Consider the following 57,671-nt stretch of genomic DNA (forward strand, 5'->3'; position numbering starts at 1 on the left):
AGAGTACAACCTTGCCAAGGTTGGGGTCGCGGGTTCGAACCCCGTCTGTCGCTCTGAAGCACTTAGATCTTTAAAGATTTAAGTGCTTTTTTCATATCTAAAACGTTCCCCTCTTGCCATTTTATTTTTTATCAACTATACTAAGTAACAGATTATGTTTTAGAAACCAGGAGGAATTATGAAATGAAATTTATATATCCAGCCGTATTCCGTAAGAAGGAAGATGGAGGCTATGACGCACATTTCCCGGATCTCGAATGCTGCGAGGCATCCGGTGAAACTTTGGACGACGCGATCGACAATGCAAATGAAGCTGCAAGAACATGGATCACTGTTGAATTAGAAGAAGAGGATCCAATCTTCCCACATGTATCTGATCTGGAAGATATTGAACTTGCTGAAGATGAGATTGTAAGAAATATTTCCGTAAATATCCGATTCTACGAAGGATGGGACGAATAAAAAGCTTTAAAAAAGGATTGGCAGTTGTCTAAGTGACAGCTATCAATCCTTTCTTTGTATTTTTGAGTATTTAATTTCCACACTCTATACTGATCTCATTGAACTTGCTCAAGATATCTTCTACCTGAAGTTCTTCTTTTTCTTTTCCTTTGAGATCCATCACAACTCCACCCTGATGCATCATCAGCAGGCGATTTCCGTATTCCACCGCGTAGCGAAGATTATGTGTAACCATGATCGTTGTAAGCTTTTTCTCTTCTACGATCTTTCCTGTCAATTTCATAATCAGCTCTGCTGTTTTCGGATCCAGAGCCGCTGTATGCTCATCAAGGATCAGGAAATCAATCGGCGTCATCGTAGACATCAGAAGGGCGATTGCCTGACGCTGTCCGCCGGAAAGAGATCCTACTTTCACATCCATTTTATTCTCAAGTCCAAGTCCAAGCTGGCTTAAAATCTCACGATAATATTCTTTACGCGCCTTATTGATTCCGGAACTGAGGCCAAAGAATTTTCCTTTATTGTCTGCAAGAGACATATTTTCAAGAATCGTCATTGTCGGGCATGTTCCCATTGCCGGATTCTGATAAACACGTCCAATCTTCTGATTTCTCTTGAATTCTTTCTTTGTTGTAATATCTTCTCCGTTCATCAGGATCTGTCCACCGTCTACCGGAATACTTCCACAGAGGATGTTCAGCATAGAAGTCTTACCCGAACCATTACTTCCGACTACAGAGACGAATTCTCCTTTGTCTACGGTCAGATTGAATTTGTCAAACAGGCACATCTCATTGATGGTCCCCGGATTGTAATATTTTTCAATATTTCTAAGCTCGAGCATTCTTCTTCACCTTCTTTCTGCGTTCTCCACCGATCACCAGGATCACAAGGAATAATACCGCTGTGATCAGTTTCATGTCCTGTGGTTCAAAGAACTTCAACGCTGCTGCGACACAGGCTTTATAGATCACAGATCCGATCAGCACTGCTGTTGTTGCTTTCATAAAGGATACATTTTTAAATAAGCTTGTTCCGATAATAACACTTGCCAAACCGATTACGATTGCACCGGTTCCACTTGAAATTTCAAATACGCGCTGCTCCTGACAGAAGATACTTCCCGAAAGAGCAACAAGTCCGTTTGCAATCGCAAGTCCTAAGATTTTCACATTGCCCTGATCTTTTGCAAGAGATGTGACCAATACGTCATTATCTCCTACTGCGCGGAGCAGAAAACCTGATTTTGTCTTCATATAAAGGTCTAATAATACTTTACTGATCACTGCGATCACAAGCACGATCACAAGTACTTTGTAATTTGAAAGGCCATCATGAAAGATTCCGTTTACGGATGCATTATCAAAGATACTGTCATCTCCAAAGATTGGGACATTTGCTGTTCCTGCCAGTCTTAAGTTGATCGTCCACAGTGCTGTCATCATGATAATTCCGGATAAGAGATCTCTTACCTTGAATTTTACATGAATCAGACCTGTGCAGACTCCGGCAAGCACACCGATCAGGAATGATGCCGGCAGTGTCAGGATTGGATGAACGCCTCTTGTGATCATCGTCGCTGTCAGTGCGGCTCCAAGTGGAAAGCTTCCATCTACTGTCAAATCCGGGAAATCCAGGATCTTATAAGTGATGTATACCCCAAGCGCCAGGATTCCGTAGATCAGTCCCTGTTCTAAAATCGTAATATAAATCCCCATAATGTGTTAACCTCTCTGTTTCAATACTATTTTGTAATCTCTGTAAAGCTCTCTACCGCTTCATCTGCAAGATCCTGCGGAACTGTAACTCCAAGGTTTTCAGCAACTTTTTCATTTACATAGAAACCTGGTTCCGTGATTGTTTCAAAGTTCATCTCAGATGCTTTCTTCTCACCTTTCAGAATCTCTGCTGCCATCTTACCTGTCTGTTTTCCAAGTGCTACATAATCAAGTCCTTCTGCTGCCAGACATCCGATTTTCACCTGCTCGATCTCACTTCCGAATACCGGAATGTTCTGCTTGTTTGCTTTATCAAGGATTGTTGCAAGGGATGCAACTACTGTGTTGTCTGTAAGATTTGTCAGGCAGTCAACCTCTGTCAGCAGTTCATCTGTTGCAAGAGAGATATCAGCTGTCTGTGCGATTCCTTTGTCAACGATCGTGAATCCATAGTCTCCGGCAAGCTCTTTATATTTTGCAAGAGCGGATACAGAGTTTGCTTCACTTGTTGTGTAAAGGATTCCGATATTCTTTGCATCCGGAAGCATCTCACGGATCATCTCGAGCTGTGCTTTGATTGGAAGTTCATCACTTGTTCCTGTTACATTTCCTGCAGATGTTCCATCCTCTTTCGCAAGCTTTGCTGCAACCGGGTCTGTAACTGCTGTGTATACAACCGGAATGTCGGAGTTCATTGCTGAATTATAAGCAGCCTGCGCACTCGGTGTTGCGATTGCACATACAAGATCCACTTTGTCTGAAACAAATCCATCACTGATCTGTTTTGCTGTTCCCTGATCTGCTGCTGCATTCTTCACTTCTACTGTCAGGTTCTTGCCTTCCTCGATTCCTTCTTCTTTCAGTCCTTCTAAAAATCCCTCACGGCAATTATCAAGAGAACCATGCTCTGCGAACTGGGAAATACCGATTGTGTAGCTCTTCTCGCTGTCGTTGGAAGATGTCTTTCCTGCATCGGATGATCCACATGCTGCAAGGCTCATTGTCATTACTGCTCCTAAAATAACTGCTAATACTCTCTTTTTCATAATTGTTGTCTCCTTTTTTCTTTTTAATATTTCTGCAAAAGCAAAGGAGCCGATTTGGGATTCTTGTCAATAAACTGTGGATTTCTTTTTATAAATCAACTTTCCTGATATACAAAAAAACCGCCTCAAGCTTATTGCTTGAGACGGTAATAAAATTCATTATTATCGCGGTACCACTCAAATTGACGTTCGTCCACTTTCTCACGTACTAACATACGCTCCTGATTGATAACGGGTTCGGTTCCCGGCGGTTCCTACTCTTTTCATTTCAGGCCGCCCTCGAAAGTCCATTCAGAATCAGAATCCATACAGCAATCCCACCACCTGCTGCTCTCTGTGATCTCTTCTAAAACCTACTTCTCTTTCTCATCGGTTTTTGCTTTTGATGTGTCTTATTGTAGTCGTTCACTTTCTATTTGTCAAGAGAAATTTTATTATATTTTAAATTTCTTTTGATATTGTCAGAAAAATCAAATCAAAACACACCTAAAAACAGCAGGAAAAGCTATGCTTATAGCTTTTCCTGCTGAAATATCACCATCTATTCTTCGGTTGTTTCTTCCTGTGCCTCCACAGCAAGGCTAAGCTCTTCCAGCTGCTTCTCGGAAGCCGGTGTCGGAGCCTCTGTCATCAGACATGATGCATCTTTGATCTTCGGGAATGCAATTACGTCACGGATGCTGTCCTGTTTTGCCATAAGCATAACAAGACGGTCAAGACCGTAAGCAAGTCCTGCGTGCGGCGGAACTCCGTATTTAAACGCATCCAGAAGGAATCCGAACTGGCCGTAAGCCTGCTCTTTTGTAAAGCCAAGTGCCTTGAACATCATTTCCTGGATATCATCCTGGAAGATTCTGACACTACCGCCACCAATCTCATTTCCGTTCAGAACGATATCGTATGCTTTCGCACGAACTCTTCCCGGATCAGACTCGATATACTGGATATCTTCTTCCATCGGCATTGTAAATGGGTGGTGCATCGCAACGAAACGATTCTGCTCCTCGCTCCACTCAAGCAGCGGGAATTCTGTGATCCATACAAAACGATACTCATTCTTATCAAGAAGCTCAAGCTGTTTTGCAAGCTCAACACGGAGTGCTCCAAGAGAATCCCATACCACTTTATTCTTGTCAGCTGCAAAGAGAAGCAGATCTCCCGGCTCTCCATCCATTGCCTTTACAAGTGCATCCATCTGCTCGTCTGTCATGAATTTTGCAAATGAAGACTTCACTGTTCCATCTTCCTGGAGTGCAACATAAGCCAGTCCCTTAGCGCCGTAATCTTTAACAAATGCTGTCAGCTTGTCGATCTTCTTTCTCGGCATGCTTCCCTGTCCTTTGGCATTGATACCACGAACGCTTCCGCCATTCTCAAGTGCGCCTGTAAATACTGCAAATCCGCAGTCTTTCACTACATCAGATACATCTTTCAGTTCCATTCCGAAACGAAGATCCGGTTTATCAGAGCCATAACGGTTCATTGCTTCCTGCCATGTCATTCTCTGGATTGGAAGCTGTACATCTACATCAAGAACCTCTTTGAAAAGTTTCTTAAGATACTTTTCATTTACTTCGATAACATCATCTACGTCAACGAAAGAAAGCTCCATATCGATCTGTGTGAATTCCGGCTGTCTGTCCGCACGAAGATCCTCATCACGGAAACATCTTGCAATCTGGATGTAACGGTCTACGCCTGAACACATCAGAAGCTGTTTATAAAGCTGCGGAGACTGTGGAAGTCCGTAGAAAGATCCCGGATGAATACGGCTTGGCACAAGATAATCTCTCGCGCCTTCCGGAGTTGTCTTTCCAAGCATTGGAGTCTCTACTTCAAGGAATCCTTCATCTGAGAAGAACTGACGTGTCAGTGTCATAACCTGACTCTTCATACGAAGATTTCTCTGCAGATCCGGTCTTCTAAGGTCAAGGTAACGATATTTCAGACGGATGTCTTCCTTTGTCTTTGAGTTTTCTTCAATTGGGAACGGAGGTGTCTGTGACTCAGAAAGTACACGAAGTTCACTAGGGATCACCTCGATCTCACCTGTTGCGATCTTATCATTCACTGCGCCGGAACGTCTCTCAACCTTTCCGACAACAGCAACTACATACTCTGCACGTAAAGATGCTGCTTTTTCAATGATTGCTGCATCTGTAGTGCCTTCTTCACATACAACCTGTATAATTCCAGAACGATCTCTTACGTCTGTAAATACAAGTCCTCCTTTATTTCTATTCTTCTGTACCCATCCCATGATAGTTACAGTTTCCCCAACATTGGCTACTGAAAGTTCACCACAACGGTGTGTTCTCTTAAGCCCCTGCATTGATTCAGCCATGGTTATTTACTTCCTTTCCTTTTTTCCTATATGTTATCAACAGAATCTCTGTAGCACTCTGTAATATCTGTGTATCCCTGTTCTGCAAGCTGCTCCTTCTGGAACTTCTTGTTCTTCTTCATGTTCATGATCATTACCTGACGGCCTGCTGCACGCTCCTTCTTCGCAAGATCAAGAACCTTGAGCATGCCTTCCTTCGGCATATTCTTCTCGATCAAGAATGCCTTTTTCTCTTTGCTTGTCGGAACTTTGTATCCACGCTCCATCAGAAGCATGACAATACGTTCAAATCCGATAGAGAATCCAACTGCCGGTGTATCCTGTCCTGTAAACTTACCGATCATCTTGTCATAACGTCCGCCACCACCGACAGAACCGCCGAACTCATCCATAGAAATCTCAAAAATAGTTCCTGTATAATAAGACATTCCACGTACCAGTGTCGGGTCAAACAGCATACGGAAATCAGCTTCCTTCGCACTTTCTACGCTTGTGATGATCATTTCAAGAGAGTCTGCCGCATCTTCCGGAAGGAATCCCTGAAGTTTCTCCTTACATGCGCGCACACCTTCTACATCTCCTGTAATCTCCTTGAAGAGCTGAAGATATTTCTCAACAGATTCCTCTGCATATCCATTTTCCTTCATCTCTGCTGCAACACCATCAAGACCGATCTTGTCCATCTTATCCAGTGTAATGAATACGCTGTCATAATCTTTCTCTTCAAATCCACTGTAAGCTGCCATTGCCTTCAGAAAACGGCGGTCATTGATACGGATTGTAAAGTTATTGAAATCCAGTTTTCCAAGCAGAGATGTTGTAGCAAGGATCAGCTCGATCTCAGCAAGGTTAGACGGCTCGCCAAGAATATCGATATCACACTGCATAAACTGACGGTAACGTCCTCTCTGCGGACGGTCGGCACGCCATACACTTCCCATCTGAAGTGCTTTAAACGGTGCCGGAAGTTCATTAGAATGATTTGCATAATATCTGGACAGCGGAAGTGTCAGGTCATAACGAAGTCCTCCGTCTACAAGATCAGCTTCTTCCTTCGCCTCTGCAAGTTTCAGCTTCTCTCCACGCTTTAAGATCTTGAAGATCAGCTTCTCATTATCTCCCCCCTGCTTACTGCACAGGTTCTCGATATGCTCTACACATGGAGTCTCAATGGATGAGAATCCAAAGCTTCTATATGTCTCTTTGATCAGACCGATCACATAATCTCTGATCTCCATCTCTGCAGGAAGAATATCTTTCATTCCTGTTACCGGTTTTTTCTTTAATGCCATAGCACTTCTCCTTTTCGTTCTATCTTTTCATTACTATAATCTCTTGATTTCGTAATGTTCTTCAACTAAAAATATACCTTAATCACGAGTCTTATATAATAAGTCAACTCCTTCTTTAAGGGTTTCCGTTATCGTCTGTTGATGCTTCTCAGAATAGTCCCTAAGTTTCTGATGTTCCTCCGCAGACATTCGGATTGTCACAATTTTATCTTTGATCACGTCTGACTTCGGACGTCCCATCTTAGCCATAGGCTTTCTCCTTTCTCTCACCTATTCTATTATACTTTCGTAATACGAAATGTCAACTATTTTTGATTCTGTTTATTTTTGTTCTAATTGAAACAATGCTTCTTCCTTGGATTGCCTTTTGGATTGCTATTTCCACAAATATAGGGTAGAATGGCAAGAGGCCGGTGCACAAAATAGTACGCAGACCTCTCTTTTCAGAAAATGAATACTAAACTTCTAAGCCATTCTCTCCCAACATCATTTGCTTTAACGCATTAAGATTATACGGTCCTGCTACCTGTAACCTTCACTTGATTTATCAATCAAAAATTCTTGTAATATCCTGATATCGGTTCACCACACGATAAATCTCTACATATTCGCTACCGACCTTGTAAATAAACACATAATCTTCCCATATCGCATATTTATAGTCTGTCCGAAAGCTGACCCGTTTAGAGAGATCCGCCCCCATTCCCGGAAACATCTGAAGATTTTCAAATTTACCATAAATCTCTTTTATCGTCTTTGCAGCATATTCTTCATTATCCTCAGCAATATAATCCCGAATATTCTTCAAATCCGTTGTTTTATACATTACTTTAACATTTGTACAATAATAAAAAATCATTTTCGTTGATTTATTTTCATTTCTCAAAGAAACTTTTAATTATTTACCGTCAAATATCTGGTCAATTTTCAGTCAATGATATCTAGAGAAAACAATTCAAAAACAGATAAATCTATCTAAATTTCAAAACTCCATACAATTTATTTACCGTCAAAATTATGGTCAACATTCTAACAGTCCTTGATTTATAAGGCTTTTTTCAAAAATTTCGTAGAGTTGTTTACTCTACGAAATATGGTCTAAAAAAACATCTGCTCTTCTTATCAATTCCAACTCACAACTTATTTCTTTATCAACATCTTTACATATATACTTATAATCTCTGTAAAAATCCCTATTAGTATTTTTCTCCTAACAAAAACAACTCTCTCCGTCAAACTATTCTTCCATCTTCTAGCACAATTATGTTACAATGGATATCTAATATTAACGTGGGTGACCTAATAATATGAAAGATCAAAATACTACAAAAACTGAATTTGAATTATCCGGACTGAATCCTACTGAATTAGAATTTATGGATCCTGAAGAACGAAAGAAGCTGCTTATAGCTTCCGGACTAGATCCTAAAAAATATGATTTCTGATAGGTGAAAATGGATACTTTTGATAAACTTAGATTAATTAAATTGACAAAAAACAACTGTCAAATACTTCTTGACTCGAATGATGGATTTATTATAAACACCACCTATAATAGTAACAAAGGTGGGGCTTACAAAAGAGAATATAAGATTTTCAATGGCAAATTACATATCCATGAAAGGAAGAACACTGATAGTTCCCATGATAATACTTGGATTGCTACAGATAAGGAAGTTCACCAGTTCTTGGAGAAATATTTATGGAAGTTATCTCTTGATAATATAACTGTCCGACACGCTGCTATACTACTTATTACATTTTCTGCTTTAATTATGCTATATATAATAAGTCTGCTAAAAAACATGTGTACAGCTGTTATTTTAGTATTGCACATTCCAAATTTTAAAGAAAATGAACACTTTATTGCATTTTCTTTAAAATCTTGCTTTGTAATTTGAAGTTAAGTATAGTAGAGTCATATCTATTCAATGTCTGTATGTACAATGATTACAAGAATCATCGTATAGATAAAAGGGGAACTTTATGACTAACTTAGAAATGATGAAAGGTGATCTTATTAATCAAATAAAAAAATGACTTCGAAACAATATCATAAATTTCTTACAACGATTTCAGAACACTATAATCCAAAAACAATATATGATATTATTGTAAAAAATAATGTAATGTTATAATATTTCCAAAGAGGCGAATATCTCTGGGTTGTTCCATTGATATCCGCCTCTTTTTGGGATTAAAAATTAAAAAATATTACTTTTTCAGCTTGTCTTCAAAAATCTCAATAATTGTTTTCTCTGTGCCAACCATTCCAGGTGAAGCAATCAGTCCCATATTTCGCATAGTCTCTTCCGGTGTATTTCCATTAATTCCATGCACTTCTGAAATATAAATACCATTCATTGCAAATTCAACTGATTTATACGCTGCATCTACCGCTGCAACTCCCTTCATTGTACATCCCTGGTTTCCGCCATCACAAATCATACCTGTAATACTACTTGCCATGTTATTCAATGTATGAGCCATCATTTCGACTGTTCCACCGCGTAAATAAACCAGTGCACATGCCATACCAGAACCTGCAGCGATAGCACAGCCACAGAATGCTGATAATCGTCCTGAATACTCTTTTATGTACATACATACAAGATAACTCAAGGCTGTTGCACGAAGCAACTGTTCTTCTGTGTATCCATTTACTTTATACGCTGCATATAATGGCATTGTAGCGATAATTCCATGTGCTCCAGAACCTGTAATACTCATAGCAGGTTTATCCAAACCAATAACTCGTGCCTCAATTGCTGCATTACACATCAAAGATGCTGTTTTCTGCTCATCGTCAGAAACTTCTTTTCCATTATTAATAGCTAACAACTGTCTTGCAAATGTTGTTCTTGGATTTTCCAAACCTTCATGGAACAATTCCAGGTTTACTTTGTATGCTTCGTTAATAAAACGAATTTCTTCAATATCTACTGTTGTTACATAATCGTATAATTGTTGTAAAGTATATTTATGAATAGAATGAGATTCTTCTTCACCGCCATCTTCTTCTGTCTTTTTCTCATCCTCTGTTTCCAGTTCGACTTTATCGTTCACTATAATTTTTGTGATATTAGTATGAGAGTCACGAATTGTTACGATTGCCTTATCTTCTTCTGTCTCCACTGTAGCTTCAATAAAAATACGACTTGTAATGCCACTCAGTTCAACTGTAATCTTGCCCTGATCAATCATTTCCTGCGCTTTTACATTATCTTCAGGTGTAACATCTGCAAGAGACTCCAATCCCTTGTCTGCATTTCCTGCTACTACACCTAATGCAGCTGCAAATACATTACCTACTTCATTACTGTTTGGGATTCCACAAGTAAATGCATTTTTGTACATTCCACTATTCATTGCAACATTAACTTTCTTAATATCACCCTTCGTGAAACTTCTTGCCTTTGCTACTGCAAATGCAATTGCGCCCGGTTCCGTTACGCCTAATGCTGGCTTCATATCGTCTTTAATCATCTGTGACAATTCATGCATAGTAAAAACCTCCTTATTTACTTGCTTCTTATTTAGTATGTCTATTACTTATTCTTTTTCATTTCTTTTGCAGGGATATATTCTCCATTCTCGCCTTCAAAAGCTCGTCCCCATCCTGTCAAACATGCAATAAGCATTACAATCCAAATTGCCCAACTATAAAATGTTGTAAACATCATATCAGCTCCACCTAATTTAGGAAGGAATGGGTATGTATCCATCATAGAAGAAATTCCACCTAACAATAACAGTACACATCCTCCGAATGGAAGGAAGAATGGGAAGGAACAAATTGTTGTTGCAAGAATATCTGTACGTCTATATGGATGAAGATTATTCTTCTTACCTACTGCATTAACAAATGGTGCCACACAAATATTTGCAATTGTGTTAATCGCTGCAATCAAAATACCAAAAATTGTTGCTAATACCCAAATAGCTACTTCTGCGCCTCTAGGAGTCTTGATTATCGTATTATTCATCCAATCAACGATTGCTTCCATACAGCCACTTTTAACAAGCATATTTCCCATAGCAACAACCAAAATCAATACGATACTTACTGTTGTCATTCCTGCAACACCTTCAGGAATTGCTCCTGAAATCACACCGTCTTTCATTGAGAATAACGCTGAAGCTGGGAATAATCCTGCTGCAAGACCAATTACGGATGCTGTAATGATTCCTGTTCCTAATGCTGCAAAAATATTAATGCCTTTGATTGCTAACGCAATAACCAAAATTGTCGGAATTAAAAGTAACAGTCCTTTCGGATTCTGATACTGAGCTAATAGCATTTCTGCCTGTTCTGCATCTGTTGCTTCACCTGCACCACCAAAAATAAAGAATAAAATAATGGAAATAACACCTGCGATAACAACAAATTTTGCTCTTGTTTTTACTGTACTTCCGATATCAGCAACTCCTTCTCTATTCTGATATTCCTGACTGGAAGAAGCGATAATTGCTGTATCTGAAACTGGAGCAATATTATCTCCAACTGCTGCTCCTGAAAGAATTGCACCTGCCAATACTGCCGGATTTGATCCTAACAAAATACCTGCTGGATAAAGAATAAAACTCATTGTAGAAATTGTTCCGAAACCAGAACCTGTTGCCATTGCAAATACTGCCGCAAAGATAAATGCTGCAACTGTAAATGCTGCTCCACTAACATGAATTTTTACACTTAACCAAACCAAACCTTCTACAATCTGTCCACGGTTCAAAATATTTCCATAAATTCCTACAACTAACCACAACATTACTGCTGTCATTGCAACTTTTGAACCTAAACCTTCCAATATAGTGTCCCAATAATCATTAAGATTCTTTGCGAAAAACATTCCGACTAACAAACCGATAACACCTGCGCCGATCATCATGTTTGTATCAGCCGCATTAAAGAATGATAATGCAATTGTAATAACAATAAAGATTGCAAATGGAACTAATGCCATAAAACTACTACCACGAAACTCTAATTTTTTGTTTTCATCCATAAGATGCACCTCTTCTCATCTTTCCTTTAGTTTACTCGTTTTCGTAAACACTCACATTGCAACTGCTTCAATCTCTACCTTTGCACCTTTCGGAAGCTTTGCAACTTGAAATGCTGCTCGAGCAGGATATGGGGCTGTAAAATATGTCTCATAAACCTGATTCATTGCCGAAAAATCGTTCATATCTTGAAGGTATACAGTTGTTTTTAAAATCCGATCCATATCGTATCCAACTTCGGCTAAAATTGACTTAATATTCTCGAGCGATTGACGTGTCTGATCTGATACGTCATCAGATACAAATTCACCAGTTTCACAATCGATTGGTAACTGTCCTGATACAAATACCAATCCACCGTTATTCACTGCCTGTGAATATGGTCCAATTGCTGCTGGAGCTTTCATTGATTCAATTTTTTCCTTCATATTAGGTTCACCTCCCTTATTTTTTTCTGTTAATCACATCTTACACCCCTACGTTTTTGTTTACAATAATTTCTTATCAAAAAAATAATTTTTTACTATTATTACAATTTTATTGACTTATTTTTGTATAACATGTATATTAAAATTATAAAAACAGTAAAGGAAGTATTCATAATGACTAACAAAGAGATTCTTTCCATTTTCGTCCCTATTGTCAATTTTTTTAGTGAAATATTAGGTGAAAACACCGAAATTGTGCTACATGATGTGTCTAATCCAGAACATTCTGTTATTGCAATTCAAAACGGATTCCACTCTGGACGAACCATTGGAAGTTCGCTTACAGACTTTGCATTCCAAGTCACAAACAATCAAGCGTATACGACACAAGACTATTTGGTAAATTACACTGCAAAAGCGAGAGGAAAGGATTTCATCGCTTCTACTTTTTATATAAAAAATAATGGTGAACTAATTGGCATGCTTTGTTTAAATACAGATACTACCATTATCACAAATTTCATGAAAGCGGCTCAGCAATTTGTCGGTTGTTTACCAATGGGAGTTTCCATGACAATGGGAGAAACTATTACTGGATCTACCACTATGGTAGAAGAAAATCTAGATGTTCCAATTGTTTCTTTTGCAGAATCTATTATTTCTAAAACGATTGCTGACTCTAATATTCCGCCTGAACGCATGACCAGACAGGAAAAAATGGAAATCGTTTGGGAACTTACAAACCAAGGAATCCCGCGTATGAAAGGTGCTATCTCAGAAATTGCCAAACAATTAGAACTTTCTGAATCCACTGTGTACCGTTACATTAGCTTAAAAGAAGATTAATAATAAAAGCGATTCACTAATAGATCTAAAGCGGAAAGAATTGACAAACTCCTTTCCGCTTTAGATTCTTTTATTCTTTCTCTAGCTGTTCTCTTCGATACTGCTTCATTTGATCTGCTGGCAACTTAAAATAAGACTTCACCTGCTCATCAGTCAGTCCTTCTTCCAACCCCAACAAGATTTCATTCATCTGATCTCCATCTAATTTTGATGCATACGGAAGATTCTTCCAATCCATGATAGGATACTTTGCTTTGATCGGTGGAGCTGGTGCCTTTATTTGCTTTTTCGGTATTGTTTTTCCGATTGCTTTTTCCATTCTCTGTTGGGCGGCCTGCGTTGCCATCTTTTCTTTCTACTTCTGCATATGATCTATAATATCTATCTGTTCCTTTATTCGGATAGATATCTGATAATTCTAATACCTCTATGTCAGAATCAATCTGCAAAAAATTTTGAAACCATCTAATATCACTTTTCGTTCCCATTAATCGTATCTTTAACATCTGCTGTTTCCTCCTAACGCTGTACATGTCATTTTTCCTCCTCCTTTCGCAAGTTTTAAACAATAACAGAAAAAAAGACGAACTCATTTAACATAATGAATTCGTCTTTCAAGGTAAGGTTATTAGGTTTTCTTGTACGTCATATAGTAAATTGGGTATTATTTAGCACTGATTTTCACAGATTTTTGAACTAATTTAATGTACAAATAATGTACCAGCCTTTTTAGGGAGATATTTTTCATTTTCAATCCTTCTCAAAAAGTGCTTTTTTTCGTTCAATCATCTCATCAATTCTAGCGATATATTGCTTGATATCCTTGACATTCTCGCATCTTTCGATATGATAACCATCCGGTAGATTCCATACACGTTTGGTGGATGCTCCGGCCCCACAAGCAAGGATGGCCTGTTTCTCTTCCATGATCAAAATGTTATACACCCCAGCCTTGTCCTGCTCTGCATATCCAACATTCTCGAAGTTTCCGGCAATGTTCTTCTGGCGATACAGGTAATATGGCACAAGTCCCATGCGTTCTGCTGACGCTGCTGCCGCCTCGACCATCTGTGTGATCTCAGTCCCCGGATCCATCGTTCTTCCTTCCTGACCGAACTTCGCAGCACGTTTGATCGCGAGTGCGTGTACTGTCAGGCTGTCCGGGTGAAGCTTCTCGATCTTCTCAAGTGTATCCTGCATATCTGCCGCATCTTCTCCTGGAAGTCCGGCGATCAGATCCATATTGATATTATCGAATCCAAGCTCACGTGCGAGGTTGAAGATTTGTTCTACATCTTCTACCGTATGTTTTCTTCCGACAAGATCCAGTGTCTTCTGCTGCATTGTCTGTGGGTTGACAGAGATGCGGGTTACAGGATATTTGCGAATCACTTCGAGCTTTTCTCGTGTGATACTGTCCGGTCTTCCGGCTTCAACTGTAAACTCAAGCACATGCTCCAGGTCAAAATTCTCCCGGATCGTTCCAAGCAAACGGTCAAGCTGGTCTGCCTCGAGTGTTGTCGGTGTTCCGCCGCCGATATATACGGTATCCAGCGTCTTTCCCTGCATCAGCTTTGCCGTAGCCTTCAATTCTTTGATCATTGCGTCAAGGTAACGATCGACCTGATCTTTCCACTCAGCGATTGGTGAAGAGCTGAATGAGCAGTAGGAGCAGATGCTTGGACAGAATGGAATTCCTGCATACAGGCTATAGCCATTCTTGCAGTCCAACTGATCAAGAAGTGCCTTTTCACGGCATGCAATCTCATACGCAATCTGTGCTTTTTTATCGCCAACACAATATTGTTCTTTTAGAAATCCAAAGATTTCTTCTTTTGTCATTCCCTGCTCGATTTTCTGCATTACAAGCTTTGTCGGACGGACTCCTGTCAGCATTCCCCAGGCAAGTTCCTGTCCTGTCTGCTTTGAGAGAAACTGATAGACTTTCTTCGTTACATCGCGTTTCTCTTCCTGCACATCTTCTGTCTGCACGCATTCTTCCGGTGCAAGGGAAAAGCAAGTCCCTTCCGGCAAATGTATCTTCACCAGTGGTTCTTGCTTCTCATCTACTGTCTGCACGATATCCTCTTTTGGATAAAATGCTTTTGTGACATGGTATACGTTATAAGTAAATTTGTTCTTCTTACTTTCTATCTTTATCATATGAATGGATTATGCTCCTTCTCAAACTGAACTGATGTCTCTTCCATATGTCCCGGATAGATCTTTGTATCATCCGGAAGTATCATGATCTTCTCCTGTACAGAGCGGACCAGCTGGCTGCTGCTTCCTGTCGGTAGGTCTGTTCTTCCGATGGAAGCACAGAACAGCGTATCTCCACTAAACAATCTATGTTCTTTTGGTAGGTAATAGCAGCATCCTCCTACGGTATGTCCCGGTGTATGAAGTACATCAACTTCAATTCCTGCGCATTCGATCACCTGACCGTCTCTTACAGGCTGTGCTCCGTGGAATGCGTATTTCGGTCCGTACATACAAGAAACATTCAGGCGGTCATCCTCGATCACCGGAAGTTCGTCTTCGCCTGCGTAAACAGGCACAGGAAAGGCTTTGAGGAAATCATCGATTCCCATGATGTGGTCGAAATGCCCGTGTGTCAGAAACAATGCTTTCATTTCTAGTCCATTGTTTTTGATATAATTGACATATTCCTGCGGACATTCTGCCATATCCACTGCAAAACATTCCTTCGTCTCTTCATTGGTTACAATATAGCAATTCGTTCCAATAGACCCAAGTACAATACTTTCAACCTTCATTCGTTTTCCTCCATCAGCCTGTTGTTCTCTCAATATCAATTACATTTTCAATCTGTCTGAGCTTTCCGATCACACGGTTCAATTCTTCTCTTCCGTGTACAACAAATCCCATCTCCATTGTCGCCGTACCCTTCTTGCTCGTCCGGGTATTCATGGACTTCACGTCAATCTTCTCTTCAGTAAATACCTTTGATACATCCAGCAGAAGTCCTCTTCTGTCGTCTGCAAATATCTTCAGTTCTGCAAGATACTGACCGCCTTCTTCGAGATCATTATCCTCCCATTCTGCTGTGATCAGACGGGATCTCTCCACATCAGAAAGATTGATGATATTGATACAATCTGTTCTGTGGATCGACATTCCGCGCCCTCTTGTTACAAAACCGACAATCTCATCTCCCGGCACCGGATTACAGCACTTTGAGAAGCGTACTGCCATATCATTGATTCCCTTAACTACGATTCCGCTCTTTGATTTGGCAATGTGTACTCTCTGTTTATTCGCTTCTGAGATCTTCTCCAAAATATTCTCATCCGTGATCTCTTTCTTATGCTCTTTCTCGTACTCTTCCAGCAGGCGGTTCACAACCTGACCTTCTTTCAGTCCACCGTGTCCGATTGCTGCAAGTACTGCATCCCAGTCACGGAATCCGTACTTTTTCTGAACGATCTGCTGATACTTCGGTTTGATGATATCCGGCAGATTGATGCCCTTGCTCTTACAGTAGGCACTGATCAGATCCTTTCCGCGGATAATATTATCTTCTTTGTATTCCTTCTTAAACCATGAATTAATCTTGCTCTTTGCCTGTGTGCTCTTGACGATATTCAGCCAGTCACGGCTCGGTCCCTTGGAATTCTGAGATGTAAGGATCTCGATTCGGTCTCCGTTCTGAATCTTATAATCAATGTTCACAAGCTTGCCATTCACTCTGGCGCCAACCATCTTATTGCCAACTGCACTGTGGATCGCATAGGCGAAGTCAACCGGTGTGGAGCCATTCGGAAGGTTCTTCACATCCCCGTTCGGTGTGAAGCAATATACATCTTCCTGGAACAGATCCAGGTCACCTTTCAGCAGGCTTAAGAACTCACGGTTATCAGACATGTCTCTCTGCCATTCCAGGATCTGACGCAGCCAGTTCAACTTCTCTTCCTGTGTGTTCAGTCCTTTCGTGTTGCTTCCGCCTGTCTCTTTATATTTCCAGTGTGCTGCGATACCATATTCCGCTGTCTTATGCATCTCTTCTGTACGAATCTGGATCTCGAACGGCTGTCCGGAAGGTCCGATCAGCGTTGTATGCAGAGACTGGTACATATTCGCCTTCGGCATAGCAATATAATCCTTGAAACGTCCCGGAATCGGCGTATACATCTCATGGATCACACCAAGTGCTGCGTAACAGTCTTTCACTGAATCTACGATAATGCGGACAGCGAACAGGTCATACACCTGATCAAGTGTCTTGTTCTGATTCACCATCTTCTTATAAATACTGAAGAAATGTTTTACACGTCCGTATACTTTCGCTTCAATATCAGCATTCTTCATATGCTTTGATACTTCAGCAACGATCTGTTGCACAAATTCTTCACGTTCCGTCTTACGTGCATTCAGATCATGAACCAGCTGATTATAAACTTCCGGCTGATAATATTTCAGAGAAAGGTCATCGAGTTCTGTCTTGATCTTTGAAATACCGAGACGCTGGGCGATTGGAGCGTAGATATCCATCGTTTCTCTTGATTTTTCTTTCTGCTTGGCCGGTGTCATAAACTCCATCGTACGCATGTTGTGCAGACGGTCTGCCAGTTTCACGATAATAACACGGATATCCTTCGCCATCGCAAGGAACATCTTTCTCAGGTTCTCTGCCTGGGCCTCCAGCTTGTCCTTGGAATAGTTCAACTGTCCCAGCTTGGTAACGCCGTCTACAAGAAGTGCCACCTCTTCACCAAACTCTGCTGAGATCTCATCGAGTGTCATTGTCGTATCTTCTACCACGTCATGAAGCATTCCAGCCACGATCGTTTCTTTGTCCATCTCGAGATCTGCAAGTATGATTGCCACCCAGAGTGGATGGATGATATAAGGTTCTCCGGATTTACGGAACTGATTCTTATGCGCTTCTTTGCCTATCTGATAGGCCTTCTCGATCATCGTAATATCTGCAGAAGGATGATACTTACGCACACGAGCTATTAAGGCCTGATATAACTCCTCCGGATCCTGATAATCCTCTGGTGCTTTTACTGCATGCCCGTCCACTATCTCCAGATTTTTATTCAGATCTTCATATTCCCGAGTGCCTGCCATATCATCTTCCCCCTTCATTCATCCTGTGTTCTGTTCAGATCCAACTTCCAAAATGCTTCGTATTTCGTCAGTATGGCATATCCGACAAATGCATTTTAGACACAAAACGCCTTAGTTCTGAACAATTAATATGATTTAGTATATCACTATTTTTTCCTTTTTCAAATAAGAACTTCCCATTCTTCTTCATTTTAAGCAATTTGTACGGTTTTTTCGATATTATCTACTGATAATTGACAATTGTAAGTTGAATTGTTCTTCGTCCCATGTACTCATTGATGGATGGATAGTATGTAAAAGACATAGTCTGCTTCTTTTCCATCTGCCGCAGACAGTCTTCCACTTCTCCGAAATAAACCGCTTCCATCTGATTTCCCTGCTGGTCCTCCAGTCTGCATTTCAGCACATTCCGGTTCTTTCCGAAGATTCTTGGCTGGATCACACGCAGTTTACTTTCTGCAAATAACGGTTTCCCATTGCCTTTTCCAAAAGGCTCCAATATCTTAAGCTCATGGATCAGCTCTTCATTAATATATGGAAATGGAAGCCGCATATCGATCGACACCTTCATCTGCAGATCCTCTTCTGTCAGATCCGCCAGTTCATTGATCCGTTTCCGGAAAACTTCGACCTTTTCCTCTTCCAGAGAAAGTCCTGCTGCCAGCTTATGCCCTCCAAACTTCGTAAATAATTCCCTGCAGCGACTCATTTCCGCAAACATATCATAGGCTTCGATCGACCGTCCGGAACCTTTCACTCCTGTCTCTCCCTTTGTCAGTACAAAGGTCGGACGATAATAACGTTCCTTGATCCTCCCCGCAATAATTCCGGCGATACTTTCGTGACACTCTGGAAGATACACGACCAGCACCTGGTCGTCCTTCCAGGAACTTGATTCAATCTGCCGGACAGCTTCTTCTACACCTTCTTCGGTCATTTCTTTCCGGCTGTCATTTAATTCTTTCAGATCTGCTGCCATTGTCACTGCCTCTCTCCGGTTCGATGCATTAAGGAGTTCCAGTGCACGCTTGGCTGTATCCAGTCTTCCGCCGGCATTGATGCACGGTCCGATCACAAATCCGATATGATAAGTATTCAGGTTCGCTGTATCTACCCCTGTACATTGCATCAATGCGTGAAGCCCTTCATTCTTCGTTGTCTTCAGAAGCTCAAGTCCCTTTTTCACAAAGACACGATTCTCTCCAACCAGATCCATCACATCACCAATCGTGGCAATCGCAACATTTTCCATCAGGCTTTCCTGCAGATGCTCTACCTCCTGCTCTGACTTTCCAGACACTCTGTACAAAACCTCAACTAGCTTATACGCCACAGCTGCGCCGCACAGCCCTTTAAATGGATATTCACAGTCTGCTCTGTGCGGATCGACCACTGCATCCGCCGGTGGCAGGAGATACTTTTTCTCCCCATTTTCTTCCAGATACGGAACTTCATGGTGATCTGTCACAACGATCGTCATCCCATTTTCTTTTCCGTAAGCGATCTCGTTCATTGCCGCAATTCCATTATCGCAGGTGATGATCGTGTCTACATCATCCTCCAGTGCACGGTCGATCAGCATCTGATTCAATCCATATCCGTCTTTGATCCTGTCTGGAATATCCGTATCGACATCTGCCCCAAGTCCTGCAAGCCCCTGTTGCAAAATATACGTTGCATTGACTCCATCAATATCATAATCACCGATCACACGGATTTTCTTTCCTTCTTCTATTTTCTCCTTAAGAATATCTACTGCACGATCCATATCTTTCATCAGTAAGCCGTCATACAGATCCTCCACTGTTCCATTCAGATAAAAATCAATTGCTTCATCTCCGATCACATCACGGTTTCTCATCAGTCGTGCAATGATCGGGGAGATCTGATATTTCTCTGCTATTCCATTAAAATCCGCCTTTTTCATTGCGACGAACCATTTCTCCATCCAAACACCCTCCCAGTCTGTCAGTATCATATTTTCTTATTATAGCAAAAATCTGCCGTATCGAAAATCATTTTTCATTTCCGATACGACAGATTTTATTTCTGCGTTTATTCATCCTGTTTCCAGGCTGCTATTTATTTCTTAGCGTTTTTTGCTCTTTTTGTTCTTGAAAGAAGTCTTCTTTCCTTTTTTCTTCCTGGAGCTGTCGTCTGCAGATGTATCTGCTGCGTTACTCTCTGTGGAAGTAGTGCCTTCTTTCTTGTCTGCTGCTTTTACAGAAACTGTCTTTGTGCCGGAAGCTGCTCTCGCAGCCTTCGCTTCCTCACCAAGTCTTGTCTTCATCACATACCACAGTGCACCTGTGATACATACGGATGTATATCCACCGCAGATGATACCTACCATCAGAGGTGCAGCGAATTCCTTAATGGAGCTTACACCAAGGATATACAGAGCAACGACCATGACAAATGTTGTAAAGTTTGTATAAATCGTTCTTGTCAGTGTCTGAGTAATACAGCGGTTTACAAGATCCTTCAGATCTTCTGTACGGCTCTTTGTTGCCAGCGCCTCACGGATACGGTCAAAGATAACGATCGTACCGTTGATAGAATATCCAACGATTGTCAGCATACATGCGATAAATGTATTTCCAACAGATACTCTTGCGATCACATAGAATCCAAGAACTACAAGTACGTCATGCATCAGTGCGATAACAGCACTTGTTGCGAAACGAATATCTTTGAAACGGAACCAGATGTAAAGCAGCATACAGATTGTAGCAATGATCACAGCTATAACAGCATCTCTTCTCATCTCGGAACTTACTGTTGAGCTGATATTCTCTGTAGCGATATCAGATACCTCTACCCCGTAGTTCTCATTCAGATAAGAAGCAAGTGCTTCACGTTTCTCAAGATCAAGTGTCTGTGTCTTGAAGACTACCTGATTGCTGTCTTTTACTGTCTGAACCTGAATATTCTTATCTCCTGTGATCTCTTCCAGGCTTGGGATCATCTGGCTGTCGATCTCTTCGAGAGTATATTCTTTATCAAATGTTACATTTGTTGAAGTACCACCTACGAAATCAAGGCTGTAGTTCATCGCACCGATTCCTCTTGCATGGTTCACGCCCATCATGACCGGTCCGGCCAGGCAAAGGATGATGGAAACAATGAAGAAGATTTTTTTCTTTCCAAGGAAATCAACCGGTTTACGTTCTTTCAGATGTCTTCCGTATACTTTCTCATTGCGGATGCCTGCTCCATAGAATGCAAAGATGATCAGTCTTGTGATCACGAGTGCTGTAAACATGGATACGACGATACCCAGTGCAAGTGTCTGGGCGAATCCCTTTACAGTACCACTTCCGCGAAGCCACAGCACACCGGCTGCGATCAGTGTTGTAATATTTCCGTCAACGATTGCAGACATCGCTTTTTGGAATCCCGATTTCAGAGAAGCGTGTACGCTCTTTCCTGCTGTCAGCTCTTCTTTCACACGGGCGAAGATGATAACGTTCGCATCTACCGCCATACCGATACCAAGGATGATACCTGCGATACCCGGAAGTGTCAGTGTGATGTCAAATGCATTCAAAAGGATTAAAATCAGTTCTGTGTAAAGGATCAGTGCAAGGCTGGATGCAAGTCCCGGAAGGAGGTATACCCAGCACATGAATACACATACGATTGCCAGACCGATGATACCTGCGATCAGACTTCCTTTCAGAGCGTCCTGTCCAAGCTGTGCTCCTACTACTTCTGAGCTAAGCTCTTCAAGTTCCAGATTCAGTCCACCGATACGGATTGTAGAAGCGATGTTATCAGCCTCTTCATAATCCATGTTTCCTGAAATCTGAGCTTTTCCATTCTCAATCACTGCATTTACGCTTGGCACGCTGATCAGAGAACCATCATAGTAAATAGCGATTGTGTCATGGTTATTGTTATAAGCTTCTTCTGTTGCTGTCTTGAACTTCTCTGCACCCTCATCTGTCAACTCAAGATCAACACCATACTTTTTATTTCCTGTTGTTGAGTCGTTGAGCACTCCGGCTGAAGCTGTCTTTACTTCTGTACCTGTCAGTACGATGGAGTCTGTATCTTTCAGTTCGTCGATTGACTTATTCAGTGTATATCCGGAAGCTGTCAGGGAATAGTTTTCATTTCCCTCACTGTCTTTATGCTTGATAAAGTACAGTGAACCCGGCTGTCCAAGTTCTTCCAGGATCTTGTTTGCGTCGCTCACACCCGGAATCTCGATACTGATACGGTTGTCTCCAACCTGATAAGCCTGTGCCTCTGTGCTGTACTGCTCCACACGTTTCTGAAGCTTGTACACGGTGTCATCCATGTCTGCCTGAGATGGCTTGTCACCTTTTACCTGATATGTAATGCTGACTCCGCCTTCCAGGTCAAGACCGAGATTGATGTTCTTCGCAGCTCCCATTCCCTTTAAATCAAGTCCAAGCACACAGGTCATACCGAAGAGTGCTGTAACTGCGATTACGAGAATGAGGCTGAGAATACTCTTACCTTTCTTCATCTCTTTCTTTCCTTTCTTGACTGCTGCTCTCTAACTTTATTGTTCTTCATCCGCCAGGGCAGCCTTTATCATGATCGCACATTCCACACGTTTTCTCTCCATCTCACAGCTCACTTCGTAAGTATCATGGATCGTATTGTGGAACTTGTAAGAATTCGCCATACAGCCACCACTGCAGTAGAATCTGGCAAAGCAGGTTCTGCAGCTTTCCTTGGAATATACGCTGCATCCACGGAATTCTTCCGCAATCTCCGGTTTTGTAATTCCCTCATCGACATTTCCCATGAGGAATTCTTCCTGTCCTACAAACTGATGACATGGGTAGAAATCTCCCCAAGGTGTCACTGCCAGATACTCTGTACCTGAACCACAGCCGGACAGACGCTTGGACACGCACGGTCCTCCTTCAAGATCGATCATGAAGTGGAAGAAATTGAATCCTCTTCCACTCTTCTCACGCTCGATCAGGAATTTTGCGAGTTTATCATATTCTTCAAAGATCTGTGGAAGATCTTCTTTCTGGATTGCATATGGTTCTGTGTCATCACCTACTACAGGCTCGATTGACATCTGCTTGAATCCAAGATCTGCGAAATGTTCTACATCCTTGGAAAAATCCAGGTTATTTCTTGTAAATGTACCTCTAATGTAGTACTTCTCCTGATTACGGCTCTCTGCCAGCTTCTGGAACTTCGGAACGATCAGATCATAGCTTCCTTTTCCGTTACGGAACGGGCGCATCTGGTCATTCACTTCTTTTCTTCCGTCAAGACTGATGACAACGTTGTCCATCTCTTTGTTCACGAACTCCTGAACTTCATCGTTCAAAAGAACTCCGTTTGTTGTAAGTGTGAAACGGAAATGCTTGTCATGAAGTTTCTCCTGCTCTCTTCCGTAAGCAACCAGGTCTTTGACAACCTGCCAGTTCATCAGCGGCTCACCACCGAAGAAGTCAACCTCAAGGTTTCTTCTTGTTCCTGAATTCGCGATCAAGAAATCAAGTGCTTTCTTACCAACCTCGTAAGACATCAAAGCCCTGCGGCCGTGGTATTCTCCCTCTTCCGCAAAGCAGTACTTACAGGCAAGGTTACAGTCATGTGCAATATGAAGACATAAAGCCTTAACAACTGTCTTACGCTGCTTTACAACGTCGATAAAGCTCTCATAAATGTCTTTTGTAAACAGACGTCCCTGTTCCGTCAGTTCTGTTACTGCCTCTAAAATATCCAGCAGATCTTTCTCGGAATATTTCTCTCCAAGCTCTTTTTTCAATGTTTCTGCTGTTTCCGGAGATTTCAATGTCTCCACTGTATGATCTTCATTCATGCGATTAAGCACTTCGATGACATCATACGCTTCCTGATCCACAACATGTACAGCTCCGCTGTTCACGTCGAGGACGATATTATATCCATTGTTCTGGTACTGATGTATCACGTGGATACCTCGCTTTCTATATGTATTTGTAAATCTATTTGTAACTGTTCAAAGCCCGGCATTTTCACAATGCAGCTCTAAGCAGATACGTCTAAAACATGCTTAAGGCAGCGATTTGCACCGCTGCCTCACCTGTAATCCTGTTGCTGTTTTTCGCATAATTGCAGGCAGTATCACCGCTCAAAGCAACTCTGCAGCAACATTATCTTCACTTTCAGGTTTTCTTATTTTGCGTTTTCGCAAGTCTGGTTTCCTACTGTACAGGATGTCTTACATGCAGACTGGCAAGATGTCTGGCACTCTCCGCATCCACCTTTTTTAACTGTGTTGTTCAGTGTCTGTGTATTCAGTGTTTTAATGTGTTTCATTTTTACTCCTCCTAACTTCGCACATATTGCTTTCGCTATTATAGCACACACAGCCAGGTTTTTAAAGTATTTTTTCACACATCTGTCTGGTTTTTCTTCATGCGACCATCCCACCAAGCATTCCACCTCCGGTACAAAGTACAAATGTCAGAAACAAATCGCCTGTCCCTGACGAAACCTCACGGTACATTCCAAATGAGATGAGCAGTAATAGAACAAAATAAACCACACCGGTTCCAAGCCCCCAGAGGAACTTCTTTTGGCCTTCCAGTTTTCCCATCACAAAACCACCGGAAAAAGTTCCTATTACATAAATGAGAATAATTCCCAGATTTACATTTTCTTCACTCAATCCTGCTTTATAAAGGAGAAGTGCAAGAATTAACAGAAACATTCCTGTGACCAGATAGGCGCAAAGTAATGCCTTCACTAAATTTTCTGCGTATATTATCCCTTTTTTTCCATGATTTTCTCTCATTTTCTTTTCCTTTCGATGCATGTCCGGTTTTCCACTGATACTATTCTATGCATCCTCCCGGAAAAATATGACACTTTTAGCTCAACTGCCTCCCAAGCAGATCTGCTGCGCCTGCCGCAAACTTCTTTTCCATTTCTCCAAAATGCTTTTTCTCATTTTTCTGCAGAAAGATTACTCCACCTGCAATATCACCTTCACTGAGAATCACACTGATTATTTCCTCGCTGTATTCACTCCTGCCTTTTGTAATTGCTACAAACTCAGCGTCACTGCTCTTTTTCAACACGGTCTTTCTTTCTTGAAACACTTCTGCCAGCTCTGCACTCAACAACATTTCCTGAAGTTCTTTCTTCCCGTTTCCTGCTGCCGCGATCACCTGATCCGTATCAGTAATACAGACTGTACAATCAAGTGTCTTCGAAAGACTATCTGCATAAATCCCTGCCAGTGTTCCTAATTCACCGATTGGAGAATATTTCTTTAAAATCACCTTTCCTTCTCTGTCTGTAAAAATTTCCAGTGGATCACCTTCACGGATCCGCAATGTCCTTCTTATTTCTTTCGGAATTACGATTCTTCCAAGATCATCTATCCTCCGGACTATCCCTGTGGCTTTCATGACACATTTCCGTTACTGAAAACTTATAAAAAGTTATAAACTTCCATGTTTCATTCCTACTTCAACGAGTATGCTTTTGATGATATAAATATCTATCTACTCACAAGTTCTTGTACTCTCCATAGGCGTAAATTCCGGACTAACGTATCCGTACATATTTGCATTAACGTTTCAGTGTTAGCTTGCAAATCGTTCTCCATAAGCCTTGAGATTTATAGATGCCTGGAAATCTCTGTCAATCATATTCCCACATTCACATCTATAAACCCTGTCAGATAACTTCAAATCTTTTTTGATGTTTCCACAGCAGCTGCAAAGCTTTGATGATGGATAAAACCGATCAGCCACAATAAGCTGGATCCCTTTATCATTGCATTTGTATTCAAGCTGTTGTCTAAACCTAAAAAATCTTTGTTCCTGTACTGCTTTGGATAAATGTCTATTTTTCATCATTCCGCTGACATTCAAATCTTCAATACAAATAAATCTTGGCTTTCGATTTACGATCTCAGATATGGTCTGATTCAAATAGTTTTTACGGATGTTTGTTAATCTGTGATTTCGTTTTAATAAAAGTTTTTCCTTTTTGATTACATTATTTGTTTTACAGTAACTTTCCCCTTTCTTATTTTTCTCGTAAGAACGAGAGATACTACGCTGTAATCTACGTTTCTGTTTTTCTAGTTTCTTTACTTTCTGACTCTTATTGATGTTCTTATACTTAACGGCATCAGAGCAGACAGCTAAGTCTTTAATTCCTAAGTCTATGCCAACTCCATCATCGTTAAGTGTTTCCTTGCAGTCAGGAAATTCTACACATACACTGATCCACCAGTTCAATCCATCAAAGGATATTCTCGGATTCATATATTTAACATCTGTTGGAATACGTCCATGTTCTGCAAGTCTTACCCAATTCTTTTTTTGCTTATTTGCTTTCCTGCTGGAAGAAAAACCTTCAAGCTTAACGTGGGTATTACTGAATTGTATCTTAACGTTGTCCTGATAGAACTTCGGCATTGATCTCTTTCTGGACTTGAATCTTGGGAATTTTTGCAAACCTTTGAAAAAGTTCTTATACGCAGTACAGGCATCTTTGATTGCCTGTTTGGTTACATTATTTGAAATATTTAATAACCATGCGTATTCATCAGAATGTCTAAGCTTTGTAAATTCTTTTCTGAGTTCTGAATCTGAAATGAACTTGCCACCCTTTTCGTAGTTTTCTTTTTCCCTGGCCAAAGCCCAGTTATAAGCAAATCTTGAAGCTCCTGCGTACTGAAACATCTTAGTTTTCTGTACGTTGTTTGGTATCAACATTACTTTTATGGCTCTTACCATCTGTTTCCTCCTGTATCAATTCCCGGATAAGTTTCTTAGCTTTGTTCGCTCGTTTTCCTTGTAATTTGCAACTGGATACTGTGATTATTTGAACCAGATCTTCAACAAGTTCCTGCTGTTCAGATTTTTCAGTATTATCAATAATCTCAATCTCACAATTATAAAGTGAAGCGATATATTCTATCAACTCAAAACCAAAGCTCAATAGCCTGTCTTTATATAAAACAACAACCTTTTCAACCTGATTTTGAGAGATTCGTCTGATCAATTCCTGAAGCCCTTTTTTCTTATAATCAATCCCAGAACCGATATCACTTATTATCTCAAACGGCTGCCCTTTTGCTAGAAGATATGTCTTGACATTATCAATCTGTCGTTCCAAATCATCTTTTTGTTTACGGCTGGAAACGCGACAATATCCAATTGTAATGCGATTTTTAGGCTTTACATTTATTACTTGGTTGAGTTGCTCATCGGAATAATATCTATAGCCACTTACTGTAGTATGATGCGGATGAAGTTTTCCATTGGCATCCCAATTTCGTAACGTCTGAGCAGATACGCCTATAATTTTTGAAAATTCATGTATAGAATAATATTTACTCAAAGTATCAACTCCTTTCAATAATATTCTACTCTAATATCTTATAAAGCTCAACACCAACTTATATGACTTTATAATTTATATTTAACTGTTAACAACCTCCATAATCAATTTTTGATTAGTATGTGGTAAAATATAAGAAATTATGTTCTTTTTGTGATAAAATGATGTAAGTGCGGAAATGCATAGCAATGGAGAAATCCGGTTACATCAGTGAGCGGCAAAATTTACTTTTGACACTCACATCATAAAATACTTAATACTGATTATGAAACAAGGAGATTTTAAATGAAAATTGTATTTTTAGATGTCAAAACAATTGGAGAAGATATTGATCTTTCTGCATATGATGAACTCGGTGAAGTTGTAAAGTACAGCTTTTCTTCATCTGAAGAAGTCCCGGCGCGTGTCACGGATGCCGATGTGATCATATTAAATAAAGTTCCGGTTAATGAGCAGACTATTGGAACTTCAAAGAATCTGAAGCTCGTCTGTGTCACAGCCACAGGCACGAACAACCTGGATAAGGAATATCTTGATTCAAAAGGAATTGCCTGGAGAAATGTTGCCGGTTATTCTACTGAGACTGTCGCACAGCACACATTTGCAATGCTTCTCTTTCTATTAGAAAAACTGCGCTATTATGATGATTATGTGAAAGAAGAGCGCTATGTAAATGATGTCTCTTTCACTCATTTTGCAGAACATTTCACAGAAATCCATGGAAAAACCTGGGGGATCATCGGTCTTGGAGCAATCGGCAGACGTGTTGCTGAGATTGCACGTGAATTTGGAGCGAAAGTCATTTACTACTCCGCCTCCGGTGCTCCGGCGCAGGAAGGTTATGAACAGGTTGACTTTGAGACATTGCTTACGCAGTCTGATATTATTTCCGTCCACGCTCCACTCAACGAGCATACAGAAGGACTGATCAACAGCAAAGCGTTTGAAAAAATGAAATCTTCCTGTATTTTCCTGAATCTCGGAAGAGGACCGATCGTCGATGAGCAGGCATTATATAATGCACTGGTCAGAAATCAGATTGCCGCAGCAGGATTAGACGTCCTTTGTGAGGAACCAATGTCCGCAGATAATCCATTGCTCAAGATCAAAGACAGTAAACGCCTGCTGATCACACCACACATTGCCTGGGCAAGCGTGGAAGCGAGAACTCATCTTATGGAAATTATCCATGAACAAGTCAAGGACTTTTTTGCTTAAGATCAATATTTTGTTTATCCCTACAATTTTTCTGTAATTTGCAATCAATATTTTTCTGTAAAGTTTAAAGAAAATAATTGTAAACTCTGGGTAAAGTGTTTTATAATAGCCATGTACGTAATTTTTTGCAAGACGTAACATGTCAACTTAATAACTTAAGAAAAAGGAAAAAAGAAAATGGGAATTACAATGGTTTTGTCCTTGCTCAGCGGAGTTGCCCTCTTCCTGTACGGAATGGCACTCATGGGAGACAGTCTTAAGAAGGTTGCCGGTAACAAACTGGAACTTATCTTATACAAGCTCACAAACTCCCCAATCAAAGGATTGCTGCTGGGTACAGTCGTAACAGCGATCATTCAGTCGTCATCAGCTACAACTGTTATGGTCGTAGGATTCGTAAACTCCGGTATGATGAAAGTTGCTCAGGCAATCGGAATCATTATGGGTGCCAACATTGGAACAAGTATCACAGGCTGGATTTTATGTCTTTCTTACATTGATGGCTCCAGTGGCATTGCGCAGCTTCTGTCCACCGCAACAATTTCTGCGATCGTTGCGATCATCGGTATCATCTTCCGTACATTCGTAAAGAAGAAACCTTATTCCGATATCGGTGACATTATGCTTGGTTTTGCGATCCTGATGTTCGGAATGCAGACAATGAGTGGTGCAGTTTCACCTCTGAAAGAGAACCCACATTTTGTCAGCCTTCTGACAATGTTTAAGAATCCATTTATGGGTATTCTTGTTGGTATCGCATTTACTGCTGTGCTTCAGAGTGCATCTGCTTCTGTCGGTATCCTTCAGGCATTATCAATCACAGGCTCTATTACATTTGCTGCCGCACTGCCTATTACAATGGGTATCGGTGTCGGAGCTGCCTGTCCTGTACTGCTTTCTTCTATCGGTACGAACAAGAACGGAAAGCGTACAGCACTTATTTACCTGCTGAATGACTTATTCGGAATGATCTTCTGGTCTATCGTATTTTACTCAGTAAATGCCGCTGTCCACTTTACATTTATGGACATGGTCATGAGTCCTGTCAGCATCGCATTGCTGAACTCGGTATTCCGTATCGCTACGATCCTGATCCTTGCTCCATTTATCAGCAAGATTGAGAAACTCGTCTTCTTCCTCATCAAAGATACTGACGAGGACAACGAAGAGCAGGCTGATTTTGATCTGCTTGAGGAACGTTTTTTGAATTACCCACCGCTGGCGATCAGTCAGAGCCAGATGGCTGTTAACGGTATGGCGAAGAATGCCCGCAAGAATCTCATGCGCGCTTTCGAACTTCTGACAGACTTTAGCGACAGCAAGTTCAATAAGATCCAGGAAAAGGAAAACATGATCGACAAGTACGAGGATAAACTTGGTACTTATCTGATGCAGTTAAGTATGCATGATATGACACCTGAACAGGCGAAACAGACCTCCAAGTTCCTTCATACGATCAGTGACTTCGAGCGACTTGGTGACCACGCAGTCAACATTTCCAGAGTTGCCCAGGAACTTCATGAAAAGTCCCGCACATTCTCTGAATCTGCTACTTATGAGCTGAATGTGCTTGAGAAGGCATTGGTTGAGATTGTTGATCTTACAGTAAATTCTTTTGTAGATGAAGATCTTGAGACTGCTGCAAAGGTTGAACCTCTGCGCGAACTGATTGGTATTCTCTGTAATGATCTGAAACTTCGTCACATTAAGAGACTTAGAAATGGTCAGTGTGATCTGAATACCGGATTTGCTTTTAATGACCTGCTTACAAACTACGAGCGTATCGCAGCGCACTGTTCTAACGTTGCTGTAGCGATTCTCGAGCTTGATTCTTCTAACTTTGATATTCATGAATATACAAAGAGTGTCCGCAAGCTGAAGGATGAAACTTATCTTACAGCCTTTGAGGAATATGAGAAGAAATATGATATCAACGGATATCAGCCGGAAGCTGAAGCAGATAAGAAATTCTCTGCAAAAGCGAAGGATAGCGAGAAGAATAAGGACAACGAGAAATCTTCCGGAAAGAAGAAAGACAAAGACAAGAAAAAAGATAAAAAGAAATAAATTCCTTTCTATTTTAGAACAAAGAATGTGCTCGGCACATTCTTGCGCCTGCGGCGGTCGCTTGCGACGCCTACCTTGTACGCCGTAGTGCGCATCCTAAGCGGAGCGTTTTTTAATATGTTAGGAACGAACTTTCCTAACATATTAAAAAAAGGAACAGCTCTTTGTGAGCTGTTCCTTTTTTGTATATATTCTCCTTACGTGCAATACCGAAATGTCTTATCCGTAAGAATTCTTGCAAAGATCAACCCTAACGGAAGAGCTGCAACAATCAGTATTGCCGCCGCAAACCAGGAAGCTGATGCAGAAAGATTCATTGTTCCCAGATTATAAAATCCACGGTACAGATACAATCCCGGAACCATGATTACAATCGACGGAACCGTGACAGAAATTCTCGGATATCCGACCTGATTTTTAATCATAGTTGCCAGAAGTCCGGCTGTTAATGCTCCGACAAATGCTGCTGCCGCCGGAGGCAATGCCGTCAGATCAACCAGTTCCAATCGCAGTGTATTGGCAATAGCACCGATTCCTGCCGCCACTGCCGCAAGGCGTGCAGGACTGTTGAACATAATCGAGAATCCAAACACACCACAAAAGCTTGTAAGTAACCGGAAAATAATCCATTCTTCCTGCGTCAGATCAAGTTTCAGGAAATCCACAGGTTGTAAATTTAAGACTAGTGCCATGATCCATGCAGACATTGTAGCTACCAAAACAATAATCAGTGCATACATGAGTCGTTCCATGCCAGAACGCATGTCCAATTTTGCAAGGTCAATTCCACTTGTGATAAAAGGGAAACCTGGAATAATAAATAGCATTGCACAAATATATCCCGCCTCATGCTGGATTGGAATCGCCCACAAAATCTCAGCTGCTTTCAAGAGTCCCGCATAAACCAGACAGGCTGCCGAAACAGATGAGGCTATACACAAAAATAATGTGAAATGATGTTTACTCAATTTGCACCTGATAAAATTTCCAATCCCGGCACCGATAAATGCACAAAACATTTCAATTGGTCCACCACCAAGCAGAAATGTAAATCCGCCACACGCCAATGCTGCTGCCATTCCCAATGCAATTGGAGAATATAGTCCATGAATCTCTTCAATCTGATCCAGCAGCTTATGCAGTTGTTCACCAGACATATCCTGTCCGCCCTGTTCGAACTCACGGATAAAGTGTTCCAGTCTGTTTAACTTAGATGTATTCACGCCTGTATTCGTCAGACACAAAGACTGCGTGAATCCATCGTCACCATCAAAACAGGTATACTCAATCGACATCAGACCAATATCTGCTGTGCAGGTAATCCCCATCTCTTCTGCCAGAGCATTCATAGAGCTTCTCACTCTCCACGCTCCGGTTCCACAGGAGAGAAGCATAATCCCCACTCTTCCGACAATTGAAGCTTTCTCCGTTAAACTTGCCTGTGTTACCGGTGTTTCTTCTCCACCTTTATCTGTATATTCATGCCAGAGAATATCCATATGATTTTTTCTTATTTTCTGAGTCTGCATCTCATTCACTTCCTCTTTATTCCAGGTCAAGGCTTTCCGCTCCGGCCTTTTTCATCATCTTCTCTCTGCATGAAAGAACAATCCCATCAATCTCATCCAGATGATGAAGCATTCGTTTCTCAAATCCATGAATTGGAAGTAAAACTCCTATCTCGTCAAATCCTTTCTGACGCTTCTCACCGGTATCCTGCCCATAATAAACTTCCACTCTCGGAGCCTGTTTCTGAATCTTCTGGAAAGTATCCCAGACAACTGCATAGGCCTGTGCTTCTGTCAGTCCAAGCTTTCTGGTATCCGGTAATGCATATAACGCCATCACGCCACGCTTCTTGTTCTCTTTTTTCTCCTGAATCTGCATGCCCTCTGTATAGGAACGAACTATGTCATATCCGTCAGCAAGATACAGTTTTGATCTAGGTGCACATTGATGTTGCCTGTACGTCTCATGGAACTTTTCATATTCATGAGCTGTTACTTCCCTTTTCTTACTCTCCAGAAGCTTTCCCTCTACATCAGTCAGGAGAACCGGATTCTCTCCTGATTTTCCATGAAATTTCTTTGGAATCAGATATGCGTCCCGAAGCAGATCAAACATACTTCCTCCGCACAATTCAAGTAGCAACGCGCTGACATCTCCATTTTTATACGCCTGGAGCAAGACCTCTGCAAAATGTCTGTCGCCATCGTCATTTATCTCCTGATAATTTTCCAAATGCTCATAAAATACTTCATTTAGCCGATCACAGGCCTCTTGTGACTCAAGAACCTTAGATATAACTCCTTCTACAGCTTCTTCACGTGGTAATACTGTCTGCATACTCACACTTCCTTTGTTATTTCTTGTTTTTCGCCTGTTAAAACAGAACAAAATCCTACTTATTAATATAGAAAGCGCCGGTTCTAAAGTCAAACCGGCGCATACTGTTTTATTCACATATCTGATATATATTTTCTACATAGGAATAGATTGGATCCGCAATATCTTCTTAAAAAAATGCCTTATTTAAGAACTAACATTTTTTTGAACATATCCGCCGCAATGCTTGGTGGAAATGTATGATTCTCAACCAGACAGATTTCTCTCTCCGGAATATTCTCCTTTAGTGGAATCTGACAGACCTTTCCTTCCTCGATCACTGGTCTTACGAACAGCTCCGGAAGGAATCCAATGCCCAGTCCATTCATAATAAGCGGCAACACCTGATCGATCGTCTCAACTTCCGTATCCGGAGATAGAACCAGATCATTCTCCAGGAAAAATTTGGAATAGAACTCATAGGTTGTGCTTCCCTGCCCAAGAGAAATCAACGGATTCTCAATTAAGTCTTTCAGCCTTATTGGTTTTTCTTTCCCCTGAAAAGAATGATCTCCCACTGCAATTTCCTTAAAAGACATTAAAGAAGTACTTTTCAACGGCTTCTTTGCCTGAAGCGGCGTAGTCACAACTGCAAAGTCCGCCAGTCCGTTCTTGACGGACTCAACTGCCTCCGGCGTGGAATGATTCAGAAGTCTCAGCCGAACACCCGGATATTGCTTATGAAAGCGCCCCAGTATAGGAAGAAGTAAAAGATGAAGTGCAATCTCACTCGCACTGATCGTGATACTTCCGCTCTCCATGCTTCGCTCCATTGCAAGTTCCGCTTCAGCCGCATGAAGATGCTGATATGCAACAGAAACATGCTGATACAGCTTCTCTCCTTCCGCTGTAAGCGTAACTCCTCGATTAGATCTGACAAACAATTTACACCCAAGCTGATTCTCCAGATTATTCATAAAATGAGTAATATTCGGCTGGTTGCTCATCAATACTTTCGCCGCTTTAGAAAAGCTCTTATACATTGCTACATAATAAAAAATCCGGTAATAATCATAAGTAATTTCCATAAGTCCCCCCTAAACTGACACTAATCTGTTACTCTCCACCTGCAGAGGTGGGAGTCAAACCACATCTGATAAATCATATAAAAAATGTATATCTGTCATAACAAATATGTATTTTTATTTCTTTGTTATTTATTATATACTGAATGACGAAAAAATCAAACACATTCATTTACGAGGGGCGATATCATGATCAAGCAAAATATTAAATTTCTCACAACCGGACAATTTCTCACTTTTTCACACACTTGTAAAAATCTTTCTTCGGATGTGCGCATCCAGGATCTTGAGAACCACAATCGCGTAGATATCAACGGAAAAGATCTTTCTGAACTCGCCACGATCCAGCTTGGTCTTCCGTTTCTCCTCGTTATTCATGGAGAAGATGAAAAAATAGCCAGAAGAATGTTGAAGAAGTATTGTGCATAAAAATTGAGTTGCCGTTTACACTCTGTATAAGCAGCAACTCAACTCTTATTACTCTCCCCAGACTTCTTCTGCAATTTCTTTCACAAGCTTTAACTTTGCCCATTGTTCCTCTTCTGTCAGTTTGTTTCCGATTTCACAGGAAGCGAACCCACACTGTGGACTGAGATAAAGTCTGTCTAATGGAATATATTTTGCAGCTTCATGAATTCTCTTGATTACAACTTCTTTCTCCTCGAGCTGAGGTGTCTTCGTTGTAATTAACCCTAATACCACTTTTTTATCCGGAGACACCTTTGCAAGCGGAGCGAATCCACCAGATCTTGCATCATCATATTCAAGGAATAATGCATCCACATTTTCTTTTGCAAAGACATAATCTGCTACAGAATCATACGGTCCGCTTGTAAAAAATGTTGAATGATAATTTCCTCTACAGATGTGGGAAGTGATTACCATATCCTCCGGTTTTCCTTCCAGTGCAAGGTTATTCACTTCAAGAAGCTCTTTTTTCACATCTTCAATATCCGTTCCAAGAAGTTTGTATCTCTGCTTTGCCGCATCTCCGACAATTGCTCCCCAGGTACAGTCGTCAAGCTGAAGATTTCTGCATCCTGCTTCATAGAACTGACGGATCACTTCCTGATAAGCTGTTCCAATGTCGTGGATCAGTTCTTTGTTTGTCTCATAATATTTTCTCGTATTTTTGTAGTTGACCGGAATAATCATCTGCTGGAACATCTGCGCCGGCGCCGGAATTGTATATTTTGCAACTGTGTTCTCATCCTCAAACTGTTTCAGGAATTTGAAATGTTCTACAAACGGATGCGCCTTTGCCTTTATCTTTCCTGTCAGATAAGTATCTTCCAGTGATGCCAGCTCTCCATCAAACTGTACCCCGCTGCCGGTCTGTTCATGACCGACACCTTCAAATCCCCACATAAAATCCAGATGCCAGTAAGTTCTTCTGAACTCTCCGTCTGTGATCACATGAAATCCAAGCTCTTTCTGCTTTGCTACAACTTCTGTAACCGCTTTATCAATGATCTGATTCTTTTCTGCTTCGCTGATCTTTCCTTCCTGATAATCTGCATTCGCTTTCTTAACCTCTTCCGGTCTCAAAAAACTTCCCACAAAATCATATCTGCATGGTGTCTGATATTTGCTCATAAATTAATTCTCCTTTTATTTTTGTAAGTGATGTTTTATCTGCAATCATCTTATCATTCCATGCTTATTTTGAAAAATATATAAATTTATGCATTTGTCATAGTTTGAAACTATGGTGAGTAACCCTCTATTATATTTATGGGCTATCACTCCACCCAGAAAACATAATCATCTTTTCTGGGTTTCGCCTCTTCTATTTCTTCATCCGGATATCCAAGTATACAGTGTCCGATACCTTCATACTCTCCTGTCACTCCAAGATCAGACAAAATCTGTTTTCCTTCTTCACTTTCAAACTCTTCCTTTGCACGATGAATCCAACAACTTCCAATTCCTTCTGTATGTGCTGCCAGCATCAAATTACCCATTACAAGACTTCCATCATACACATGTGTTGGCCAGTCTTTCTCTGCCAGTACAACCAATACCACAGGTGCTCCATAAAACGGATCAAATCCTTCATCCCATCCACCAATCTTACGATTCATCTCTGAAAGTCTGTCTCGTAATTCTTTATTTGTCACTGCCAGAATAATAGATGCCTGGTGTCCTCTTCCATTTGCTGCATAAGTCCCCGCCTCTACAATTCGCTCGATTATGTCTCTTGGAATCATATCAGTTTTATACTTGCGAACACTTCGTCTGTTGATTATTGCTTCTCTTGTTGTCTCTACTTGTTTCATTTTGAATAACCTCCTGTTTATTTCTTTTACTGATGTATTATTTCTAATAAGAATACTACACCTATTATACATTATCAAGAATTGTATTTAACAAAAAGGGCGAAGCTTACACCTTACTGGTACAAATCTTCGCCATTTCTTTCACTTTTTCAACTATATTTCTTTCACCCTTGATCAAATCACAAGAATCTCATCCTGCACCGGTCCATACACTTTCGTTTCTCCCTCCGAAGTAATATGCACATCATATTCCAGTCTCACACCATACTTATCTGTATACAGTCCCGGTTCTATGGAAAACATCGTACCAGGGAGCAGACAGCGGTCATCATGTGTTTCATAATCATCCAGATTGGCACCAATTCCATGACATCTGTGACCGATATTATGTCCTGTCCGGTGCATCAGATACTGTGCACATCCAAGCTGTTCGAATCTTTCTTTCAGCCTTCGATCCACTTCATATCCTCTGACTTTTTCTCCTGCATCTAATCTCGCCTGAATAAACTGTCTTGCATCTTCCCGCGCATCATATACGATCTGAAACCATTTCTCATACTCCGGATCAATCTTTTCTCCGACATTCATGCACCAGGATACATCATAATATACCGCATCTTCCTCAGGGAGACGGCCGGCGATATCTATGATCAGACGGCTGCCTTCACAAATCTGCTTCGAACCATTTTCCTTCGGTTCATATCCCGGATCACAAGCATGCTCATCAATACCGAAAAACGGTGGTGAATCCATGTAGATATCCTCCTGCCCTGTCAGTTCCTGCATTTTCAGAAGCATCGCATACTCATCAATATAATTACCCACATCTATATTTTCTCTGATCCATGCAAACGTATCAGTAAGAATCTTGTGAATAATAATTCCCGCCTGTCTATGAGTCTCTATCTGATGTTCCGATAATACCGCGCCAAAATGCTGCATCAGATCTGCACTTGTAACCGGCTTGATCTCATAAGTTCTAAGATACTCGATCAGGCCGGCATCCATAGAGCTAATCGTCGGAACATTTCCGCCTGGAGAGTACTGGCAGGCAATCTTCATGCCCGGCTTCAATAACTCTGACAACACTTTCTTCTGTCCTTCAATTCCATGATATAACATTTTCTCTCCCAGAAGATGATCAAGGAGATGCGGCTCAATTGCTGAAAGCACCTTGACTGGTTCACCCTGCGTCGGAATCAGATAGAACATCCTTCTTGTACAGAAACGATTTCCAAGCTCAAGAAACTCTTTTGTGATAAAATCATGTCCCTGGAAATCTGTAAACAACCAACCGTCTAATTCTGCTTCCTGTAATAAGATCTGTATCTTTGCAATATCCAACTTAATAATTCTCCTTTTTGATTATCAGACATATGTGCTATGACATTGACTTCCTGGCTTATTAATTTCCTATGCTCCAAGGATTCTCTGGTAAGCCTTCTTCACCGGAACATACAGAATCGCAATTCCTACTACTGTAAATCCTGCATTGATGATCGTAGCCGGGATAGATGTGATCTCTGCCGCCAACGCTGCGCTCCAGGAACTGCCGAGAACGACCAGTTCAACGGTTGACCAGATAAAGTCTACGATAATGTTCGTAACTCCATAGATAGCCGCACAGAGGACCGCATAACCATATTCCTTCTTCGCATCTTCCTGCGCTTTTTTCTTCAGAGCCTGAAAGATCACGCCCACAAGCAGACATTTGATGATCGTGCTGACGAACACATTCGGGATTGCCTGAATATAACCGTTCAATACATCAAATACGACAAGTCCGAGAACTCCTGCCACAGTTGAAAGCTTAGGTCCAAGCATTAATACTGCAAGCATTACAAAAATGTGCCCGAAATGCAGAAATGGTGTTCCGACAGCCGCCGGAAGCGGAATACGGAAAGACTGGATTCCCAGATAAATAATAGCTGCAAAAAATGCAGTCATTACGATTTTCTTTGTGCTGATACTTTCGTTTTTCATATTTTGTAAATCTCCTGTTTGTTATCTCTTATGTTGAGTATTCAAGTCGAACATCCGTGAGACTTGTAAGTGAATTTTCCCAACATACCGCCTTATTATATCAGCGCCCTGGTCTGTTAGATATATCCAGTTTTAAAATATTTATACAAGCCAGTTTTATAGTTATATAACAAAACAAGTAAAAGCAACACAGAAAAAAACGTCCCCCGGGGAAATCCCCAGAGAACGTTTTCCTTCAACTTATATTCTTAATGTCATCCATATATGGATGACAAAAGTATTACAGAAGTCCTCCGATAGAAAGGAACAGTGGAGCGAATACAAGTGATACAACTGTCATAAGTTTGATCAGGATGTTGATAGACGGACCTGATGTATCCTTGAACGGATCTCCTACAGTATCTCCAACAACGGCTGCCTTATGAGCCTCACTACCTTTTCCGCCGTGGTTTCCTTCTTCGATATACTTCTTAGCGTTATCCCATGCACCACCTGCATTTGACATGAAGATCGCCATAAGAACTCCTGTTACGAGGGATCCTGAAAGAAGTCCGCCAAGAGCGTCAACTCCAAGAAGAACACCTACTACTACAGGAACGATAACTGCCATCAGACCTGGAAGAAGCATCTCGTGAAGTGCTGCTGTTGTAGAAATACCAACGCATGACTTGTAGTCAGGTTTCTCTTCACCTTTCATGATGCCTGGTTTCTCACGGAACTGACGTCTAACTTCCTCGATCATTGAATATGCAGCCTTAGATACAGACTCCATAGTGAATGCTGAGAAGAGGAATGTAAGCATACCACCGATAAAGATACCGATGATTACTTTGTAGTCAAGAAGGTTGATGGATTTCAGACCTACTGTCTCTGCATAAGATACGAACAGCGCAAGAGCTGTAAGTGCTGCAGAACCGATAGCAAATCCTTTACCCATAGCTGCTGTTGTATTACCTACAGAGTCAAGCTTGTCTGTAATGTCACGAACGGACTCATCAAGACCGGACATCTCTGCGATACCACCAGCGTTGTCTGCGATCGGACCATATGCATCAACTGCAACAGTGATTCCTGTTGTAGAAAGCATACCAACTGCCGCAAGAGCAATTCCATACAGACCAAATACATTATAAGAAACAAAAATACCTACACAGATCAGAAGCAGCGGGATAGCTGTTGATTTCATACCAACTGCAAGACCACTGATGATTGTTGTAGCTGCACCTGTCTCAGACTGCTCTCCGATTCCTTTAACCGGTTTGTAATCTGCTGATGTGTAGTACTCTGTGATGTTACCAATGATAACACCAACAATCAGACCAGCGATAACTGCGATTGCTGCGTTCATGTTTCCGAAAAGCACCCAGCTAAGTGCTAAAGAAGCAATGATTACGATTGCTGAAGAAGCATAGCTTCCTTTTGTAAGAGCTTTCTGAGGATTTGTGTTCTCTCCGCCTCTTACGAAGAATGTTCCAAGGATAGAAGCGATCAGACCACATCCTGCGATTGCAAGTGGGAATAATACTCCTGAAACTTCGCTTACTGCAACACCAAGTGTCAGTGCTGAGATCAGAGATCCACAGTAAGACTCGAAAAGGTCAGCTCCCATACCTGCTACGTCACCTACGTTATCTCCAACGTTGTCAGCAATAACAGCCGGGTTACGCGGATCATCTTCCGGGATACCTGCTTCTACTTTACCTACAAGGTCAGCTCCAACGTCTGCTGCCTTTGTATAGATACCACCACCAACACGTGCAAACAATGCGATGGAAGAAGCACCAAGGCTGAATCCGAATAATACATCTACATTCTTAGTTACGATGTACACAAGGCTGACACCAAGTGCACCAAGTCCAGCAACACACATACCCATAACGGCACCACCTGAAAATGCGATGGAAAGAGCTTTGTTCATTCCGCTCTCTTTAGCTGCGTTAGCTGTTCTGACATTTGCCTTAGTAGCAACTGTCATTCCGCAGTAACCTGCGATTGTTGAGAACAGAGCACCTACTACGAAGCAAACTGCTGTTACCCAGTTACCTACTCCTAATCCGATCAGTACGAAAAGTACTACTACGAATACAATAAGGATCTTGTACTCTGCTGTCAGGAAAGCACGTGCACCATCTGCGATTGCACCGGCAATTTCCTTCATTCTTTCTGTTCCGGCATCCTGTCTGCTAACCTTTGCTGCAAGATATGCTGCAAAAAGAAGAGCAATGACAGCTGCAACTGGAACCAGATACATATAATTGTTCATTCTTAATTTTCCCTCCTGAATTTCAATATCATATGTTTGTATTACACTATATCACATTTTTTTAGCTTTTTAAAGAAAAATTTTATATTTATTTAACTCTCTTTACATAAAATAGTATTTTTTTCACATTTTTCTTTTCAAATTATATGATAATCTAAAAAATTTTTAGGTAATTTTTACCATCCTGTGTTGTTTTTTACGCTGTTACTTCTTATTAAATATAGTAGTATATAAGATTTCAATCTTATTTATAAAAAAAAATTATTCAAAAAATCGTTCAATAATCATAAAAAATAATCTCCGGAAAAACAGTCTTTACTGCTTTTGGGAGATTATTTTTTTTATCAAGTATTATTCTACATCTTTCAATGCTTCGAGATCTTCTTCTCCTGTACGTACTTTTACTACTTTCTGCACGTTGTATACAAAGATCTTACCATCACCGACATGTCCTGTATACAGTGTCTTGGATGCTGTTTCGATGACTTTCTCAACCGGAATATTTCCTACGATAACTTCTACTTTTACCTTTGGAAGAACGGTTACGTCCATCTCAACTCCACGATATTTCTCGCCGGCACCTTTCTGGATACCGCATCCCATAACCTGGGTAACTGTCATTCCTGTAACACCAAGATTGTTCAACGCTGATTTCAGCCTGTCATACTTGGAAAGTTTTGCAATAATAACAACTTTATGCATTCCTGTATCTGCATCTACCGGTCCTGCTACCGGTACAGCTGCTGCTCTCTGGATTGGAGATGCTGCGTCATAATCTGCTACACCAAGATCTGTGTTTTCATTTTCATTCATTGCACCTTCCGTAATATCCATGATGCTGAATCCTGCATATGCTGATGCAAGACCATGCTCCTTGGAATCCAGACCAACAATCTCTTCTTCCTCTGAAACACGAAGTCCAATTGTCATATCGATTACTTTGAAGATAATTGTCATTGTTACAACTGTCCAAGCAAGAACTGTTACTACACCAAGAAGCTGTGTTCCGAGAAGTCCGAATCCACCACCGTAGAACAGACCTTTCAGTGTGCTTTCCGGCGCATTTGTTGTTGCAAAAAGACCAACTGCGATTGTTCCCCAGATACCATTACAACAATGAACTGCTACGGCACCAACCGGGTCATCTACATGCACTACATTATCACAGAACCAAACGCCAAATACTACGAGAACTCCTGCAACTGCTCCAATGATCAGTGCTCCTAATCCATCTGTCACATCACAAGGTGCTGTGATTGCTACCAGACCTGCGAGGGATGCATTCAGACACATAGACACATCTGGTTTTCCATAACGAAGCCATGTGAAGATCATACATACAACGGTTGCTGTTGCCGGTGCGATTGTTGTTGTCATAAAGATAGATGCAAGCTGTGGGCCTGTTGTTGCTGCCGCACCGTTGAATCCATACCATCCAAACCAGAGGATGAAACATCCAAGAGCACCTATTACGAGGTTATGTCCTGGAAATGCGTGGACTTTTGTTACTTTTCCATTCTTATCTCTTGAGAATTTACCAATTCTGGCTCCTTCCATTGCAGCTCCGATAAATGCTGTTACTCCACCTACCATGTGGATTGCACAAGATCCTGCAAAATCATGGAAGCCAAGCTGTGAAAGCCATCCGCCTCCCCAGATCCAGTGTGCTTCGATCGGATACACAACTGCGGAGATCATTGCGGAATAAATACAATAGGAAAGAAACTTTGTTCTTTCTGCCATAGCTCCTGATACGATTGTTGCTGCTGTCGCACAGAAAACCAGGTTGAATACAAAATTAGACCAGTCAAAGTTTGCATAATCCGTAAAGATTCCAAGTGTTGGAACTCCTACCAGTCCGCCAAGTGCATCTTCCCCGAGTAACAATCCAAATCCAAGGAAAATAAACACGATTGTTCCAATACAAAAATCCATCAGATTCTTCATGATAATGTTACCGGCATTCTTTGCTCTGGTGAATCCTGTCTCTACCATAGCGAATCCTGCCTGCATAAAGAATACAAATGCAGCTCCGATCAGGAACCAGATGCCGAACACTTCTGTTCCGACTGTGTCTGTAATCTGAGTAATAATTTCTTGTGTCATACTACTTCCTCCTCATACCTAGAAACTAAAAAGACATATCTCACAGCTTCGTTGAACCATCCCCCTGAATCGGTTCTTGCTGTAAGACACGCCTTTGTGTCATTGAGACTTGCTGCTGTTCGCGGCAAATCTATAGGTACCATATTTTATTAAAAGAAAAAGGCACTCTGAGATCTGTTTCTCAAAGCGCCTTTGCTTTTATGTCACGTAGTTTACTCCTCGAGCCCAATATTGTCAACCTATATTTTTACTTTTCGTAAATTTTCTGATTTTTTATGCTTTTCATGCATTTTTTTATATATTTTCACAAAACAGAGTGCACTCTTGCAATATAAACCACCATCTGCTAAAATTTATCTTATGAATCAAGAGCAATCCGCTCTTTTCAATAATTGTAACTATTTCAAGCATATTAAATTATAAGGAGGACTCTAAAATGAGCAAAATTGATGAAATCAGAAGCGCTATGGTCGCTGCAATGAAGGCAGGAGACAAAGAACGAAAAGCCGCACTTTCCTTTCTGCTCTCCTCTCTGAAGAATAAAGCTATCGACAAACGTGCCGACCTGACAGAAGAGGAAGAAGGACAGGTAATCTTAAAAGAAATCAAACAGTTAAAAGAAACAATTGATATGACACCTGAAGATCGTACAGATCTGATTGAAGAGGCTCAGAAGCGTCTTGCTGTTCTTGAAGAATATGCACCAAAGATGATGAGCGAAGATGAGATCAAAGCAGTGATCACATCCGTTCTTGCAGATCTTGGTATCGATGCTCCTACAGCAAAGGATAAAGGTAAGATCATGAAAGAACTCATGCCGAAGGTAAAAGGCAAAGCTGATGGTAAAGAAGTCAATCAGATTCTTGCCGGCATGATGAAATAAATACAGATTCCAGAATAAAGACGTAGCAAAGAGGGTGTCGCACTAAACGACACCCTCTTAATTTTTGTTAATTATTTCATTTTTTCTGCTTATTTTGTTATCTGTTTTCCCACTTATGATAAATCGCCTCAAGTGCATCTACCGCACCATCGATTCCAAGAAGACTTGAATTCAGCAGAATTGCATTCGCTTCAATACTGCCCCACTTACGGTCTGTTCTACCTTCATAATACAGGCGTCTCTCTCTGTCAATCTTCTTAATCTTATCTACAGCCTCTTTCTCGGAAAGCTTATAGATATCCATGATTCGATTGATTCTATCATCCTTATAAGCATAGATAAATGTATTCACAACATTTGAATAATCCCCAAGAACATAATCTGCGCAGCGTCCCACAAAGATTCCCGGTCCGCGTTCCGCAAGCTTGCGGATGATTGCTGACTGTGCGTCAAAAAGTTGATCACTTAATGGTTTCTCCACTTCCGGACTGAGCATAAATGTAGTATAATCACCCATTCCAATATAATAGCTTGATAACACATTTCCAAGTCTCGTCTCATCTACTCTTCCAGCATCTTCGTTCGAAATTCCAAGATCTCTTGCTGCCATTCGAATCAGATTGTGATCGTAAAGAGGAATGTTCAGTCTCTCTGCCAGTCTGTTTCCTACTTCATGACCGCCACTTCCGAACTGTCTTCCAATTGTAATAATTGTGTGATTCATCATAAGCAAGTCCTCCTTTTTCTGATAATTCTATTCTATCACTCTTTGAATTAAGAAAAAAGACTTTCTTCCTGTTTTCCGCTAACAATTTTGTAATACTGTTTCGAAGTCACCATGTAGACAATGATATAGAATAATGCAAATACTAAATAGGAGCACACTGTCACCAGAATCAGGAATTTTCTGTCAGAAAAAGCAAGCAGATGCACCATTTTTTCTATCATTGGAAATGCAAATGCCGTATGAATTCCGGCAGCCACAAGAGGCAGGAAGAATACTGTCATTACCTGAGAATTGATCGTCTGACGCACTTCTTTCTGTGTCATCCCCACTTTCATCAGAATCTGGAATCTGTCCTGATCCTCATAGCCTTCTGTAATCTGTTTATAATAAATGATCAGCACCATTCCAAGAATGAATACGACTCCAAGAAGGATTCCAAGGAAGAACAGACCGCCGTACAAAGCCTGGTAATCAGCTCTTGATGCGGCTCTGCTGTCTGTAGAAGCTCCAAAAAATAGGGTATCTGATTCCTCTGATTCCTGTTCAGCCAATGCATTGATTTTCTTGTCAATCTCGTTTTGAATCTGGATCTGCTCTTCATCTCCACAGGACAGATCAAAATTGTAGTACCATTTCTCATAAGAACCATTGACACCGTAAACGGAAACATTTCCTTCTTCCAAAGCTTTTATATCTTCCAGTCCGGAAACCACCAGATAGAAGCTGCTGTTCATATTTGCCATATTATTTCCATTTGAAATCATTTTATCCAAATGTCCTTTAATCCTCCATGTCCCGGAATTCTCCACCGTGATCTGATCATAGGGGAAATCGGAATCTTTCGCATACAGATACGCTTCCCCGGGAGCAAGCTCCAGATTCGTCCCCATGATCCGATTATACGCTTCCAACGGCAGAGCATAGAACATTTTTAAATGATCAAATGTATTCACTTCATTGACTCCCGGAGCATTCTCCGGATTAAAATAGATTTCATTTTTTGAAACAATTCCACTGACTGTAAGCATCCGGTAATTCTCCGGATTCTCCGCGGTCTGGTTATGTTCTTTCAAAACCTTCTGTACAAGCTCTATAATCTGTCCATTCTGATTCTCTTTCATTTCTTCCGTCTGCTCCGGTTTCGTGTACATCTCAATCTGGACAGATTTCGGATATCGAAGATTCAAGCCATGTTCCATACTCAGATACAGGCTGGTTGTAGAAGATACCATAACCAGAACCATTGTGGACAGAATACAAATAGACGCTAATCCTGCCCCATTTCGTTTCATACGGTAAATCATGGATGAAAGTGAAATAAAATGATTTGTTTTATAATAATATCCTTTCTTTTTCTGCATTATTTTACAAAATGTGACCGAGCCGGCAATAAATAACAGATACGTTGCAAGGATTACCAGCACGACGGCAACCATAAACCAGATCATCGCTACAAGCGGATCTTTGATTGTCAGGGATAAATAATAAGCCACACCAAGCAGAAGCAACCCGAGTACTGCAAAGATCCAGTTTGCCTTCGGAGGTTTCTCTCCTGTCTTTTCACTTTTTAAAAGTTCTACAGGTTTTAACCGATAGACGGACACGATCATCCGAAGCATGATTAATGCAAAAATGACCAGGAATAACAGTGCCGTAGCCACAAGTGCCGGAACACTGATTTTCATAGAAAGTCCGGCATTACTTCCAAGTATCTTCGCTGCCAGAAGTTCCCCCAATTTAGAAAACAGGATTCCTCCCACGATTCCTCCTGCAATCGTCAGAACACTGATGATCAGATTCTCAAGAACCATGATTTTTACAAGGTCAATTTTTCCCATTCCAAGGATGTGATACAACCCAAACTCTCTCTGTCGTCTGCGGATCAGAAATGAATTTGTGTAATACAGAAGGATCAGAGAAAAGATTGAGATCACACCAGAACCAAATCCAAGGATCATCTGCATAGTATCCCCACCTTTGATCTGGGCAAACTGCGGACTCACTGCAAGATAATCGATCAGATAGAACATCATAACCATACAGATACAAGTGATCAGATAAGGAAGATACAGCTTCTTATTTTTCTTAATTCCATTAACGGAAAGTTTCAGATAAAGTCCACTTTTCATTGTCTCTCACCACCTGTCGCAAGCATTGTCAGTGTCGCTGAGATATTCTGATAGAACTGTTCATCTGTCTGTTCGCCTTTATATACCTGGTGGAAAACTTCTCCGTCTTTAATAAATAACACTCTCCCGGCCTTGCTCGCTGCTTTGACAGAATGTGTTACCATAAGGATCGTCTGTCCCGATTGATTGATCCGCTCAAATACCCCGAGCAATTCATCCGTTGATTTCGAATCGAGTGCCCCGGTCGGCTCATCCGCCAGGATCAGTCTCGGATCTGTGATCAGCGCTCTCGCCACTGCTGCACGCTGCTTCTGTCCTCCTGATACTTCATACGGATACTTCTCCAGAAGTCCTGCAATTCCAAGTTCTTTCACGATTGGCATCATCCTGACATTCATTTTCCTGTAATCAACTCCCTGCAGTACCAATGGCAGTAAGATATTGTCCTTTAGATTAAATGTATCCAAAAGATTGAAATCCTGAAATACAAACCCAAGATGATCTCTCCTGAACTTGGACAAATCTTTCTCGCGGATTGCTGATAACGGTTTTCCATCCAGATAAACTTCCCCTTCAGTTGGTTTATCCAATGCTGCCAGCATGTTCAGTAATGTCGTCTTCCCCGAGCCACTCTCTCCCATGATTGCTACATATTCGCCCTCTTCTACTGAGAATGTCACCTTAGAGAGTGCCTGTACCTGATTACCGCCAAAACGGGGACGGTATATTTTTTTCAAATTTTCTACTTCCAAAACTGTCATTTCTTACGACCTCCTCTTCTTTCTTTCAACATCCTCAGTATAGCAATACAGCCAGAATGCCGACATTGATTTCTGTGACATTCCAGCTGTCTGATGTGACAAATTTGTCACTTGTTTCTCTCTGTGTGATTTAGTGATTTACTCTGTTCTCAACGGATACTCTGCCAGATCTATTGTAAAACTGCTACCTTCCCCCAGCTTCGACACAACCGTGATCTGATGCCCAAGTTTCTTTGCCGCCATCTGACTCAGATACAGACCGATTCCCGTTGATTTCCGTTCCATTCTTCCATTATATCCCGTATATCCTTTTTCAAAGATTCTCGACAGATCCTCCGGTGCAATCCCCATTCCGGTATCTGTAACTGTCAATTTCTTTTCTTCACTGACAATAATCGTCACAATTCCTTTCAGTGTATATTTCACCGCATTGGACAACAGCTGTTCAATGATAAACGAAAGCCATTTCTCATCCGTCAAAACAATCTGATCTGTCCCTTCATAGATCAGACGGATTCTCCTTCGAATAAACTGTCCTGCATATTTACGGATCGATTTTCTTACAATTTCATCCAAAGGATACTGTGCGATTACCAGATCCTTCGTGCCACTGTCAAGACGCACATACCCAAGTGCCATCTCCACATACTGCTCCACCCGGAACAGTTCGGCTTTCAGATTCTGATTCGTCTCGGTATCTTCCTGCTGAAGTAATACATTCATCACAGCAATCGGTGCCTTGATCTGATGCACCCAGGTTGCATAATAGTCCTCCATGTCCTGACCGGACTTCTCCCATCTGGCATGTTCTTTTCTTTGCTGTTGTTCTTCTTTTCTGATTAGCTCCTGATATCCTGACTCAATCCCATCTTGTGCGATTGGAAGCGAATCCTCATAAGGTCCTTCTCCTTGCAGCAAATGCTCCAGCTTCTGCCCGGTTTTCTTATACCGCAAATATCCACAGAGAAGAAAAAGTAATCCAAATGCCAGACACAACACTGTTGGATAAACCGCTACCTTCAGATTAATCTCTTCCAACACAAAAATCAGAAAAAAGATTCCCGCACACAGCAAACTCCACAGAAGCACAAATCGGATTCTTTTCAAATATTGTAAAAACATTTTTACTCCTTCTCGATGATATATCCACCGCCGACTTTCGTCTTGATAAAGCCTTCCAATCCCGCTTTTTCCAGCTTTTTCCGAAGTCTTCCGACATTGACTGTCAATGTATTCTCTTCGATATAATTGTCTGTCTCCCACAGCTTTGTCATCAGCGTGTCTCTGCTGACCACGCGTCCTTTATTCTCCATCAATGTCTGTAAGATACGAAATTCATTCTTTGTCAACTCAATCTTTTCCCCATTATAGGTCATTGTTGTATCATAGAGGTTCAGGATTGCTCCTCTATGTTCCAGCATCGGCACTTTTCCTGACAAATCATACGTTCTTCTCAGCAGAGCCTGAATCTTCGCTGTCAGTACACTTAAGTCAAATGGTTTTGCCACAAAGTCATCTCCGCCCATATTCATCGCCATGATAATATTCATATTATCCGCTGCTGAAGAGATAAAGATCACCGGAACGCTCGATATCTTACGGATCTCGCTGCACCAGTGGTATCCATTATAAAAAGGAAGCGTGATATCCAAAAGCACCAGATGTGGACCATACTCTGCAAATGTCTCAAGAACCTTTGCAAAATCTTCCACATAACGTGCTTCATTTCCCCACGCTTCCATCTCTTTTTTAATTGCCCCTGCCATCACAAGGTCATCTTCTATGATTAGAATCTTATACATTCTGCGGATTCTCCTTTCGCTCTTATCCACTACTATATCTCATGGTATACAGTATTTCAAGAGCACACGGTCATACCGTATCCGGCGAGATAACCCGCTGGATATGGATTGCAAGAAATCCGATTTCTTCTTTTGCGACCGGCTGTTTCAGCTGTCTGGACATATAGTCACACACTCTCTTCGCCGCCTCTCCGGTCCTTGGATAATTCTGAAAAATGAAATCATTAAAGTCTGCATTCGTCCCTTCACCCTTACGGGTTCTCAGAATCATATAATACATATGACTCATCAGACGTGTACATCCAAGTGAGCCGCTCTCCAGCTTCTGATCGAATTCCTGTTCAATCATGGCAATCCCTTCATTTACAATCCTGGTCGCATCCAGAGTCTGGGATACTGCCTCATCAGAAAGGCCTGCATGAATATGTAGCGTAATGAATCCGACTTCATCCTCTGAGATTTCATATCCTGTCAGCTGCTGTATAATTTTCCGCCCTTTCAGGGCCACTTGATACTCCTCTCCAAACAACACACGGATATCCGGTGTAAATGGATTCGGAAGCTGGCGGTTCTCCTTCGCTCTCTTCGCTGCAAGCGCAATATGATCTGCCAACGGAAGCAGCATCTCATGATTGATCTTCTGAAACACGTTCTCTGCTTCTTCAATGATCTTTCCTGTTGCCTCAATAAACTCCGGGCGGATTCCATTGACTGTTTTCAGAACAGACTCTTGCTTTCTTCTTGTGACAAGAGAATATACTTTGGCTCCGGGAAGTTTCTCGATCTGTTCTGTAGGTTTCTTTCCAAATCCCACACCGTTTCCGAGAAGGATCATCTCCTTCCCTGTCTCAACATGATATACAAGAATCCCATTATTATTCAGAACTTTAATGACTCGATACATCCCCCCGGAGCCTCTCTTTCTTTCTCTTAATTCAAGCTTACGATTTCTGCTGTCTTCTCAAGCTTCTCTACTTTTCCGCTCTTAGACATTCTGATCTCTTCACCTTCCTGAAGACTTGTAAATACAACCATACATTCATCGGATTTTGCATGCTCTTGGATATATTTTATATCAAAACCTATCAGTTTGTCACCCTTTTTTACTCGGTCTCCGTCATTTACAAAAGTTTCGAATCCTTTTCCATCCAGATTTACAGTATCCACACCAATATGAAGCAGATATTCGGTTCCGTCATCACTAGTCAGACCAACCGCATGTTTTGATGGGAAGATAAAAGATACAGTTGCATCTTCCGGCGCATAAGCCATTCCCTCTTCCGGGCGAACCAGATAACCGTCTCCCATCATTTTCCCTGCAAATGCTTCGTCACACGCTTCTTCGATTGGTGCTGCCACTCCTGTGAATGGAGAGCAAAGCTCTTTCTTTACAGTTCCGGCTGCAACAGTTTTGTTCTCATCTTTCTTCGCTTCATCTTTTGTTTCTGCACATTTATTCGTTTCTTCTGCGCTGTTTTCGTTTTCTTTCGGAAGATATTCCACATCCGGAGCTTTCTCCAGATAATCTTCCAGATTGGATTTAATCACAGAAACAGCCGGTCCGTAGATTACCTGGATTCCCTGTCCTTTTCTTACGATTCCGGATGGGGATGTCATTCTTAATACATCTTCATTTACCAGTTCCGGCTTTACTACCGTACAGCGAAGTCTTGTCGCACAGCAGTCCACATCAGAAATGTTTTTCTTTCCACCAAGTCCTCTTGTGATCAGTGCGCTCTTCTGATCTTCCGGTGTCATTTCATTTTCAGAATCTGCATCATTTCCATCTACTTTTGCTTTATAATCAGCTTTTGTATACAGCTTCGTTTCCGCATCATCATCTTCTCTTCCCGGTGTCTTCAGATTCAGCTTCAGAATCAAAGTACGGAAGATGATATAATATAAGAAGAAATAAATAATTCCAACCGGGATGATTCTGATCCAGCTTGTCTTAGCATTTCCCTGAAGGATACCGAAAAGGAACAGATCAATAAATCCACCGGAAAATGTAAGTCCTACTGCAATATTTAACATATGCGCGATCATATAAGCGGATCCGGCAAGGATCACCTGTACCGCAAAAAGAATCGGTGCTACAAACAGGAATGAGAACTCCAGTGGCTCTGTGATTCCGGTCATCATACATGCAAGTGCTGCAGAAAGCAGAAGTCCGCCTGCCTGTTTCTTCTTCTCCGGTTTTGCACACTGATACATTGCAAGTGCCGCACCCGGAAGACCAAAGATCATGAAAATAAATTCACCGGAAAAATATCTTGTCGCATCCGCACTGAAATGTACTGTGGATGGATCTGCAAGCTGCGCAAAGAAGATGTTCTGACCGCCCTGTACCAGCTGTCCCGCAACTTCCATTGTTCCTCCAACCGCTGTCTGCCAGAATGGAAGATAGAATACATGGTGAAGTCCAAATGGAATCAACGCTCTCTTAATAATACCAAAGATCAATGTTCCAATATAGCCTGTTCCTGTTACAAGTCCGCCGAGTGCATAGATTCCATTCTGAACGGTTGGCCATACAAAATAGAGCACGATTCCGACAGCCACATAAGTCAATGTTGAAATAATCGGAACAAATCTTGATCCACTGAAGAATGACAATGCATTCGGAAGCTGGATTTTGTAAAACTTATTATGAAGTGCTGCTACTCCAAGTCCAACGATAATACCGCCAAATACACCCATCTGTAATGTCTGGATTCCGCAGACACTTGTCACAGTTCCTTCCAGAACTCCGGCTCCAAGCGTTCCGTCTGCAAGAAGATCTCCACGGATCAGAAGCATGGCATTCATTGTTGCATTCATTACAAAGAAAGAGATCATTGCCGCAAGTGCCGCAACTTCCTTCTCTTTCTTCGCCATACCGATTGCTACACCGACAGCAAAAATGATCGGCAGGTTATCAAAAATAATACTTCCCGCTTTGCTCATAATTGTGAGCAGGGAATTCAGAATTGTCCCCTCGCCTAAAATTGCCTGAAGATGATATGTCTCAATCATCGTTGCATTTGTAAATGAACTTCCTACTCCAAGCAGAAGTCCTGCTACCGGAAGAATTGCGATTGGAAGCATAAAACTTCTTCCGATTCTCTGCAATACTCCAAAAATCTTGTCTTTCATCTGTAATCCTCCTCGTATAAAATTTCTCATAGAGTTAGCGCAACAAAAAAAGCATAAACTAATCCTCAATAACGAAATCCACCTTATCTGGTGAACTTATTAAGGATAGTTTATGCCTGCTTTACCAGTAACACTCTATCGTGCGCTTTTCTCTTTTAACCACGTATAGTATAACCATACTCACTTCCAACAGTCAATCTGTAATATTCAACAATATTTATCCTGTTTATTTGTTGAATATGTTACTTAGTGATTATTTTAGTAAATTAAAGTTTTTCTTTTGATTTAAATTAACTTCTCTTCATTTTACGCTTCTGGCTTTTGCTTATTTGCTTTTGTAATATCCAGACGTACATTCACACCAAATGGATTGATTGCAACTCCCTTTGCATCCGGAATCAGTATCTCCGGAATCTTATCCGCCGGGATTGCTGCTGTCTTCATCTTCTTGCCCTGTGCAAATCTGGTAAATTCTATCATATCTGTAAAGATCGGCTGATACAGACTTCCGTCCGGCTGTCTCAGAAGTGGAACCTGATTATCTTCCTGAACTCCTACGATAAAGGTTCCTTTCTTATAATGCGCCATCATCTCTTCCTGAAGTTCCTTCACATTCTCCGGCATCTCCGGTCCGATATTGCGGTGCATCTCCTGCATCAGATACATTGCTGTCAGATGAAGTTCCGGATTCTCGATCAGTTTCTTTCCGTCAGGCAGTTCTTCCTTATTCTTACGAACTACAAGATGTTCCAGCTGAACCCTGATCTCCTCCTCTGTACCAACATTCACTGCCAGTGCATTCACGCCCATTGTATACAGATTTGTAAAAAATCCAAGTCTGACATTCTTTTCAATCTTGGCAATTCCTACATGATAACGATCTTCTGCAAGCGTCTTTGCCTTTTCCTTTGCAGACTCTTCCTGATAATAAACCAGAACCTCGTCATCAAATGTCTCTTCATCACAGAGGACAAACGGCATCTTCGTCACACCTGACATGATCACATAAATCTCTTCGAGATTTCGCAGATTCACCAATACCTGCTTCATCTCTGTACTGACAATTACTTTATTCTCATCCATCTCTTTGTTTTCCTTTCTGGTTGCTTTTCTTTACATTACAGTAGTGCAATGAAATGAGGTATAAATATAATACACCCTATGATCACAGCCATGATTGCCGTAAAAAGCACTGCACCAGCTGCCGTATCCTTCGCGATCTTAGCAAGTGGCTTTCTCTCCTCTGTCACAAGATCGACAACAGCTTCCACTGCCGTATTCACAAGTTCCAGTGAGATCACCATTCCAAAAAGGAGAAGACAGATACACCATTCCATCGGTGTTAATCCTACAAAGGTTCCAACTGCTGTTACAAGAATCACTGCAAGGCAATGAATCTTCATATTCCTCTCTTTTGAAATCCCTGTCCAGATTCCTTCAAAGGCATAGCCAAAGCTTTTGAATAAAGGCTGTTTTCGATTCTTCATTCGTATTCTCCTTTCGGATTCGTATCATAGATCAAGCAACAAATCTAATTTCTATGATACCACATCTGATTCCTTATCAAAAGAGGTATTTTCCTATTATTATCAAAAGAATACTCGGATTTCGAATCGCATATCCTTTTCACTTATTTACAAGCTTCAACCATACTCTTTACATATTCTGCAACATACGGCGCGCAGTCTTTTCCGTATTTCTCACACAACTTAACGATTGCACTTCCAACGATCGCACCGTCTGCGCTCTGACACATCTTCGCCGCCTGCTCTGGAGTGGAGATTCCGAATCCAACCGCACATGGAATATCATTTTCCTCTTTTACAAGCTTCACCATTGCTCCGATATCCGTCGTGATCGAGGATCTTGTTCCTGTTACACCAAGTGAAGAAACACAATATACGAATCCCGATGCTTCTTTTGCAATCATCCGGATTCGGTCATGAGAAGTCGGTGCAATCAATGAGATCAGATCGATTCCGTACTTTTTGCACACGATGTCAAATTCTTCTTTCTCTTCAAATGGAACATCCGGAAGAATCAGACCATCCATTCCGACATTTTTCGCTTTCTCAAGAAATCTTTCTGTTCCGTAAGAGAACACAACATTTGCATATGTCATAAAAACAAGTGGAATCTTTGTATTCTGACGGATTTCTTTTACCATATCGAAGATCTTATCTGTGGTCACGCCTCCTGTCAACGCACGCAGATTTGCTCCCTGTATAACCGGTCCTTCTGCTGTCGGATCGGAAAATGGGATTCCAAGCTCGATCAACGCCGCCCCTGCTTTCTCCATCTCATAGACGATCTGTTTTGTTGTCTCAAGATCCGGGTCACCACATGTGACAAATGGTATAAATGCTTTCTTCCCTTTAAATGCTTCCTGTATTCTACTCATGAAGATCCTCCCCTCTGTAACGTGCGATTGCTGCACAGTCCTTATCTCCGCGTCCTGAAATATTAATTACAATAATCTGGTCTTTTCCCATTGTCGGCGCAAGCTTTCTTGCATATGCAACTGCATGTGCACTCTCGATCGCCGGAATGATTCCTTCTAATTTAGAAAGGTACTCAAATGCATCGACTGCCTCATCATCTGTGATTGCTACATATTCTGCTCTTCCCTTATCATAAAGGTCTGCATGCTCCGGTCCGATTCCCGGATAATCCAGTCCGGCTGAGATTGAGTAAACCGGCGCAATCTGTCCGTACTCATCCTGACAGAAATAAGATTTCATTCCGTGGAAGATTCCAAGCTTACCGGTCGCGATCGTTGCAGCTGTCTCTGCTGTATTCACGCCGCGTCCTGCCGCCTCGCATCCGATCAGGCGCACGCCTTCATCTTCAATGAAATTATAAAATGCACCGATCGCATTGGATCCTCCGCCGACACAGGCAAGCACTGCATCCGGGAGTTTTCCTTCTTTTTCAAGGATCTGCTCCTTGATCTCTTTAGATATAACTGCCTGAAAATCACGCACGATCTGCGGAAATGGATGCGGTCCCATACAGGATCCGAGTACATAATGTGTGTCATCAATTCTTCTTGTCCACTCACGCATCGTCTCCGAAACAGCATCTTTTAAAGTACCAGTTCCACTTGTAACCGCGTGTACCTGTGCTCCGAGAAGACGCATTCTGTATACATTTAATGCCTGACGCTCTGTATCTTCTTTTCCCATGAAAACTTCACATTCCATTCCCATCAGAGCCGCTGCTGTCGCTGTTGCAACCCCATGCTGTCCTGCACCGGTCTCAGCGATCACTCTTGTCTTTCCCATCTTCTTCGCAAGAAGAACCTGACCTAACACATTGTTGATCTTATGGGCACCTGTGTGATTGAGATCTTCTCGTTTCAGATAAATTTTCGCCCCGCCAAGATCTTCTGTCATACGTGCTGCATAGTATAAAAGAGACGGTCTGCCTGCATATTCATTTAATAATGTATTCAGTTCGTCATTAAATTCTTTGTCATTTTTATAGTAGTTGTACGCCTTTTCCAATTCGATCACTGCATTCATCAGTGTCTCCGGAATGTACTGTCCACCATGGATTCCGTATCTTCCTTTTGTCATGGTTGTCTCTCCTTCTTTCTTGTTTCTATTGTTTTGGTAAATTTATTCGTTCACTTGTATACTCTTTTGTTTTCAAAAAATGTTTACTGCTTTCAAAATTTCTCACAGTTTTCACAGCTTGAAGAATTTTCTCACGATCTTTCTTTCCATCTGTCTCCACTGCACTGCTCAGGTCAATTCCCCAAGGGTGTATTCGCTGTATTGCCTCCGGTATGTTCTCCGGATTCAGTCCTCCTGCGAGGAAATACGGCCGCTTTGTCCAGCCTTCCAAAAGACTCCAATCAAATGTCTCGCCGGTTCCGCCTTTTCCATGATCGAGAAGAATCAGATCTGCACTGCTCGCTGCCGCCGCATCAAGATCTTTTTTCTCCTGAATCGAAAATGCTTTCATCACCGGATGGTCTGTCAGACTTTTCAACTTCTTTATATATGCCTCATCTTCCTGCCCGTGAAGCTGAGCGATCTGAATGGTTCCTTCATTTAATAATTGTGCGACCTCGCCGCAGTCTTTATTGACAAATACTCCGACCGGGCAAATCTGCGATTCAAGATTTTGAACCAGTTCACGAACTTTCGAAATGGATACATTTCTCCAGCTCTTCGGAACATCTATAATAAATCCACAATAATCCGGTTTTACCTCATTTATATTGGTAATATCTTCCGGGCGGCTTAATCCGCAGATCTTAATCTTGGGCATGTTCATTTTTTCTTGTCTCATACTATATCTTCCGCTAATTCATATCTAGCTGCCTTCCTGTCTGCTGCTTCAACTCCATCAATGCCGCTTTCCGATCAGATTTTCTCATCAGAAGTTCTCCGATCAGTACCGCATCGGTTCCATTTTCATAAAGTGCTTTCATATCTTCCACTCCGCGGATACCGCTCTCAGATACGAAAACTGTTTCCGAACTGACCATTTCTCTTAGCCGAATGCTATTCTTGATATCCACTGTGAAATCTTTCAGATTCCGGTTATTTACACCGATAATCTTTGCACCGATCTTCTGTGCTCTTAAGATTTCTTCTTCGTTATGTGTTTCTACCAAAGCAGATAATCCGAGTTCGTCTGCCAGCTGATGATACGCTTTTAACCTGCCATCTTCTAATACCGAACAGATCAGAAGTACTGCCGAGGCTCCCATTGCTTTTGCCTGATAGATCATATATTCATCACAGGTGAAATCTTTTCTGAGCACCGGAATGGATACATTTTGCACGATTTCTTTCAGATACGCATCACTGCCCCGGAACCAAAACGGTTCTGTCAGACAGGAGATTGCTGCCGCGCCGCCTGCTTCATAGTCTCTGGCGATCTCAACATATGGAAAATCCGGTGCGATTAATCCTTTGGAAGGAGAAGCTTTCTTTGCCTCGCAGATAAAGGATAATCCGTCTGCCCGAAGTGCCTGTTCGAATGCAGGGATTTGATCTTTAATTCCTTTTTCTTCCGCCTGTCTTCGAACCTCTTCTAATGGAACTATTTTCTTTTCTTCTTCGATCCGCTCTTTCGTGTGCTCGGTAATTTTCTCGAGTATATTCATACTATTTGTTCCTCTTTTTCTTTCAAGTTGCTTCTTCCATTCTCCCCTGCATAGCCGGGGATCAGACTTTTTATTTATTACTTTCTTCTTTAAACTGCTCCAGCTTCTTCAGTGCAAGTCCTTCGTCAATGATCTGTTCCGCTTTTCTTACACCTGCTTCGATTGAATCTGCTTTTCCTGCAAGATAGATTGCTGCTCCTG

53 protein-coding genes and 1 other annotated feature (1 of these 54 running past the window's edge) are annotated in these 57,671 nt (G+C 41.4%); of the genes, 8 read left to right on the plus strand and 45 right to left on the minus strand.

Annotation, left to right across the window (positions count from 1 at the left end; genetic code table 11):
- Window positions 1–183: 183 nt before the first annotated feature.
- Window positions 184–462, plus strand: a complete 279-nt coding sequence (locus tag LI126_RS01945; RefSeq protein WP_015529464.1) for a type II toxin-antitoxin system HicB family antitoxin — start codon at window positions 184–186, stop codon at window positions 460–462.
- Between the two features lie 70 nt (window positions 463–532).
- Here LI126_RS01945 and LI126_RS01950 read toward each other — a convergent pair whose 3' ends face one another.
- The 7 genes from LI126_RS01950 to LI126_RS01980 all read right to left on the minus strand — a co-directional run bounded on the left by LI126_RS01950 (window position 533) and on the right by LI126_RS01980 (window position 7,688).
- Complete coding sequence (locus LI126_RS01950) at window positions 533–1,306, minus strand: ABC transporter ATP-binding protein (RefSeq protein ID WP_055147471.1); 774 nt, start codon at window positions 1,304–1,306, stop codon at window positions 533–535.
- Window positions 1,293–2,180 carry an ABC transporter permease gene (locus LI126_RS01955; protein WP_055147474.1) on the minus strand — a complete coding sequence of 296 codons (888 nt, stop codon included), beginning with the start codon at window positions 2,178–2,180 and terminating at the stop codon, window positions 1,293–1,295. Before LI126_RS01955 ends, LI126_RS01950 begins: the two co-directional genes overlap by 14 nt.
- A gap of 26 nt (window positions 2,181–2,206) precedes the next feature.
- Window positions 2,207–3,226 (minus strand): ABC transporter substrate-binding protein, encoded by a 1,020-nt coding sequence (locus tag LI126_RS01960; protein WP_227164727.1) that lies wholly within the window; start codon window positions 3,224–3,226, stop codon window positions 2,207–2,209.
- A 136-nt stretch (window positions 3,227–3,362) separates the two neighbouring features.
- Window positions 3,363–3,605 (minus strand) — a binding site (T-box leader).
- Window positions 3,606–3,767: 162 nt separating this feature from the next.
- Window positions 3,768–5,570 carry an aspartate--tRNA ligase gene (gene aspS, locus LI126_RS01965; RefSeq protein WP_227164728.1) on the minus strand — a complete coding sequence of 601 codons (1,803 nt, stop codon included), beginning with the start codon at window positions 5,568–5,570 and terminating at the stop codon, window positions 3,768–3,770.
- A gap of 26 nt (window positions 5,571–5,596) precedes the next feature.
- Entirely contained in the window at window positions 5,597–6,862 is a 1,266-nt protein-coding gene (hisS, locus tag LI126_RS01970) for a histidine--tRNA ligase (RefSeq protein ID WP_227164729.1), read from the minus strand.
- A 78-nt stretch (window positions 6,863–6,940) separates the two neighbouring features.
- Complete coding sequence (locus LI126_RS01975; RefSeq protein WP_020436816.1) at window positions 6,941–7,111, minus strand: hypothetical protein; 171 nt, start codon at window positions 7,109–7,111, stop codon at window positions 6,941–6,943.
- A 298-nt stretch (window positions 7,112–7,409) separates the two neighbouring features.
- Window positions 7,410–7,688 carry a type II toxin-antitoxin system RelE/ParE family toxin gene (locus tag LI126_RS01980; RefSeq protein ID WP_117499155.1) on the minus strand — a complete coding sequence of 93 codons (279 nt, stop codon included), beginning with the start codon at window positions 7,686–7,688 and terminating at the stop codon, window positions 7,410–7,412.
- A gap of 481 nt (window positions 7,689–8,169) precedes the next feature.
- On the opposite strand from LI126_RS01980, the gene LI126_RS01985 reads away from it, so the two are divergent.
- Together LI126_RS01985 and LI126_RS01990 are read left to right on the plus strand one after the other, a co-directional pair.
- A complete protein-coding gene (locus tag LI126_RS01985; RefSeq protein ID WP_181968185.1) occupies window positions 8,170–8,307 on the plus strand; it encodes a hypothetical protein in 138 nt (45 codons plus the stop codon).
- A 9-nt stretch (window positions 8,308–8,316) separates the two neighbouring features.
- Window positions 8,317–8,763 (plus strand): hypothetical protein, encoded by a 447-nt coding sequence (locus tag LI126_RS01990; RefSeq protein ID WP_227164730.1) that lies wholly within the window; start codon window positions 8,317–8,319, stop codon window positions 8,761–8,763.
- 313 nt (window positions 8,764–9,076) lie between these two features.
- Here the strand turns inward: LI126_RS01990 and LI126_RS01995 are convergent, their stop codons facing one another.
- Genes LI126_RS01995 through LI126_RS02005 form a run of 3 tightly spaced genes read right to left on the minus strand, consistent with a single transcriptional unit; the run spans window position 9,077 to window position 12,294 of the window.
- A complete protein-coding gene (locus tag LI126_RS01995) occupies window positions 9,077–10,366 on the minus strand; it encodes an L-cysteine desulfidase family protein (protein ID WP_227164731.1) in 1,290 nt (429 codons plus the stop codon).
- 44 nt (window positions 10,367–10,410) lie between these two features.
- Window positions 10,411–11,868, minus strand: a complete 1,458-nt coding sequence (locus LI126_RS02000; RefSeq protein WP_227164732.1) for a Na+/H+ antiporter NhaC family protein — start codon at window positions 11,866–11,868, stop codon at window positions 10,411–10,413.
- A gap of 51 nt (window positions 11,869–11,919) precedes the next feature.
- A complete protein-coding gene (locus LI126_RS02005; protein WP_055157307.1) occupies window positions 11,920–12,294 on the minus strand; it encodes a RidA family protein in 375 nt (124 codons plus the stop codon).
- A 174-nt stretch (window positions 12,295–12,468) separates the two neighbouring features.
- Between LI126_RS02005 and LI126_RS02010 the strand changes: the two genes are divergently transcribed.
- Window positions 12,469–13,140: a helix-turn-helix transcriptional regulator gene (locus LI126_RS02010; protein ID WP_055157309.1), complete on the plus strand. Its 672-nt coding sequence runs from the start codon at window positions 12,469–12,471 to the stop codon at window positions 13,138–13,140.
- A 70-nt stretch (window positions 13,141–13,210) separates the two neighbouring features.
- Here the strand turns inward: LI126_RS02010 and LI126_RS02015 are convergent, their stop codons facing one another.
- The 12 genes from LI126_RS02015 to LI126_RS02070 all read right to left on the minus strand — a co-directional run bounded on the left by LI126_RS02015 (window position 13,211) and on the right by LI126_RS02070 (window position 27,585).
- Window positions 13,211–13,486 (minus strand): hypothetical protein, encoded by a 276-nt coding sequence (locus LI126_RS02015; protein WP_227164838.1) that lies wholly within the window; start codon window positions 13,484–13,486, stop codon window positions 13,211–13,213.
- Window positions 13,487–13,890: 404 nt separating this feature from the next.
- Entirely contained in the window at window positions 13,891–15,303 is a 1,413-nt protein-coding gene (hemZ, locus tag LI126_RS02020) for a coproporphyrinogen dehydrogenase HemZ (RefSeq protein ID WP_227164733.1), read from the minus strand.
- Window positions 15,300–15,920, minus strand: a complete 621-nt coding sequence (locus tag LI126_RS02025) for an MBL fold metallo-hydrolase (RefSeq protein WP_117570025.1) — start codon at window positions 15,918–15,920, stop codon at window positions 15,300–15,302. Before LI126_RS02025 ends, hemZ begins: the two co-directional genes overlap by 4 nt.
- 13 nt (window positions 15,921–15,933) lie before the next feature.
- Entirely contained in the window at window positions 15,934–18,237 is a 2,304-nt protein-coding gene (locus tag LI126_RS02030) for a RelA/SpoT family protein (RefSeq protein WP_055167171.1), read from the minus strand.
- Between the two features lie 223 nt (window positions 18,238–18,460).
- The gene (gene recJ, locus LI126_RS02035) at window positions 18,461–20,185 is read right to left on the minus strand and encodes a single-stranded-DNA-specific exonuclease RecJ (protein WP_227164734.1); all 1,725 of its coding nucleotides are present in this window, start codon (window positions 20,183–20,185) and stop codon (window positions 18,461–18,463) included.
- A 141-nt stretch (window positions 20,186–20,326) separates the two neighbouring features.
- Window positions 20,327–22,735: a protein translocase subunit SecD gene (gene secD, locus LI126_RS02040; RefSeq protein ID WP_227164735.1), complete on the minus strand. Its 2,409-nt coding sequence runs from the start codon at window positions 22,733–22,735 to the stop codon at window positions 20,327–20,329.
- A gap of 36 nt (window positions 22,736–22,771) precedes the next feature.
- Window positions 22,772–24,172, minus strand: coding sequence for a thioether cross-link-forming SCIFF peptide maturase (gene scfB / locus LI126_RS02045; protein ID WP_227164736.1), 1,401 nt, complete (start codon window positions 24,170–24,172; stop codon window positions 22,772–22,774).
- A gap of 224 nt (window positions 24,173–24,396) precedes the next feature.
- On the minus strand, window positions 24,397–24,540 hold the full coding sequence (gene scfA / locus LI126_RS02050; protein ID WP_015528090.1) for a six-cysteine ranthipeptide SCIFF: 144 nt from the start codon (window positions 24,538–24,540) through the stop codon (window positions 24,397–24,399).
- Between the two features lie 97 nt (window positions 24,541–24,637).
- Entirely contained in the window at window positions 24,638–25,018 is a 381-nt protein-coding gene (locus LI126_RS02055; RefSeq protein WP_227164737.1) for a TIGR04086 family membrane protein, read from the minus strand.
- Between the two features lie 76 nt (window positions 25,019–25,094).
- Entirely contained in the window at window positions 25,095–25,637 is a 543-nt protein-coding gene (locus LI126_RS02060) for a stage V sporulation T C-terminal domain-containing protein (RefSeq protein ID WP_227164738.1), read from the minus strand.
- 177 nt (window positions 25,638–25,814) lie between these two features.
- The gene (locus LI126_RS02065) at window positions 25,815–26,978 is read right to left on the minus strand and encodes an RNA-guided endonuclease InsQ/TnpB family protein (RefSeq protein WP_055147501.1); all 1,164 of its coding nucleotides are present in this window, start codon (window positions 26,976–26,978) and stop codon (window positions 25,815–25,817) included.
- Window positions 26,926–27,585, minus strand: a complete 660-nt coding sequence (locus tag LI126_RS02070; protein WP_055147504.1) for an IS607 family transposase — start codon at window positions 27,583–27,585, stop codon at window positions 26,926–26,928. Before LI126_RS02070 ends, LI126_RS02065 begins: the two co-directional genes overlap by 53 nt.
- A gap of 285 nt (window positions 27,586–27,870) precedes the next feature.
- Between LI126_RS02070 and LI126_RS02075 the strand changes: the two genes are divergently transcribed.
- Both LI126_RS02075 and LI126_RS02080 read left to right on the plus strand, forming a co-directional pair.
- Window positions 27,871–28,803 carry a D-2-hydroxyacid dehydrogenase gene (locus tag LI126_RS02075; RefSeq protein WP_227164739.1) on the plus strand — a complete coding sequence of 311 codons (933 nt, stop codon included), beginning with the start codon at window positions 27,871–27,873 and terminating at the stop codon, window positions 28,801–28,803.
- A 177-nt stretch (window positions 28,804–28,980) separates the two neighbouring features.
- Complete coding sequence (locus tag LI126_RS02080) at window positions 28,981–30,870, plus strand: Na/Pi cotransporter family protein (RefSeq protein ID WP_118175458.1); 1,890 nt, start codon at window positions 28,981–28,983, stop codon at window positions 30,868–30,870.
- A 197-nt stretch (window positions 30,871–31,067) separates the two neighbouring features.
- Here the strand turns inward: LI126_RS02080 and LI126_RS02085 are convergent, their stop codons facing one another.
- The 3 genes from LI126_RS02085 to LI126_RS02095 all read right to left on the minus strand — a co-directional run bounded on the left by LI126_RS02085 (window position 31,068) and on the right by LI126_RS02095 (window position 34,283).
- Complete coding sequence (locus tag LI126_RS02085; protein WP_227164740.1) at window positions 31,068–32,399, minus strand: threonine/serine ThrE exporter family protein; 1,332 nt, start codon at window positions 32,397–32,399, stop codon at window positions 31,068–31,070.
- A 16-nt stretch (window positions 32,400–32,415) separates the two neighbouring features.
- Complete coding sequence (locus LI126_RS02090) at window positions 32,416–33,216, minus strand: DUF4866 domain-containing protein (protein WP_226901316.1); 801 nt, start codon at window positions 33,214–33,216, stop codon at window positions 32,416–32,418.
- Window positions 33,217–33,398: 182 nt separating this feature from the next.
- Window positions 33,399–34,283 carry a LysR family transcriptional regulator gene (locus LI126_RS02095; protein ID WP_055166756.1) on the minus strand — a complete coding sequence of 295 codons (885 nt, stop codon included), beginning with the start codon at window positions 34,281–34,283 and terminating at the stop codon, window positions 33,399–33,401.
- Between the two features lie 186 nt (window positions 34,284–34,469).
- Between LI126_RS02095 and LI126_RS02100 the strand changes: the two genes are divergently transcribed.
- Window positions 34,470–34,709, plus strand: coding sequence for a hypothetical protein (locus LI126_RS02100; protein WP_054753851.1), 240 nt, complete (start codon window positions 34,470–34,472; stop codon window positions 34,707–34,709).
- A gap of 48 nt (window positions 34,710–34,757) precedes the next feature.
- Here LI126_RS02100 and LI126_RS02105 read toward each other — a convergent pair whose 3' ends face one another.
- The 6 genes from LI126_RS02105 to LI126_RS02135 form a co-directional block, all read right to left on the minus strand.
- The gene (locus LI126_RS02105) at window positions 34,758–35,876 is read right to left on the minus strand and encodes a 5-methyltetrahydropteroyltriglutamate--homocysteine S-methyltransferase (RefSeq protein ID WP_055166757.1); all 1,119 of its coding nucleotides are present in this window, start codon (window positions 35,874–35,876) and stop codon (window positions 34,758–34,760) included.
- Between the two features lie 146 nt (window positions 35,877–36,022).
- Window positions 36,023–36,559 carry a nitroreductase gene (locus LI126_RS02110; RefSeq protein ID WP_055147522.1) on the minus strand — a complete coding sequence of 179 codons (537 nt, stop codon included), beginning with the start codon at window positions 36,557–36,559 and terminating at the stop codon, window positions 36,023–36,025.
- A gap of 174 nt (window positions 36,560–36,733) precedes the next feature.
- Window positions 36,734–37,903: a M24 family metallopeptidase gene (locus LI126_RS02115; RefSeq protein ID WP_117499120.1), complete on the minus strand. Its 1,170-nt coding sequence runs from the start codon at window positions 37,901–37,903 to the stop codon at window positions 36,734–36,736.
- 69 nt (window positions 37,904–37,972) lie between these two features.
- Window positions 37,973–38,542, minus strand: coding sequence for an ECF transporter S component (locus tag LI126_RS02120; protein WP_055147528.1), 570 nt, complete (start codon window positions 38,540–38,542; stop codon window positions 37,973–37,975).
- A 280-nt stretch (window positions 38,543–38,822) separates the two neighbouring features.
- Window positions 38,823–40,805: a sodium-translocating pyrophosphatase gene (locus LI126_RS02125; protein ID WP_020435839.1), complete on the minus strand. Its 1,983-nt coding sequence runs from the start codon at window positions 40,803–40,805 to the stop codon at window positions 38,823–38,825.
- A gap of 351 nt (window positions 40,806–41,156) precedes the next feature.
- Window positions 41,157–42,911 (minus strand): ammonium transporter, encoded by a 1,755-nt coding sequence (locus LI126_RS02135; protein ID WP_305067613.1) that lies wholly within the window; start codon window positions 42,909–42,911, stop codon window positions 41,157–41,159.
- A 436-nt stretch (window positions 42,912–43,347) separates the two neighbouring features.
- Between LI126_RS02135 and LI126_RS02140 the strand changes: the two genes are divergently transcribed.
- The gene (locus LI126_RS02140) at window positions 43,348–43,794 is read left to right on the plus strand and encodes a GatB/YqeY domain-containing protein (protein ID WP_015528103.1); all 447 of its coding nucleotides are present in this window, start codon (window positions 43,348–43,350) and stop codon (window positions 43,792–43,794) included.
- A gap of 97 nt (window positions 43,795–43,891) precedes the next feature.
- Here the strand turns inward: LI126_RS02140 and LI126_RS02145 are convergent, their stop codons facing one another.
- From LI126_RS02145 to trpD, 14 genes are all read right to left on the minus strand, one after another.
- Window positions 43,892–44,521 carry a cytidylate kinase-like family protein gene (locus tag LI126_RS02145; RefSeq protein WP_155205027.1) on the minus strand — a complete coding sequence of 210 codons (630 nt, stop codon included), beginning with the start codon at window positions 44,519–44,521 and terminating at the stop codon, window positions 43,892–43,894.
- Between the two features lie 47 nt (window positions 44,522–44,568).
- The gene (locus LI126_RS02150) at window positions 44,569–46,650 is read right to left on the minus strand and encodes an ABC transporter permease (protein ID WP_118142617.1); all 2,082 of its coding nucleotides are present in this window, start codon (window positions 46,648–46,650) and stop codon (window positions 44,569–44,571) included.
- Window positions 46,647–47,411 (minus strand): ABC transporter ATP-binding protein, encoded by a 765-nt coding sequence (locus tag LI126_RS02155; protein WP_015528106.1) that lies wholly within the window; start codon window positions 47,409–47,411, stop codon window positions 46,647–46,649. Before LI126_RS02155 ends, LI126_RS02150 begins: the two co-directional genes overlap by 4 nt.
- A gap of 138 nt (window positions 47,412–47,549) precedes the next feature.
- Window positions 47,550–48,533: a sensor histidine kinase gene (locus LI126_RS02160; protein WP_227164741.1), complete on the minus strand. Its 984-nt coding sequence runs from the start codon at window positions 48,531–48,533 to the stop codon at window positions 47,550–47,552.
- A gap of 2 nt (window positions 48,534–48,535) precedes the next feature.
- Window positions 48,536–49,213, minus strand: coding sequence for a response regulator transcription factor (locus tag LI126_RS02165; protein ID WP_054753843.1), 678 nt, complete (start codon window positions 49,211–49,213; stop codon window positions 48,536–48,538).
- Between the two features lie 70 nt (window positions 49,214–49,283).
- Window positions 49,284–50,117 carry a PRD domain-containing protein gene (locus tag LI126_RS02170; RefSeq protein WP_117826169.1) on the minus strand — a complete coding sequence of 278 codons (834 nt, stop codon included), beginning with the start codon at window positions 50,115–50,117 and terminating at the stop codon, window positions 49,284–49,286.
- Between the two features lie 26 nt (window positions 50,118–50,143).
- On the minus strand, window positions 50,144–52,348 hold the full coding sequence (locus LI126_RS02175) for a PTS transporter subunit IIABC (RefSeq protein WP_227164742.1): 2,205 nt from the start codon (window positions 52,346–52,348) through the stop codon (window positions 50,144–50,146).
- A gap of 306 nt (window positions 52,349–52,654) precedes the next feature.
- Window positions 52,655–53,431 carry an SseB family protein gene (locus tag LI126_RS02180; RefSeq protein ID WP_055166766.1) on the minus strand — a complete coding sequence of 259 codons (777 nt, stop codon included), beginning with the start codon at window positions 53,429–53,431 and terminating at the stop codon, window positions 52,655–52,657.
- A 35-nt stretch (window positions 53,432–53,466) separates the two neighbouring features.
- Entirely contained in the window at window positions 53,467–53,835 is a 369-nt protein-coding gene (locus LI126_RS02185) for a diacylglycerol kinase family protein (protein WP_020435830.1), read from the minus strand.
- 143 nt (window positions 53,836–53,978) lie between these two features.
- Window positions 53,979–54,749: a tryptophan synthase subunit alpha gene (gene trpA / locus LI126_RS02190; RefSeq protein WP_227164743.1), complete on the minus strand. Its 771-nt coding sequence runs from the start codon at window positions 54,747–54,749 to the stop codon at window positions 53,979–53,981.
- Window positions 54,742–55,926, minus strand: a complete 1,185-nt coding sequence (trpB, locus tag LI126_RS02195) for a tryptophan synthase subunit beta (protein ID WP_015528114.1) — start codon at window positions 55,924–55,926, stop codon at window positions 54,742–54,744. The genes trpA and trpB overlap by 8 nt, the downstream gene beginning before the upstream one ends.
- A gap of 25 nt (window positions 55,927–55,951) precedes the next feature.
- On the minus strand, window positions 55,952–56,647 hold the full coding sequence (locus LI126_RS02200) for a phosphoribosylanthranilate isomerase (RefSeq protein ID WP_055173388.1): 696 nt from the start codon (window positions 56,645–56,647) through the stop codon (window positions 55,952–55,954).
- 13 nt (window positions 56,648–56,660) lie between these two features.
- On the minus strand, window positions 56,661–57,470 hold the full coding sequence (trpC, locus tag LI126_RS02205; protein ID WP_055173386.1) for an indole-3-glycerol phosphate synthase TrpC: 810 nt from the start codon (window positions 57,468–57,470) through the stop codon (window positions 56,661–56,663).
- Between the two features lie 70 nt (window positions 57,471–57,540).
- On the minus strand, window positions 57,541–57,671 hold the 3' end of the coding sequence (gene trpD / locus LI126_RS02210) for an anthranilate phosphoribosyltransferase (RefSeq protein ID WP_055173384.1). It continues 880 nt past the right edge of the window; the window shows 131 of its 1,011 coding nt (coding positions 881–1,011); its start codon lies off the right edge, out of view; the stop codon is at window positions 57,541–57,543.

It is taken from the genome of Mediterraneibacter sp. 210702-DFI.5.30, from assembly GCF_020560115.1.
In the GTDB taxonomy this organism is placed as follows: domain Bacteria; phylum Bacillota; class Clostridia; order Lachnospirales; family Lachnospiraceae; genus Mediterraneibacter; species Mediterraneibacter faecis.

What these genes read in the sequence shown, in the direction of transcription:
- trpB (WP_015528114.1), bottom strand. Translation starts at nt 55,926, where the DNA reads ATGACAAAAGGAAGATACGGAATCCATGGTGGACAGTACATTCCGGAG.
- LI126_RS02155 (WP_015528106.1), bottom strand. Translation starts at nt 47,411, where the DNA reads ATGACAGTTTTGGAAGTAGAAAATTTGAAAAAAATATACCGTCCCCGT.
- LI126_RS02165 (WP_054753843.1), bottom strand. Translation starts at nt 49,213, where the DNA reads ATGTATAAGATTCTAATCATAGAAGATGACCTTGTGATGGCAGGGGCA.
- LI126_RS02120 (WP_055147528.1), bottom strand. Translation starts at nt 38,542, where the DNA reads ATGAAAAACGAAAGTATCAGCACAAAGAAAATCGTAATGACTGCATTT.
- LI126_RS02160 (WP_227164741.1), bottom strand. Translation starts at nt 48,533, where the DNA reads ATGTTTTTACAATATTTGAAAAGAATCCGATTTGTGCTTCTGTGGAGT.
- LI126_RS02095 (WP_055166756.1), bottom strand. Translation starts at nt 34,283, where the DNA reads ATGGAAATTACTTATGATTATTACCGGATTTTTTATTATGTAGCAATG.
- LI126_RS01995 (WP_227164731.1), bottom strand. Translation starts at nt 10,366, where the DNA reads ATGCATGAATTGTCACAGATGATTAAAGACGATATGAAGCCAGCATTA.
- LI126_RS02100 (WP_054753851.1), top strand. Translation starts at nt 34,470, where the DNA reads ATGATCAAGCAAAATATTAAATTTCTCACAACCGGACAATTTCTCACT.
- LI126_RS01980 (WP_117499155.1), bottom strand. Translation starts at nt 7,688, where the DNA reads ATGTATAAAACAACGGATTTGAAGAATATTCGGGATTATATTGCTGAG.
- LI126_RS02185 (WP_020435830.1), bottom strand. Translation starts at nt 53,835, where the DNA reads ATGAAGAATCGAAAACAGCCTTTATTCAAAAGCTTTGGCTATGCCTTT.
- trpC (WP_055173386.1), bottom strand. Translation starts at nt 57,470, where the DNA reads ATGAATATACTCGAGAAAATTACCGAGCACACGAAAGAGCGGATCGAA.
- LI126_RS02135 (WP_305067613.1), bottom strand. Translation starts at nt 42,911, where the DNA reads ATGACACAAGAAATTATTACTCAGATTACAGACACAGTCGGAACAGAA.
- LI126_RS02150 (WP_118142617.1), bottom strand. Translation starts at nt 46,650, where the DNA reads ATGAAAAGTGGACTTTATCTGAAACTTTCCGTTAATGGAATTAAGAAA.
- LI126_RS02175 (WP_227164742.1), bottom strand. Translation starts at nt 52,348, where the DNA reads ATGAAAGACAAGATTTTTGGAGTATTGCAGAGAATCGGAAGAAGTTTT.
- LI126_RS02110 (WP_055147522.1), bottom strand. Translation starts at nt 36,559, where the DNA reads ATGAAACAAGTAGAGACAACAAGAGAAGCAATAATCAACAGACGAAGT.
- LI126_RS02005 (WP_055157307.1), bottom strand. Translation starts at nt 12,294, where the DNA reads ATGAAGGAAAAAATTGAATCAATGAAAGCTCCAGCAGCAATTGGACCA.
- LI126_RS02200 (WP_055173388.1), bottom strand. Translation starts at nt 56,647, where the DNA reads ATGAGACAAGAAAAAATGAACATGCCCAAGATTAAGATCTGCGGATTA.
- hisS (WP_227164729.1), bottom strand. Translation starts at nt 6,862, where the DNA reads ATGGCATTAAAGAAAAAACCGGTAACAGGAATGAAAGATATTCTTCCT.
- aspS (WP_227164728.1), bottom strand. Translation starts at nt 5,570, where the DNA reads ATGGCTGAATCAATGCAGGGGCTTAAGAGAACACACCGTTGTGGTGAA.
- LI126_RS01955 (WP_055147474.1), bottom strand. Translation starts at nt 2,180, where the DNA reads ATGGGGATTTATATTACGATTTTAGAACAGGGACTGATCTACGGAATC.
- LI126_RS01960 (WP_227164727.1), bottom strand. Translation starts at nt 3,226, where the DNA reads ATGAAAAAGAGAGTATTAGCAGTTATTTTAGGAGCAGTAATGACAATG.
- hemZ (WP_227164733.1), bottom strand. Translation starts at nt 15,303, where the DNA reads ATGATAAAGATAGAAAGTAAGAAGAACAAATTTACTTATAACGTATAC.
- LI126_RS02170 (WP_117826169.1), bottom strand. Translation starts at nt 50,117, where the DNA reads ATGTATCGAGTCATTAAAGTTCTGAATAATAATGGGATTCTTGTATAT.
- LI126_RS02065 (WP_055147501.1), bottom strand. Translation starts at nt 26,978, where the DNA reads ATGGTAAGAGCCATAAAAGTAATGTTGATACCAAACAACGTACAGAAA.
- LI126_RS02085 (WP_227164740.1), bottom strand. Translation starts at nt 32,399, where the DNA reads ATGCAGACTCAGAAAATAAGAAAAAATCATATGGATATTCTCTGGCAT.
- LI126_RS02030 (WP_055167171.1), bottom strand. Translation starts at nt 18,237, where the DNA reads ATGGCAGGCACTCGGGAATATGAAGATCTGAATAAAAATCTGGAGATA.
- LI126_RS02075 (WP_227164739.1), top strand. Translation starts at nt 27,871, where the DNA reads ATGAAAATTGTATTTTTAGATGTCAAAACAATTGGAGAAGATATTGAT.
- LI126_RS01975 (WP_020436816.1), bottom strand. Translation starts at nt 7,111, where the DNA reads ATGGCTAAGATGGGACGTCCGAAGTCAGACGTGATCAAAGATAAAATT.
- LI126_RS02055 (WP_227164737.1), bottom strand. Translation starts at nt 25,018, where the DNA reads ATGAGAGAAAATCATGGAAAAAAAGGGATAATATACGCAGAAAATTTA.
- LI126_RS02015 (WP_227164838.1), bottom strand. Translation starts at nt 13,486, where the DNA reads ATGGCAACGCAGGCCGCCCAACAGAGAATGGAAAAAGCAATCGGAAAA.
- LI126_RS02010 (WP_055157309.1), top strand. Translation starts at nt 12,469, where the DNA reads ATGACTAACAAAGAGATTCTTTCCATTTTCGTCCCTATTGTCAATTTT.
- scfA (WP_015528090.1), bottom strand. Translation starts at nt 24,540, where the DNA reads ATGAAACACATTAAAACACTGAATACACAGACACTGAACAACACAGTT.
- LI126_RS02000 (WP_227164732.1), bottom strand. Translation starts at nt 11,868, where the DNA reads ATGGATGAAAACAAAAAATTAGAGTTTCGTGGTAGTAGTTTTATGGCA.
- LI126_RS02090 (WP_226901316.1), bottom strand. Translation starts at nt 33,216, where the DNA reads ATGCAGACAGTATTACCACGTGAAGAAGCTGTAGAAGGAGTTATATCT.
- LI126_RS02180 (WP_055166766.1), bottom strand. Translation starts at nt 53,431, where the DNA reads ATGGATGAGAATAAAGTAATTGTCAGTACAGAGATGAAGCAGGTATTG.
- LI126_RS02105 (WP_055166757.1), bottom strand. Translation starts at nt 35,876, where the DNA reads ATGAGCAAATATCAGACACCATGCAGATATGATTTTGTGGGAAGTTTT.
- trpA (WP_227164743.1), bottom strand. Translation starts at nt 54,749, where the DNA reads ATGAGTAGAATACAGGAAGCATTTAAAGGGAAGAAAGCATTTATACCA.
- LI126_RS02145 (WP_155205027.1), bottom strand. Translation starts at nt 44,521, where the DNA reads ATGATGAATCACACAATTATTACAATTGGAAGACAGTTCGGAAGTGGC.
- LI126_RS01945 (WP_015529464.1), top strand. Translation starts at nt 184, where the DNA reads ATGAAATTTATATATCCAGCCGTATTCCGTAAGAAGGAAGATGGAGGC.
- LI126_RS01990 (WP_227164730.1), top strand. Translation starts at nt 8,317, where the DNA reads ATGGATACTTTTGATAAACTTAGATTAATTAAATTGACAAAAAACAAC.
- secD (WP_227164735.1), bottom strand. Translation starts at nt 22,735, where the DNA reads ATGAAGAAAGGTAAGAGTATTCTCAGCCTCATTCTCGTAATCGCAGTT.
- recJ (WP_227164734.1), bottom strand. Translation starts at nt 20,185, where the DNA reads ATGGAGAAATGGTTCGTCGCAATGAAAAAGGCGGATTTTAATGGAATA.
- LI126_RS02025 (WP_117570025.1), bottom strand. Translation starts at nt 15,920, where the DNA reads ATGAAGGTTGAAAGTATTGTACTTGGGTCTATTGGAACGAATTGCTAT.
- LI126_RS02140 (WP_015528103.1), top strand. Translation starts at nt 43,348, where the DNA reads ATGAGCAAAATTGATGAAATCAGAAGCGCTATGGTCGCTGCAATGAAG.
- LI126_RS02060 (WP_227164738.1), bottom strand. Translation starts at nt 25,637, where the DNA reads ATGAAAGCCACAGGGATAGTCCGGAGGATAGATGATCTTGGAAGAATC.
- LI126_RS01985 (WP_181968185.1), top strand. Translation starts at nt 8,170, where the DNA reads ATGAAAGATCAAAATACTACAAAAACTGAATTTGAATTATCCGGACTG.
- LI126_RS02080 (WP_118175458.1), top strand. Translation starts at nt 28,981, where the DNA reads ATGGGAATTACAATGGTTTTGTCCTTGCTCAGCGGAGTTGCCCTCTTC.
- LI126_RS02125 (WP_020435839.1), bottom strand. Translation starts at nt 40,805, where the DNA reads ATGAACAATTATATGTATCTGGTTCCAGTTGCAGCTGTCATTGCTCTT.
- LI126_RS01950 (WP_055147471.1), bottom strand. Translation starts at nt 1,306, where the DNA reads ATGCTCGAGCTTAGAAATATTGAAAAATATTACAATCCGGGGACCATC.